The sequence below is a fragment of the Enterobacter sp. WP_7_1 genome, assembly GCF_003688535.1.
GTDB lineage: Bacteria > Pseudomonadota > Gammaproteobacteria > Enterobacterales > Enterobacteriaceae > Enterobacter > Enterobacter asburiae.
Map to the genome: position 1 here is coordinate 343,425 of NZ_REFK01000004.1, position 57,671 is coordinate 401,095.

The window sequence follows — 57,671 nt, forward strand, 5'->3', positions numbered from 1 at the left end:
AGAACCCGGAGAACGGCAAATATCGCCTCGGCATGAAGCTGGTCGAGCGCGGCCATTTTGTCGTGGGCTCTATCGATATTCGCCAGAAGGCAAAAGGTTGGCTGACGGAGCTGTCCCGGCGGACCGGGCAGACCACCCATCTGGGGATCCTGGACGGGCGTGAAGGGGTCTATATCGAGAAGATTGAAGGCAAGCTGGCCGCCATCGCCTATTCGCGCATCGGCCGCCGCCTGCCGGTTCACGCCACCGCCATCGGCAAGGTGCTGATTGCCTGGCTGGGCGAGACCGAGCTGAACACCCTGCTGGAGGGCTATCAGTACACTACCTTTACGCCCGCTACCCTCGACTCTCGCGAAGCCTTAATGAGCGCCCTGACGCAGACCCGCGAGCAGGGCTACGCCCTGGACAGCGAAGAGAACGAGCAGGGCGTGCGCTGCGTGGCGGTGCCGGTGTGGAACCACGAGTCCCGCGTCATCGCCGCACTGAGCCTCTCGACGCTGACCTCCCGCGTGGACGATGCGGAGCTGGCTAATTTCCGCGTGCAGCTTCAGCAGGCCGGGCTCGCGCTCTCGCGCGCGCTGGGCTACCCGGCCTGAGCCGTTAGGCCGGCTCGTAGGTGAAGTAGTCGAAGTCCGCGTGGCAGCCGTCGCCGCTGATGTCCTCGCAGTGCAGCCCCACAAACGCGCCGGTGAAGAAGCCGCGCCCGCCGATGTAGTCGTCCGACAGCTTCCACGCCTCATAGGTGACCGGCACGGCGTGCCACGTCTCGCCGTCGAACGAGTAGCTGTAGCGGTAGACCAGCGTATCCACGTCCACCCGCAGCCAGACGCTCTCCGCATGTTCCGGCACCGGAATGGGCTGCTCGTGCAGCGGCCACGACGGCACGTTGTGGTCGAGCTGGATAACTTTGATGGTTCTGCCCTGCCCCTCCTCGAAGTCCACAAAGCAGTAGCTCCAGTTTTTGCTGTTGTAGTAGCAGGTCAGCCCCGCGCTCTGCTGGAAGTGAACCGGCGAGAACTGCATCCGCGTCTCCGCCCGGAAGGTGAAGTGCTGCCAGCGGCGCGCCACGGTCGACTGGGTAAAGGTCGAGTTGAGCGAGTCGTTGCCGTAGAGCCGTAAATAGCCGGGGCGCGCGGTGAGCGAGCCGAGGGTGTCGTCGAACGGAATGCGCAGGGTCTGCAGCTCCGGGTCAAGCGAACTGGCGTCGAAATCGTCCCGCCAGCTGCTCTGAACGGCAGCGGGCTGCTCGGCCACCTGCGGGCCGTTCACGGTCAGCTGCGCGTGCTTGCCGCCTTCCACGTACGGCCAGCCGTCGCGCCATTCAATGCGGGCGATTCCGGTCTCTCGCCCCAGCGGGCAGTATCCGCGTCCGCCGGAAGCCAGCAGCGGCACGCCGGGCAGGCGCAGCGGGCGGCTGGTGAGGTAGGCCATGTACCATTCACCCGTATGCGTCTGCAGCAGCGAGCCGTGGCCGCTCTTCTGCAGCGGGTTCTCCGGCAGGTGCCAGCTGGTCATCATCGTCACGTCCGGGTGCAGCTCGTACGGCCCGTCGATGTTTTTTGAACGCAGCACCACAACCGCGTGCTCGTAGCTGGTGCCGCCCTCGGCGACCATCAGGTAGTACCATCCCGCGTGGCGATACAGGTGCGCGCCTTCGGTGTAGCAGAGCGGCGTGCCGGTAAACAGCGTTTTGCGCTCGGGCGAGAGGGTGCCGGTTTGCGGGTCAAACTCCTGCATCACGATGGTGTTGTGCGGGTTGCTGTGGTGGCGCGGCCCCCACGGGCGGTAGATATAGTATTTTCGGCCATCGTCGTCGTGGAACAGGGACGGGTCAAACCCGCCGTTGCCCATCGGGATCGGCTCGCTCCACGGCCCCTCGATGGACGGCGTGGTGACGAGGTAGTTGCGGCCGTTTTTCCACGGCGAGTCGACAATCTTCACGTCGGTGTAGAGCAGCCAGAATTTACCGTCGGCATAGCTCAGGCACGGCGCCCAGATGCCGCCGGAGTCCGGGTTGCCCTTCATGTCCAGCATCGACACGCGGTCCAGCGGGGTGCTGACCAGCGACCAGTTTTTCAGGTCGCGGGAGTGGTAGATGCGCACGCCCGGGAACCACTCGAAGGTCGAGGTGGCGATGTAGTAGTCCTCGCCCTGGCGGCACAGGGACGGGTCCGGGTTGAAGCCGGTGAGTATCGGGTTAGTGATTTCCATATTGCCTCCGGTTAATGGGATGCGGCTGTCGCGGCGTCGGGAACGGCCTCGCCCTGCGCCGCGCGGTGTTTGATCAGCTGCTGGCTGATGGCCTCTACGCGGGCATCGGTGAGCTTGTAGAGCGACAGCATGATGAACATGCCCGCGTAGAGCACCACCGGCACCACGCAGAATAGAATTTTGATGGTGGTGAGCACCTCAACCGGCTGCACGCTGCTGCTGGCGGAGTAGTTGACGTACGCCAGGATCCAGCCCACCACCGCCCCGCCAATCGCCAGGCCAATCTTCAGGCTGAACAGGTAGGTGGAGAACACCAGCCCGTCGAGGCGGCGACCGCTGCGGCTCTCCTCGTAATCCACCACGTCAGAGGCCATCAGCCACTGCAGCGGCGTGGTGGTGTTGAAGACGAACAGGAAGAGGATGTTGAGGGCAAAAATCAGCGCGATGTGCTCCGCCGGGGTGACGAAAATCAGCAGGCTGATCAGCGAGTAGGCGACGATGATCCACTTGAAGGCGGTGACGCGGTCGAAGCGGCCCAGCAGGCGGGAGGAGCAGAGCGAGCCAAACATGGTGGCGAGGCTGCCGTAGAGTAAGAACTGGGTCGCCATCTCCGGGTGATCCATCACGTATTTCACGAAGTAGAGCGTCGCTCCGCCGCGCACCACGTTGGAGCAGGTCGCCATCATCTTGAACGCGCACATGATGCGCCACTGGCTGTTGCCCAGCAGCAGCCTGAGATCTTTCGCCACCGACGAGCCCGGCTGCACCTCAAAGGTGTAGCGCTCTTTGGTCGTAAAGAAGCAGACGTAGAGCAGCACCACGCCGCTCAGCCCCAGCACGCACATGGCGCCAAAATAGCCCACCTGCTCGTCCCCTTTGCCGATGATGCTTACCAGCGGCAGCGCGACGCCGCTGATGGCGAGCGAGCCCGCCGCCGCCAGGAAGAAGCGCCAGGACTGCAGGGCGTGACGCTCTTTCGGGTCGGCGGTGATGACGCCCGGCATGGCGCAGTACGGCACGTTAACGAAGGTGTAGACCAGGGTCAGGAGAATGTAGGTCACGCAGGCGTAGATGATCTTGCCCTGCGCGGAGAAGTCCGGCGTGTAGAAGGTCAGCACGCAGACGATGCCGAACGGGATGGCGCCCCACAGCAGGAACGGGCGGAACTGGCCGTGCCGCGTGCGGGTGCGGTCTACCAGCAGCCCCATCAGCGGGTCGGTGACGGCGTCGAGCACGCGGGAGACCAAAAACAGCGTGCCCATTATGCCCGCCGACAGGCCGAAGACGTCGGTGTAGAAATAGGCCAGCAGGAACATCGTGGCCTGCCAGACGAAGCCGCAGGCGGTGTCACCCAGCCCGTAGCCAATTTTGTCTTTCATGGTTAATTGCGTCATCAGAATTACACCCTTATGTAGTGTGCTGAATTACAACATCGTGTTAATGGAGTGTAATGAGCTGTTCAATTAACCAGCAATGGTCATATCTTATTTCCGAATTACGTTATTTTGCTTTTGTGACGCCGACGATATATCTCAACTCATTGTTTATATTGATAAATAACAGAAATGACAAAACCGTCCGCGGAATATTTCCCGCAGACGGTTTTATCTCTTAAAATAATTAAATGCCGAGCGCTTTTTTACCGGCGTTAATTACCTCAATGATTTTATCGGTGTCATAAATACAGCCTTTCCAGGTGCCGCCGCTCACCGACTGCAGCGCCGCCCACAGCCGGGTGTCGTCCGGCAAAAAGTCGTGGGCGTGCAGGTCCGGGTGCGTCTGCCGCCGCGCCAGCTCGCGCGCGCCCTCCTCCGGCGTCAGCGGGTTGTCCGCCGTGCCGATAAAGTTCACGCTGCCTGTTAACGTCAGGCGGTCCACCGCAATCTCGATGATGTCGTTATCGCGCAGCTTGCCAATCGGCCCGCCCGCCAGCGCCTCCGGCGACACGTGGCCGAAGCAGGCGCCCGTCGACACGCCGGAGAAGCGCGCATCGGTGATGAGCGACACCGTCTTGCCCCACGAAATATGCTTCAGCGCGGAGGTGAGCTGATAGGTCTCTTCCATGCCGGTGCCGGACGGCCCGCCGCCGATCACCACCATGATATCGCCCTGCTCAATCTCTTCCCGCTTGATGGCCCCGATCGCCTGCGCTTCCGAAACAAATACCCGCACCCGGCCGGTGTGGCGGTACACGCCATCTTCGTCCACCACCGACGGGTCGATCGCCGTGGCCTTGATCACCGAACCTTCCGGCGCAATGTTGCCCGTCGGGAAGCAGACCGTCGAGGTCAGCCCTTTCGCCTTTGCCTTCTCCGGCGGCAGGATCACGTCATCCGGATCCACGCCGTCCTGCTCGCGCAGGCACTGGCGGAAGCGCGCCCGGCGCTCGGACGCCTGCCACCAGTCGAGGTTCTCGCCCACCGTCTGGCCGGTGACGGTCATGGCGTCCAGGTGCAGCAGGCCGAGATCGCGCAGGTGGAGCATCACCTCCGGCACGCCGCCCGCGAGGAACGCGCGCACGGTCGGATGATAGTCCGGGCCGTTGGGCAGCACGCTCACCAGGCGCGGCACCCTGCGGTTGACGCGCGTCCAGTGCTCAACGTCCGGGATCGTACAGCCCGCCGCGTGGGCGATGGCCGGAATGTGCAGCAGTAAATTGGTGGAGCCGCCGAACGCCGCGTGGATCACCATCGCGTTTTCGATGGCTTTGTCGGTGAGGATATCGCGCGTGGTGATGCCGCGGTTATCCAGCTCGCTCACCGCGCGCGCCGACTGGCGGGCGATCTCCAGCCACACCGCCTGCCCGGACGGTGCCAGTGCGGAGTGCGGCAGCGCCAGGCCCAGCGCCTCCGCGACCACCTGCGAGGTGCCCGCCGTGCCGAGGAACTGACACCCGCCGCCCGGCGTCGCGCAGGCGCGGCAGCCCAGCTCGGCGGCCTCTTGCAGGGAGAGTTCGTGATTGGCGAAGCGCGCGCCGATGGTCTGCACCTTGCCCGCGTCCTCCCCGACGGTCGGCGGCAGCGTCGCCCCGCCCGGCACCAGAATGGTCGGCAGATTGTGCATCGCGGCCAGCGCAATCATGGTGGCGGGCAGCCCTTTATCGCAGGTTGCCACGCCGATCACCGCCCGGCGCGTCGGCAGGGAGCGGATCAGGCGGCGAAACACGATTGCCGCGTCGTTGCGGTATGGAAGGGAATCGAACATGCCGTGCGTGCCCTGCGAGCGCCCGTCGCACGGATCGCTGACGAAGGCCGCAAACGGGATCCCGCCGCTGCGTGTGATCTCTTTCGCCGCCGCCTGCATCTGCATGCCGATCTCCCAGTGCCCGGTGTGGTAGCCCAGCGCGATTGGGCGTCCGTCTCCGGCGCGGATGCCGCCCTGGGTGCCGATGATCAACACCTCTTTGCCGGTCAGCCTGTTGGCGTCCCAGCCCATCCCGGCGTTCTGCGTCATGCCGAACAGGTTGCCGCTGGGGGATTCCATCAGCATCTGCGGGGTCAGCGGCAGCGCGCCCTGCGGCCCCGCCGCGTGGGTGATCACCGCATAAAACGCGTCGTCCTGTGGGGTGAAAATTTTCTCAATGGTCATCGTTATCGTCCGGCTCAGCAGAGCTTGAGCTGTTGCAGCAGGGTTTTCAGCTGCGCCCTGCGCGGCTCGTCCAGCGGCGAGGCGGGCGGCAGCACGTGCGTGGAAATCGGGCGGCCGCAGAGCACAATCGCCTCTTTAATCACGTTCACAAACGGCGTATCCAGCTGATACATCTGCGGAATTTGCAGTAAGGTTTGATGATACTCAGCCGCTTTCGCCACGTCCCCGTCGCGCCAGGCTTTCAGAAGATTCACCGAAACCTGCGGTGCAAAGTTACCGCTCGCCGAGATCGCCCCGTCGCCGCCGAGCAGCAGAGTATTAAAGAGGTGATCGTCGTAGCCGCAGAGCACCGTGAAGCGCGGATGGGCGCCTTTGACGGTATGGATCATGCTGCGCAGGTGGGCGACGGAATCGATGGTGTCTTTGATGCCGATAATATTGCTGCGCGAGTCGGCAAGGGTTTTTATCAGCGCCGGAGTCAGATCCTGCCCGGTCAGCGCCGGGAAGTTATAGAGCATCACCGGCAGCGTGACGCTGTCGGCCACCTGCTCGAAATAGCGGATCAGGTTCGCTTCCGACACTTTCCAGTAGTAGGGGTTAATCACCACGATGCCGTCCGCGCCCGCCTGCTGCGCGTGCTGGCTCAGCTCAATGGTTTCCCGGGCGTTGGTGCCGCCGGTGCCGATCAGGACCGGCACGCGACGATCGACATGATCGATAGCAAAGCGGGCAATGGTTTTACGCTCTTCGGCGCTCAGCTGGGAGAACTCGCCGCCGCTGCCCAGGAAGAACAGGCCGTCAACGCCTGCTTTTATGAGATCGTCGATTAGCGCGGCGGTACCCGGCTTATCGAGCTGGCCGTCGGCGGTAAAAATGGTGGAGACAGGGGGAATGATTCCCGTGAACAACGCGGACTGCGGCATGAGATCTCCTTGCTGAATCATTTTGTTCTACATTATAGAACAGCGTTCATTAATTTAACGATCATACTATGACGCAGAAAAAGCGCAGGTAAATGGGAAGGGAAGAGGGAGTGCGGGAAATTTAAGCTGGATCACATTATGCGTGGGTGCGGTCTGGTGCCCTCACCCCTGCCCTCTCCCACAGGGAGAGGGAGTAAACCCGTTTAGCCGATCAGCATCTTTACCACAACCTTACGCACCTGCGCCGGTGCCCCCACCGCGCACAGCGGCTTATGCACTTCGCCCGGCCAGAACACCACAAAATCCCCTTCGCTCAGCACCACGGTTTTCTCCTGCTCGCCTTCCGGCAGGTACGCGATGTCTTTGTCCGCCAGCCAGTCGGTGTCCGGCGCGCCGTGCGGCAATGTGCTGAAGGTCATCCCTTCCTGTCCTTTCATCACGATCTGGATATCAAGATAGCGCGCATGGTACTCGGCGCGGCGCTCGGCGAACGGCTGGGTCATGTCTTCAGAGACCAGATAAAAGAGGCTGCTGCCGTTGATGTCGTGCTTGCCGAGCGGCGTGGCGTCGGTGACGTGGGCTTTAACGTGCTCAATGGCCTGGCGCAGCGCGTCAGGCAGCCAGGGTTGCAGATGGTGGATGTTGCCGATAATCATGTGAAATCCCTCTATGTAAAACAACGTTTCATTTTTATCTTTTATACGAGAGTTAAGACTGCCATACCAGCCCTTTTTCGAAGAGGTTTGCGCGAGCGCATGTTTATCGGGAAAGGTGTTAACCCACTGTTAATCCTGCCCAGGCATTTATGCAGGGGTTATGCATAACCTCGATCAGCGCTTATCGCACGGCTGTTCTAACCTCTTGATCATGCTCTCTAATTAACAAAACCCGTTGCCGCCTCACACTTTACTGTTTTGATAATTTGCTCTAAAAAACCATAATTATTTATTGATTTTTCTTAAGTCAAAAATAGTTAATTATGTTAATTGCATAGCCATTCTCACCATCAATATTTATCATTTAAAATCAATAATATAACAATACATTTCAAAACATTAAAATCTACAAAATAATAACAACCTCAAATAATGCCAGCGGATCCTGCTTAGCTATTCACCCCTTAATAATATGAAATTAATCATTATCTGATGCGAATCATGCAAATGAAAACAAACCCCTTAATATCCGGTTTCGCGTGAGCAATATCACAATACGGATTATTTAACTGCCTAGTATGAATCACGAAATCAATTGAGCTTAGCCGCCATGCAATTAAAAAAATCACATGGCGCATGCCCTTTTTATTCTGAAAAACAGTTAAAGGAATAATTATGGAAAAGCATTACGTCGGTTCTGAAATTGGTCAATTGCGTAGCGTTATGCTGCACCGCCCAAATTTAAGTCTGAAACGTTTAACGCCGTCGAACTGTCAGGAGCTGCTTTTCGATGACGTGCTCTCGGTTGAGCGGGCGGGTGAGGAGCATGACATCTTCGCCAACACGCTGCGCGAGCAGGGTGTGGAAGTCCTGCTGTTGACCGACCTTTTGACACAAACCCTTGATATTGCAGAAGCGAAAGCCTGGCTGCTGGATACCCAAATCTCCGACTATCGCCTCGGTCCAACCTTTGCCGGCGACGTGCGCGGCTGGCTGGCGGATATGCCGCACCGGGAACTGGCGCGCCGACTGAGCGGCGGATTAACCTACGGCGAAATTCCGGCGGTGATTAAAAATATGGTGGTGGATACCCACACGGCGAATGATTTTATCATGAAGCCGCTGCCTAACCATTTATTTACCCGCGATACCTCATGCTGGATTTATAACGGCGTCTCTATTAACCCAATGGCGAAACCGGCCCGTCAGCGTGAAACTAATAACCTGCGGGCAATATATCGCTGGCACCCGGCGTTTGCCGACGGCGATTTTATTAAATATTTCGGCGACGAGAATATTAATTACGACCACGCCACGTTAGAAGGCGGCGACGTACTGGTGATTGGCCGCGGCGCGGTGCTGATCGGCATGTCCGAGCGCACGACGCCGCAGGGCGTGGAGTTTCTCGCCAACAGCCTGTTCAAACACCGCCAGGCCGAGCGCGTGATCGCCGTTGAGCTGCCAAAACACCGCTCCTGCATGCACCTCGACACCGTGATGACCCACATCGACGTGGACACCTTCTCGGTCTACCCGGAAGTGGTGCGCAAGGACGCTCAGTGCTGGACGCTCACCCCGGACGGACGCGGCGGCCTGCTGCGCACGCAGGAAACCGACCTGCTCCACGCCATCGAGAAAGCGCTCGGCATTAACCAGGTGCGCCTGATCACCACCGGCGGCGACGCCTTTGAAGCCGAACGCGAGCAGTGGAACGACGCCAACAACGTGCTGACCATCCGCCCGGGCGTGGTGATCGGCTACGAGCGCAACGTCTGGACCAACGAGAAGTACGACAAAGCGGGCATCACCGTGCTGCCCATCCCGGGCGACGAACTCGGACGCGGCCGCGGCGGCGCGCGCTGCATGAGCTGCCCGCTGGAACGCGACGGAATTTAAAGGAGCCATCATGGAACGAAAACCCACTCTGGTTGTGGCCCTTGGCGGCAACGCGCTGCTCAAGCGCGGCGAGCCGCTGGAAGCCGAAATCCAGCGCCACAACATCGAGCAGGCCGCCCGCACCATCGCCGGGCTGACGGAACAGTGGCGCGTGGTGCTGGTGCACGGCAACGGGCCGCAGGTCGGGCTGCTAGCGCTGCAGAACAGCGCCTACGACAAAGTCACGCCCTACCCGCTGGACGTTCTCGGCGCCGAAAGCCAGGGAATGATCGGCTACATGCTCCAGCAGGCGCTGAAAAACAATCTGCCGCAGCGCGAGGTGAGCGTCCTGCTCACGCAGGTAGAAGTGGACGCCGCCGACCCGGCCTTCCGCAACCCGACCAAGTACATCGGCCCGGTGTACAGCGAAGCCCAGGCGAAAGCGCTGGCCGCGGAAAAAGGCTGGGTGTTCAGGGCCGACGGGAGCTACGTCCGCCGCGTGGTGCCGTCGCCGCAGCCGAAGCGCATCGTCGAGAGCGACGCCATCACGGCGCTGATCCAGCGCGATCACCTGGTGATCTGCAACGGCGGCGGCGGCGTGCCGGTAGTGGAGAACGCCAACGGCTATCGCGGCATTGAGGCGGTGATCGACAAAGACCTCTCCGCCGCCCTGCTGGCGAGGCAGATCGAGGCCGACGCCCTGCTGATCCTGACCGATGCCGACGCGGTGTACCTCGACTGGGGCAAGCCGACCCAGCGCCCGCTGGCGCAGGTGACGCCGGAGCTGCTCAGAGGCATGCAGTTCGACGCCGGATCGATGGGCCCGAAAGTGGCCGCCTGCCGCGAGTTTGTTGAAGCCTGCAACGGCATGGCCGGGATCGGCGCGCTCGCCGACGGCGCGGAGATCCTGGCGGGCGAGAAAGGCACGTTGATTCGTAACTGAGTCGTTTTCCCCTCACCCTAACCCTCTCCCTAAGGGAGAGGGGACGATTACACCCTCTCCCCATGGGAGAGGGCCGGGGTGAGGGCATCAGACAGCTAAATTTTTAAAAGGATTTCCCACATGACCATCAACCTGAAAAACCGTAACTTCCTGAAACTGCTGGACTACACCCCGGCGGAGATCCAGTACCTGATCGACCTCGCCATCGAGCTGAAGGCCGCCAAAAAAGCCGGACGTGAAAAGCAAACCCTGGTCGGGAAAAACATCGCCCTGATCTTTGAAAAAACCTCCACCCGCACCCGCTGCGCCTTCGAAGTGGGCGCGTTCGACCAGGGCGCGCAGGTGACCTACCTCGGCCCAAGCGGCTCGCAGATCGGCCATAAAGAGTCGATGAAGGACACCGCCCGCGTGCTGGGCCGCATGTATGACGGCATCGAATACCGAGGCTACGGCCAGGCCATCGTCGAAGAGCTGGGCGAATACGCGGGCGTGCCGGTGTGGAACGGCCTGACCGACGAGTTCCACCCCACGCAAATCCTCGCCGACCTGATGACCATGCTGGAGCACGCGCCGGGCAAAACCCTGCCGGAGCTGAGCTTTGCCTACCTGGGCGATGCGCGCAACAACATGGGCAACTCGCTGATGGTCGGCGCGGCCAAGATGGGGATGGATATCCGCCTCGTCGCGCCGAAATCCTTCTGGCCGGAAGCCGGGCTGGTTGAGCAGTGCCGCGCCATAGCCAAAGAGACGGGCGCGCGCATCACCCTCACCGACGACCTGGAAGAAGGCGTGCGGGGGACCGATTTCCTCTACACCGACGTGTGGGTCTCCATGGGCGAGCCGAAGGAAGCCTGGGCCGAGCGCGTCAGCCTGATGAAGCCGTATCAAATCAACGCGAACGTTATGAAAGCCACCGGCAACCCTAACGTCAAGTTCATGCACTGCCTGCCGGCGTTCCACAACGAGCACACCAAAGTGGGCCGCGAGATCGAGATGGCGTACGGCCTGAAGGGGCTGGAGGTGACGGAAGAGGTCTTCGAATCACCGAACTCCATCGTCTTCGACGAAGCAGAGAACCGCATGCACACCATTAAAGCGGTCATGGTGGCGACACTCGGCGACTAATCACCGCCCGGCGCGCCGCGGGGTGCGCCGGGTTTAAGGAGCACATCATGGGCAAGTTTAAGTTTCCTTCCGCTTACACCATTCTCTTTTTCCTGATTGCCGTTGTGGCGGCGCTGAGCTGGGTCGTCCCCGCCGGTCAGTACCAGATGGCGATGAACGAAACCCTCGGTAAAGAAGTCCCGATTGCCGGAACGTACGCGCACGTGGCGGCACATCCGCAGGGGCTGGTTTCCGTCCTGATGGCGCCCATCGCCGGGCTGTACGATCCGGTCTCCGGCCAGGCCGGGGCGATCGACGTCGCGCTGTTTATCCTGATCATCGGCGGTTTTCTCGGGATCGTCACCAAAACCGGGGCGATTGACGCAGGGATCGAGCGCGTCACCACCCGGCTGCGCGGGCGCGAGGAATGGATGATCCCGATCCTGATGGCGCTGTTTGCCGCGGGCGGCACGATTTACGGCATGGCCGAAGAGTCGCTGCCGTTCTACACCCTACTGGTGCCGGTGATGCTGGCCGCCCGGTTCGATCCGGTGGTCGCCGCCTCTACCGTGCTGCTCGGGGCGGGGATTGGCACGCTCGGCTCCACCATTAACCCGTTTGCCACGGTGATCGCCGCCAACGCTGCCGGGATCCCCTTTACTAACGGCATTGCCCTGCGCGTGGCGCTGCTGGTCATCGGCTGGATCATCTGCGTGGCGTGGGTGATGCGTTACGCCCGTAAGGTGCGCCAGGATCCGTCGCTGTCGATCGTGGCGGATAAACAGGAAGAGAACCGCGCCCACTTCCTCGGCGACAAGGGCGAACAGTCGCTGGAATTCACCCCGGTGCGCAAAATCATCCTGGTGATTTTCGCCCTCGCCTTCGCGGTGATGATCTACGGCGTGGCGGTGCTGGGCTGGTGGATGGCGGAGATCTCGGCGGTGTTTCTCGCCAGCGCGATTATCGTCGGCCTGATTGCCCGCATGAGCGAAGAGGAGCTGACGTCGACGTTTATCAACGGCGCGCGAGATTTGCTGGGCGTCGCGCTGATTATCGGCATCGCGCGCGGTATCGTAGTCATCATGGATAAGGGCATGATTACCCACACCATTTTGCACAGCGCGGAAGGGCTGGTCAGCGGGTTGTCCACGGTAGCGTTTATCAACGTGATGTACTGGCTGGAGGTCGTGCTGTCGTTTCTTGTGCCTTCTTCATCCGGCCTGGCCGTTCTGACGATGCCGATCATGGCGCCGCTTGCCGATTTCGCTAACGTCAACCGCGACCTGGTGGTGACGGCTTACCAGTCGGCCTCCGGCATCGTTAACCTCGTCACGCCCACTTCTGCCGTCGTGATGGGCGGGCTGGCTATCGCCCGCGTGCCCTACGTGCGTTATCTGAAATGGGTGGCGCCGCTGCTGGGCATTTTAACGGTGGTGATTATGGTGGCGTTAAGTCTGGGTGCCTTGTTGTGATTTGCCGGATGGCGCTGCGCTTATCCGGCCTACGGATCGGTGCGGTGCCACCGGTTATTTCAGGAACTGATATGGGAACTATGATGGATTACGAAGAGTACTCTCCCAAAGAGCAACTACAGCTGACGGTCTGCCAGCGCCTGATCGCAGAAAAGAGCTATCTCTCTCAGGAGGAGATCCGCCGGGATTTGCAGGAGCGTGGTTTTGAGACCATCAGCCAGTCCACCGTTTCACGTCTGCTTAAATTGCTCGGTGTCATAAAAATTCGAAATGCCAAAGGGCTAAAGATTTATTCGCTGAATCCCCAGCTGCGCCCTGCCCCCGACGCCGCGCGTACCGTGTCCGAAATGGTGGTCAGCGTCGAGCATAATAGCGAGTTTATCCTTGTTCATACCGTCGCCGGATATGGCCGCGCGGTGGCGCGTATTCTGGATTATCACCAGCTACCGGAAATTTTAGGCGTGGTGGCTGGCAGCAGTATCGTCTGGGTCGCGCCCCGGGTCGTGAAGCGCACCGCACTGGTGCATAAGCAAATTAATTATTTACTCAGAACGCATTAATATTCATAAAGAACCGTTTGCATTGAGTAAAGCGTGCATTAAATCGCTTGATCCGAAAAGCGAGCTGCGTATAATGCCCGACAATTTGCCGGGAGGAAGCATGGTCAAGCGTGTACGACATAACGTCTTACCGCGTCTGAAATCAGACGCTGGCCTGCCGTTTTTCTTCCCGTTGCTAAACCTATTCCCAGAGCCCCTCATTTGAGGGGCTTTTTTTTGCCCGGCGTCAGGAGATAAACATGAATCCGCTTTATCAAAAACACATCATTTCCATAAACGACCTCAGCCGCGAAGAGCTGGAACTGGTTCTGGAAACCGCGGCAAAACTGAAGGCCAATCCGCAACCGGAGCTGCTGAAGCACAAGGTGATTGCGAGCTGCTTCTTCGAAGCCTCGACCCGCACCCGCCTCTCCTTTGAAACCTCCATGCACCGCCTGGGCGCGAGCGTGGTGGGCTTCTCGGACAGCAGCAACACGTCGCTGGGTAAAAAAGGCGAGACCCTGGCGGATACTATTTCAGTGATCAGCACCTACGTCGACGCGATTGTGATGCGTCATCCGCAGGAGGGCGCGGCGCGTCTGGCGACCGAGTTTTCCGGCGGCATTCCGGTACTGAACGCCGGTGACGGTGCCAACCAGCACCCGACGCAGACCCTGCTGGATCTGTTCACCATTCAGGAGACGCAGGGCAAGCTCGAGAACCTGAATATTGCCATGGTCGGCGACCTGAAGTACGGCCGCACCGTCCACTCCCTGACCCAGGCGCTGGCGAAATTTAACGGCAACCGCTTCTTCTTCATCGCACCGGACGCGCTGGCGATGCCGCAGTACATTCTCGACATGCTGGATGAGAAAGGCATTCAGTGGAGCCTGCACGCCAGCATCGAAGAGGTGATGAGCCACGTGGATATTCTCTACATGACCCGCGTGCAGAAAGAGCGTCTGGACCCGTCCGAATACGCCAACGTGAAGGCGCAGTTCGTGCTGCGCGCCAGCGACCTCGAGGGCGCGCGCGACAATATGAAGGTGCTGCACCCGCTGCCGCGCATCGATGAGATCACCACAGACGTGGACAAAACGCCGCACGCCTGGTACTTCCAGCAGGCCGGAAACGGCATCTTCGCCCGCCAGGCGTTACTGGCACTGGTTCTGAATCGCGAATTGGCACTGTAAGGGGAAACGACCATGACACACGATAACAAACTCCAGGTTGAAGCCATCAAGCGCGGCACCGTGATTGACCACATCCCTGCGCAGGTGGGCTTTAAGCTGCTGACGCTGTTCAAACTGACCGAAACCGACCAGCGCATCACCATCGGCCTGAACCTGCCGTCCGGCGAGATGGGCCGCAAGGACCTGATCAAAATCGAGAATACCTTCCTGACCGACGAGCAGGTTAACCAGCTGTCGCTGTACGCGCCGGACGCCACCGTCAACCGCATCGACGAGTATGAAGTGGTGGGCAAATCCCGCCCGAGCCTGCCGGATCGCATCGAAAGCGTGCTGGTCTGCCCGAACAGCAACTGCATCAGCCATGCTGAACCGGTTTCCTCCAGCTTTGCAGTGAAAAAACGCGCCGATGACATCGCGCTCAAATGCAAATACTGCGAAAAAGAGTTTTCTCATTATGTGGTGCTGGCCAACTAATTGAGGTTGGTAATGAAATCCCGGCTGTTATAATGGCCGGGAACATTCTTAACGCTGTAATTCTGGAGAAAACATGAGCAAAGTACTCGCGACGGAAAATGCACCAGCGGCTATCGGCCCTTACGTTCAGGGCGTTGATCTGGGTAGCATGATCATCACTTCCGGGCAGATCCCGGTGAACCCACAAACCGGCGCGGTGCCGGAAGACGTCGCGGCACAGGCGCGTCAGTCGCTGGAAAACGTGCAGGCTATCGTTGAATCTGCGGGCCTGAAAGTGGGCGACATCGTCAAAACCACCGTTTTCGTGAAAGATCTGAACGATTTCGCGACCGTTAACGCCACTTACGAAGCGTTCTTCACCGAGCACAACGCAACCTTCCCGGCGCGCTCCTGCGTGGAAGTGGCCCGTCTGCCAAAAGACGTGAAAATTGAAATCGAAGCGATTGCGGTACGTCGCTAATTCGCTTTGGCGATAAAAAAAGGCAGCCCAGGCTGCCTTTTTTGTTGCTTGCTACTGATTCCGCGTCGCCCTGAGCAGCGTCTCCAGCGGATACACCGCCGCAATCACCACCTCGTCCTGGACCTTCGCCGCGCTATCCAGCTCGCCCTGAATCGACGCAATTTCTTTATCATCCAGCGTGCCCTGGCGCGCCACCAGATCCGTCAGCCTCAGGCCAATCGAGGCCAGCTTATCCACCTCCTGGATCACCGGCTTCATCGCCTTCAGCTGATAGCTGTTTTCGCTTAACGCCAGCGCGTCGCTGGTGTTGCTCTGCCAGCGGTTAAAGACGTGGCGCAGCGCGTCGGCGCTTTCCGCGTCTTCCGCATCGCTCACCAGGCGGTCCGCCCATTTTTTCATCTGGCGCACGGTGGCGCTTTCGGCGTTCAGCGCATCGGCGAAGCGGTTGAGCGGTTCGAACTGATGATAATTTCCCGCCTGGAACTTCAGGTGCTGGCGGGTGTAATACTGCGCGGGCTCTACCGCCTGAGCGAGGATCTGCAGCGGCAGCGTGTCGGCATTACCAGCAAGGCGCGTGAACTGCACCTGCTGCTGGGTATGCTGCTGCAGCCCGACCGACACCGTCGACCAGCTGTCCATCGCCTGCAGGCGGGTGTACATGTTATCGACGTCGTTGACGTCCTGCGCGGACCAAAGCCGCTCCGCCACCGCGAAGGTGCGCGGCCACAGGCGGATATCCAGAACCGGCGCCACCACGTTTTCCGCCCACAGCGCGGCTTCCCCGCCGAGCAGGTTGGCCTGATTCGCCACGTCCGGCACGACGGGCTGAATGCCTTTCGGCACCGCGTCCAGACGCGTGCCGCTGATTGGGTAACGCGTATTCCCCACCAGGAAATAGCCGGTGAGCTTGTCGTTATCAACGGAGACCACCGGGCGCGTTTCTCCCATCCAGGTGTCGACGCTAAACGTGACCTGATTGTCGTCACGCCATTCAATATCCTGCACCGCGCGGCGGGATTTCCCTGCAAAATCAATAAACCCGCGCCAGCCTGCGTCCCCTTTCACCAGCGTGAAGCTCCCCTCCACCGGCTTGCCCTTCAGGCGCGGCATGGAAAAGGCCCAGCTCTGGACGCTGTCCGTGTCTGCAATCACATCCACGCCGTTCAGCCCCTGCGGGACAATTTCGTTGCGGTAGTGATAGGCGGTGGACTGGGGCTGGTCGAGATAGAAACCGGTGGAGAGAATGCCCTTGTAGCCGTTCTGCGCCACCTGCCCCAGCGCGTCCTGGCCCTGCCAGGACTGGATCAGAATGCTTTTCGGCAGGTCGGGATGATAGATCTCGTCCCAGCCGACCATCTGCCGGTGGTGTTTCTCGAGGATCGTTTCCAGCTTGCGGTTGAAATACGCCTGCAGCGCGTGGCTGTCCGCCAGCCTGTTGTCGCGCATGAAATTCTGGATTGCGGCGTTCGCTTTCCACTGGCTGTCGTCGACCTCATCACCGCCGATATGCAGATACGGATCGGGGAATATCGCCGCCAGTTCGCTGACCATCGCGTCAGCAAAGGCGTAGGTTGCCTCTTTTGTGGGATCTAATACCGGCTTCAGCACGCCCCAGTGGCGCTCCATGGCGTACGGCCCCGGGGCGCTCATCAGCTCCGGATAGGCCACGGCAATCGCCGAGGCGTGGCCCGGCATGTCGATTTCCGGCACCACGCGGATACCGCGCTCGGCGGCGTAACGCACCACTTCGCGCATCTGTTCAGGCGTGTAGAACAGCCCGTCGCTGGCAAGCTGCGTCAGCTTAGGGTAGCGCTTCGAGCTGAAGCGCCAGCCCTGATCGTCGGTTAAGTGCCAGTGCAGGACGTTGAGCTTCGCCGCGGCCATGCCGTCGATCTGGCGCTTGATATCCGGCAGCGGAATAAAGTGACGAGCCGAGTCGAGCAGCAGCCCGCGCCACGAGAAGCGCGGCGAATCTTCAATGGTGACCCACGGCAGCGAGGTGTTTTCCGCCCCGTTCTGCATCAGCTGGAGCAGGGTTTCCATGGCGCGCAGCGCGCCGAAGCGGGTGTTGGCGGAGATATCGACGCCGTTGGCGTCCACCGTGAGCTTATAGCTTTCATCGCTGTCCGGCAGCGGCTGCGGTTTTACCTTTTTGGCAACCGCGATGCGGATGGTCGGTTTGTCTGGCTTTTCAGCCTGCGGCTGCAGCGTCCAGCCGGTTTGCAGGGCCATGCGCTGGCGCAGGCGGTTGACGGCGTCGCCCAGATCGTCGCCGCTGACGCTGACTGAGATTTTATCATTAAGCACCAGCGCACCCTGTGTCGTCGGGCGTTCAACCTTGGCAGGCCAGGGCATTAAGGGGAGATCGCCTGCCGGGGCGGCAAAGGCTGAGGCGCCGAGCATCAGCCCGGCGGTTAAGAGACTGTACCGTAACATGAATGTTCCTTATCTGACGGGCCAAATAAAGGCAAAACATTCTGTTAACATGCGCTCAATTTGTCGTCAAGCGAATGCGCCGACGGAGATCACAGGTTGTTGAATTTGGGAGGAAAGCCAGTCCCCTCTCCCCAAAGGGGCGAGGGTGAAAGGCGGCACCGAGCGGTCCCCTCTCCCTTCCAGGGAGAGGGTTAGGGTGAGGGTAAAAAATTACTGCCATCCATACCGACGCGCATAGAATCCTTTCACCATCTGCGTCAGCACCATATAGCCCGCGAGGATCGCCACCAGCCACGGGAAGTAGCTCAGCGGCAGCGCCTGCAGCTGCAGGTAGCTCGCCAGCGGGGAGAACGGCAGCGCGATACCGAGCGCCATCACAATCCCCGTCATCACAATCAGCGGCCACGCGGCGCGGCTCTGGATGAACGGAATGCGGCGGGTGCGGATCATATGCACAATCAGCGTCTGCGACAGCAGACCCACCACGAACCAGCCGGACTGGAACAGAGTCTGGTGTTCCGGGGTGTTGGCGTGGAACACAAACCACATCAGGCAGAAGGTCAGGATATCGAAGATGGAGCTGATCGGCCCAAAGAACAGCATAAAGCGCCCGAGATCCGCCGGGTTCCAGTGCTGCGGCTTCTGGATCTGCTCGTCGTCCACGTTATCAAACGGGATCGCCACCTGAGACACGTCGTACATCAGGTTCTGGATCAGCAGGTGCAGCGGCAGCATCGGCAGGAACGGCAGAAACGCGCTCGCCACCAGCACGCTGAAGACGTTACCGAAGTTGGAGCTGGCGGTCATTTTGATGTACTTGAGCATGTTGGCAAAGGTGCGGCGTCCTTCGATCACGCCCTCCTCCAGCACCATCAGACTCTTTTCCAGCAGAATGATATCCGCCGCTTCGCGGGCAATATCCACCGCGCCATCGACGGATATACCGATGTCCGCCGCACGCAGCGCGGGCGCGTCGTTGATGCCGTCGCCCATAAAGCCTACCACGTGCCCTTCGCGCTTGAGCAGGGTGACGATGCGCTCTTTGTGCATCGGCGTCAGGCGGGCAAACAGCGTGGTACGCTGGGCAAGCTTCGCCAGCTCGTCATCGGACAGGTGCTCAATATCGCTCCCCACCACCACGTCGCCCGCGTCCAGCCCCACTTCATGGCATACTTTGGCCGCCACCAGCTCGCTGTCGCCGGTGAGAATTTTGACGGTAATACCGCTCGCCTTCAGCGCCTTCAGCGCCGGCGCGGTGGTCTCTTTCGGCGGATCGAGGAAGGCGATGTAGCCCTCGAGGATCAGATCGGATTCGTCGATACGCTGATAGTCACCCTCGCGCGCGGGCAGGAACTTGCTCGCGACCGCCACCACGCGCAGCCCCTGACGGTTCAGGTTATCGGTGACGCGCCTGATGCGGCGCAGCATGGTGTCGTCCAGCGGCACAATGTCGCCGTTATAGCGAACCTGCTTCGACACGTTGAGGATCTCCTGCAGCGCCCCTTTGCAGATCAGCTGGTGCACGTCCGTCTGCTCGCTCACCACCACCGACATGCGGCGGCGCTCGAAGTCGAACGGGATCTCATCCACCTTCTGCCAGCGGCCGGAGAGCGTGCGGGCGGACTCCTCGTCCACCCCTTCCAGCACCGCGACGTCGAGCAGGTTTTTCAGCCCGGTCTGGTAATGGCTGTTCAGCCACGCGCTGTGCAGGACGCGCTCGCTGGTTTTGCCGGAGATATCGGTGTGGTTCTCCAGCACGATTTTGTCCTGCGTCAGGGTGCCGGTTTTATCGGTGCAGAGGATGTCCATCGCGCCAAAGTTTTGAATGGCGTCGAGGTGTTTGACGATCACTTTCTGTTTAGAGAGCTTCACCGCCCCGCGCGCCAGCGTGGAGGTGACAATCATCGGCAGCATTTCAGGTGTTAAGCCAACGGCCACGGAGAGCGCAAACAGGGCCGCCTCCCACCAGTCGCCTTTGGTGTAGCCGTTGATCAGCAGCACGATTGGCGTCATCACCATCATAAAGCGGATCAGCAGCATACTGACGCGGCCAATCCCTTTCTGGAAGGCGTTTGGCTCGCTCTCCTGCTCGCTGACGCGCCCGGCAAGCTGTCCAAACCAGGTGTTGCCCCCGGTGGCGGTGACAATCGCCTGCGCCGTACCGCTGACCACCGTGGTGCCCATAAAGCACAGGGTGTCGCATTCAAGAGGATTCATCTGCTGCGGGTCGCGGCTGCGCGCCACCTTTTCAACGGGCAGGGATTCCCCGGTCAGGGAGGCCTGCGCCACGAACAGATCGCGCGCCTGGATGATGCGTAAATCCGCCGGGATCATGTCCCCCGCGGCCAGCTTCACCAGATCGCCCGGCACCAGTTGGTCGATCGGCAGCTCCACCCAGGCATTTTCGCCGAGATCGTTAATCACGCGCGAGACGGTCGCGGTGTTGCTGACCATCGCCTTCAGGGCATCCGCCGCTTTGGTGGAGCGGGCCTCCTGAATAAAGTTCAGCAGCGTGGAGATACCCACCATCAGAGCGATCACGCCTGCGGCAAACAGATCTTCCGTCGCGTAAGAGATAAGGCCGAGCACGGTCAGCAGCAGGTTGAACGGGTTGCGGTAGCAGAGCCACAGGTGCACCCACCACGGAGACGGCTTCTGCGCCGGGATCTGGTTATCGCCGTGCACGGCGCGGATTTTTTCCACTTCGGCCGCGTTTAGCCCTTCCGGGTGTCCGCCGAACGCGCGCCAGACTTCGTTTTCATCCATCGCCGCCACGTTCAGGCAGCGTTCGGTCAGGGACGCGGGTATCGCGGTGCCCGCCATGTTTTTGGCGTTTGGCAGCGGGTCGCGCTGAACAAGACGGTGTGGCAGGTGGCGGCTCAGCAGGGCCTGCAGCTGCCGGGTGATATTTTTAAACATAGTCATTCCTCCGCATCCGCGAATGCGGACGCAGCAATTCCTTCAGGCGTGGCAAGGCCGTACCTGAGAGGCACTCAATTTTTCAAGCAGGAACGTTTATGACGTTGCTGCCTCACATCACCGGTGAGTCAGCAACAGGCTGGCTTACCGGAAAGAACGCATTCTCCCGTTCAGGAGAGGTGTGGGATCGGGATCCATGAAGCCTCCGGTAAGTAAAAAACAGGGTGTCGCCGCGCAGTCCAGGATTTAGACATACCCTTTATGACGATTCGGGCGGTATTATACTCCCCTGCAAATAAACCGAACGTAAACCAGACTTTGCCCATAGCGAAATCGCGCTATAGCATTAGGCTCAATTCACTACATCGTCGTTGTTACAGGGAATACAGCATGCAGAACCGCCTAACGATTAAAGACATCGCACGTTTAAGCGGCGTGGGGAAATCGACCGTCTCACGCGTGCTGAACAACGAAAGCGGCGTCAGCGAACGCACCCGCGAGCGCGTTGAGGCGGTCATGAATCAGCACGGTTTTTCCCCCTCCCGCTCCGCGCGCGCCATGCGCGGGCAGAGTGACAAAGTCGTCGCCATCATTGTCTCGCGCCTGGACTCTCTGTCTGAAAACCTCGCCGTGCAGACCATGCTGCCCGCCTTTTATGAGCAGGGGTATGATCCGATCATGATGGAGAGCCAGTTCTCTGTGCAGCTGGTCGAAGAGCATCTGGGTATGCTCCAGCGGCGCAACATTGATGGCGTGGTGCTGTTCGGTTTTACCGGCATTAAAGACGAGATGCTGAAACCCTGGCAGCCGTCGCTGGTGCTGCTGGCGCGCGATGCCAGCGGGTTTGCGTCCGTCTGCTACGACGATGAAGGCGCGATTATCACCCTGATGCAGCGCCTGTTTGACGAAGGCCATCGCCACATCAGCTTCCTCGGGGTACCGCATGCGGACGTCACCACCGGCAAGCGCCGGCATGAGGCCTACCTGGCCTTTTGCAAAAAACACAATCTCTCCGCCGTGGCCTCCCTGCCGGGGCTGGGCATGAAGCAGGGCTACGAGCAGGTCGCCAGCGTCCTGACGCCGCAGACCACCGCGCTGGTGTGCGCCACGGATACCCTTGCGCTGGGTGCCAGCAAATATCTGCAGGAGCAGCGCATCGATAACCTGCAGGTGGCGAGCGTCGGCAGCACGCCGCTGATGAAGTTCCTGCACCCGGAGATCATCACCGTCGATCCGGGCTACGCCGAGTCCGGCAGACAGGCCGCCGCGCAGCTGATCGAGCAGATCAACGGGCGCGCTGACCCACGTCAGATCGTCATTCCCGCCCACCTTTCGTAACCCCCCTAAAACAGATTATTGTGATCTTCGCCCGATTTCGGGAACGTTCCCATTTTCGCCGTCACGCTGAAGGAGTAGGCTTGCGCTCAGGTCATTACACCCCCCTCACCATCTGTCATGAGGTTTCATGATGAGTAAAGTCAAACAAGCAGATATCGATCGGCTGATCGTCCTGGTCGGCGGACGCGAAAACATCGCTACCGTCAGCCATTGCATTACCCGCCTGCGCTTCGTGCTGAACGATCCGGCCAAAGCCAATCCAAAGGCCATTGAAGAACTTTCCATGGTCAAAGGCTGCTTCACCAACGCCGGGCAGTTCCAGGTCGTTATTGGTACCGAAGTGGGCGATTACTATCAGGCTCTGCTGGCGACAACCGGGCACTCTTCTGCCGATAAAGAGCAGGCGAAGAAGGCCGCGCGCCAGAATATGAAGTGGCACGAGCAGCTGATTTCCCACTTCGCGGAAATTTTCTTCCCGCTGCTGCCCGCGCTGATCAGCGGGGGCTTAATCTTAGGCTTCCGTAACGTCATCGGCGATGTGCCGATGAGCGACGGTAAAACCCTGGCGCAGATGTATCCGGCGCTGAAAACCGTTTACGATTTTCTGTGGCTGATTGGCGAGGCCATCTTCTTCTATCTGCCGGTCGGGATTTGCTGGTCCGCGGTGCGCAAAATGGGCGGCACGCCGATTCTCGGAATCGTGCTGGGCGTCACGCTGGTCTCTCCACAGTTAATGAACGCTTACTTACTTGGGCAACAGGTGCCGGAAGTGTGGAACTTCGGCCTGTTTACCATCGCCAAAGTGGGCTATCAGGCGCAGGTTATCCCTGCACTTCTGGCCGGTCTGGCACTCGGCTTTATTGAAACGCGCCTGAAGCGCATCGTTCCGGATTACCTCTATCTGGTGGTGGTGCCGGTCTGCTCGCTGATCCTGGCGGTGTTCCTGGCGCACGCCTTTATCGGTCCGTTTGGCCGCATGATTGGCGACGGCGTAGCCTTCGCGGTGCGTCACCTGATGACCGGCAGCTTCGCGCCAGTCGGTGCCGCGCTGTTTGGCTTCCTGTACGCCCCGCTGGTGATCACCGGCGTGCACCAGACCACGCTGGCTATCGACATGCAGATGATCCAGAGCCTCGGCGGCACGCCGGTCTGGCCGATTATCGCCCTGTCTAACATTGCGCAGGCGTCGGCAGTTACCGGCATCATCATCGTCAGCCGCAAGCACAACGAGCGTGAGATCTCCGTTCCGGCGGCCATCTCCGCCTACCTCGGCGTCACCGAACCGGCGATGTACGGTATCAACCTGAAATACCGCTTCCCGATGCTCTGCGCGATGATCGGTTCCGGTCTGGCGGGCCTGGTGTGCGGTCTGAACGGCGTGATGGCGAACGGGATTGGCGTCGGCGGCCTGCCGGGCATCCTCTCCATCCAGCCCGCTTACTGGCAGGTGTTTGCCCTGGCGATGGCCATCGCGATCATCGTCCCAATGGCGCTCACCACCGTGGTTTACCAGCGTAAGTTCCGTCAGGGCTCGCTGCAGATTGTTTAACTTCTTCTTTCGGGGCGCAGTTGCGCCCCTTCGCATTTGCAGGAACGCACTATGAATACCCTTCCTCACTGGTGGCAGAACGGCGTCATCTATCAGATTTACCCAAAGAGCTTCCAGGACACCACCGGCAGCGGCACCGGCGATCTGCGCGGCGTGACGCAGCGTCTGGACTACCTGAAAACCCTCGGCATCGACGCCATCTGGCTGACGCCATTTTATATCTCCCCGCAGGTGGATAACGGCTACGACGTGGCGAATTACACCGCCATCGATCCGGCCTACGGTACGCTGGATGATTTCGACGAGCTGGTTGCCCGGGCGCACGAGCGCGGCATTCGCATCGTGCTGGATATGGTGTTTAACCACACCTCCACGCAGCACGCCTGGTTCCGCGAATCGCTGAACAAAGCGAGCCCGTACCGCCAGTTCTACATCTGGCGCGACGGCACGCCGGAGCAGCTTCCCAACAACTGGCGCTCCAAGTTTGGCGGCAACGCCTGGCGCTGGCACGCCGAGAGCGAGCAGTATTACCTGCACCTGTTCGCTCCGGAGCAGGCGGATCTCAACTGGGAAAACCCTGAAGTGCGCGCCGAGCTGAAAAAGGTATGCGAGTTCTGGGCCGATCGCGGCGTGGACGGCCTGCGTCTCGACGTGATTAACCTGATTTCAAAAGACCAGGATTTCCCGGACGACAACATCGGAGACGGTCGCCGCTTCTACACCGACGGGCCGCGCGTTCACGAATATCTGCAGGAGATGAGCCGCGACGTCTTCACCCCACGCAACCTGATGACGGTGGGCGAGATGTCCTCGACCTCGCTGGAGAACTGCCAGCAGTACGCCTCGCTCGACGGACGCGAGCTGTCGATGACCTTTAACTTCCACCACCTGAAGGTGGACTACCCCGGCGGCGAAAAATGGACGAAGGCGAAGCCGGACTTCGTGGCGCTGAAAACCCTCTTCCGCCACTGGCAGCAGGGGATGCACAACAGGGCCTGGAACGCGCTGTTCTGGTGTAACCACGATCAGCCGCGCATCGTGTCGCGCTTTGGTGACGAAGGAGAATACCGCGTTCAGGCCGCGAAGATGCTCGGCATGGTGCTGCACGGCATGCAGGGCACGCCGTATATCTACCAGGGCGAAGAGCTGGGGATGACCAACCCGCACTTCAGCCGCATTACCGACTATCGCGACGTGGAGAGCCTGAACATGTTTGCGGAACTGCGGGCCAGCGGCCGCGAGCCGGATGAACTGCTGGCGATTCTGGCGAGTAAGTCTCGTGATAACGGTCGAACCCCAATGCAGTGGGACGCCTCGCACAATGCGGGCTTTACCGAGGGCGAGCCGTGGATTGGCGTCTGCGATAACTACGAAACCGTGAACGCCCGTGCGGCGCTGGACGACCCGGATTCGGTGTTCTACACCTACCGGTCGCTGATTAGCCTGCGCAAAACCCTGCCGGTGCTGACGTGGGGAGATTATGAAGATCTCCTGCCGGAACATCCTTCTCTTTGGTGCTACCGTCGTCAGTGGCAGGGGCAGACGCTGATAGTGGCGGCAAACCTGAGTCCTACGCCTCAGGAATGGCAGACAGACGCTCTCAGCGATAAGTCGCAGATGCTGATGAGTAACTACCCGGCACCGCAAACGACGTCGCTGCGTCCGTTTGAAGCCGTCTGGTGGCTGCAGGAGTAACTTTCCCTGCCGGGTGCGGCTCAGCACCCGGCTTATTTTACTGTTTTTGTTGAATAATTAATCAGATTTTTCTCGCTCGCCTTTACAATCGCTGAAGCGCCCGCCGTTTGTACTCTCGTCTTTTTACTTTGTTCTGCATCAAATAAATCGCAAACATGTTTGATGCAAATCACTATATGTAGCACTTAAAATGCACGCCGACCCAACATCTTGTATTTATCGTCTACTATTCCAACAACAAGACGGCGCTTACGCTGGCCGGAATTGTGGATAACACGAGCTGGGAACGCGGGAAGTCTTTGGCCCGGCGGGGAATACGCCCGGTGAATACTTCTCCACCTCTGTGGATAACCTGTTTTCAAAAAATGGAGTGATCATGACACCGCATGTGATGAAACGTGATGGCTGTAAAGTGCCGTTTAAATCAGAGCGCATCCAGGAAGCCATTCTGCGTGCAGCTAAAGCAGCGGGAGTCGATGACGCAGATTACTGCGCCACCGTCGCAGAAGTCGTTAGCAGCCAGATGAACGAACGCAGCCAGGTTGATATCAACGAGATCCAGACCGCGGTTGAGAACCAGCTGATGGCGGGGCCTTACAAGCAGCTGGCGCGCGCCTACATTGAGTACCGTCACGATCGTGACGTGCAGCGTGAGAAGCGCGGTCGTCTGAACCAGGAGATCCGTGGCCTGGTGGAGCAGACCAACTCCGCCCTGCTCAATGAAAACGCCAATAAAGACAGCAAAGTGATCCCGACCCAGCGCGACCTGCTGGCCGGTATCGTCGCCAAACACTATGCCCGTCAGCATCTGCTGCCGCGCGACGTGGTGTCGGCGCACGAGCGCGGCGAGATCCACTACCACGATCTCGACTATTCGCCGTTCTTCCCGATGTTCAACTGCATGCTGATCGACCTGAAAGGCATGCTGACCCACGGTTTTAAAATGGGTAACGCAGAGATTGAACCGCCTAAGTCGATCTCCACGGCCACCGCCGTCACCGCGCAGATTATCGCTCAGGTCGCCAGCCATATTTATGGCGGCACCACGATTAACCGCATTGATGAAGTGCTGGCCCCGTTCGTGACGGCAAGCTTCAACAAGCATCGTAAAACGGCCGAAGAGTGGCAGATCCCGGACGCTGACGGCTACGCGCACTCCCGCACCGAGAAAGAGTGCTACGACGCCTTCCAGTCGCTGGAATATGAGGTAAACACGCTGCACACCGCCAACGGCCAGACGCCGTTTGTGACCTTCGGTTTTGGTCTGGGCACCAGCTGGGAATCGCGCCTGATCCAGCAGTCCATCCTGCGCAACCGCATTTCCGGCCTCGGCAAGAACCGCAAAACGGCGGTGTTCCCGAAACTGGTATTCGCTATCCGCGACGGCCTGAACCACAAGTTTGGCGATCCGAACTACGACATCAAACAGCTGGCGCTGGAGTGCGCGAGCAAGCGCATGTACCCGGACATCCTGAACTACGATCAGGTCGTCAAAGTGACCGGTTCATTTAAAACGCCAATGGGCTGCCGCAGCTTCCTCGGCGTGTACGAAGATGAAAACGGCGAGCAGATCCACGACGGGCGCAACAACCTGGGCGTTATCAGCCTGAACCTGCCGCGCATCGCGCTGGAGGCGAAAGGTAACGAAGATGAATTCTGGACGCTGCTGGACGAGCGTCTGCAGCTGGCGCGTAAGGCGCTGATGACCCGCATTGCGCGCCTTGAAGGGGTCAAAGCCCGCGTCGCGCCGATCCTTTATATGGAAGGGGCCTGCGGCGTGCGCCTGAAAGCGGACGATGACGTGTCGGAGATCTTCAAAAACGGTCGCGCGTCCATTTCGCTGGGCTATATCGGCATTCACGAGACCATCAACGCCCTGGCGGGCGATACGCATATGTACGACAGCGAGGCCCTGCGTGAGAAAGGCATCGCGATTGTTCAGCGCCTGCGCGACGCGGTAGACCAGTGGAAAGAGGAAACCGGCTACGGGTTTAGCCTCTACAGCACGCCGAGCGAGAACCTGTGCGACCGCTTCTGCCGTCTGGACACCGCCGAGTTCGGGATTGTGGAAGGCGTGACCGACAAAGGGTATTACACCAACAGCTTCCACCTCGACGTGGAGAAAAAGGTGAACCCGTACGACAAGATCGACTTCGAAGCGGCGTATCCGCCGATCGCCAGCGGCGGGTTCATCTGCTACGGCGAGTATCCGAACATTCAGCACAACCTGAAGGCGCTGGAAGACGTGTGGGATTACAGCTATCAGCACGTGCCGTATTACGGAACCAACACGCCAATCGACGAGTGCTACGAGTGCGGCTTTACCGGCGAGTTCGAGTGTACGAGCAAAGGCTTCACCTGCCCGAAATGCGGCAACCACGATGCGGCCCGCGTCTCCGTGACCCGTCGCGTGTGCGGCTATCTCGGCAGCCCGGACGCGCGTCCGTTTAACGCCGGCAAGCAAGAAGAGGTGAAGCGTCGCGTGAAGCATTTGGGGAATGGGCAGATCGGGTAAGTTCTGCGCAGGGTTCTCCCCCTCACCCTACCCCTCTCCCTGTGGGAGAGGGTCGGGGTGAGGGCATCAGCGCGCACACATTCTCTGGACATTTTCTATGCGATACCATCAATACTACCCCGTCGACATCGTCAACGGCCCCGGCACCCGCTGCACCCTGTTCGTTTCAGGCTGCGTCCACGAATGCCCCGGCTGCTATAACAAAAGCACCTGGCGCTTAAATTCCGGCATGCCGTTCACCGCCGAAATGGAAGACCGGATCGTCAACGACCTGAACGATACGCGCATCAAACGCCAGGGGATTTCGCTCTCCGGCGGCGACCCCCTGCACCCGCAAAACGTGCCGGATATCCTGAAGCTGGTGAAGCGCATTCGCCGCGAATGTGCAGGCAAAGATATTTGGGTCTGGACGGGATATAAACTGGACGAACTCAATGCGCAGCAAAGAGAAGTAGTGGATCTGATTAACGTCCTGGTCGACGGCAAGTTCGTGCAGGATTTAAAAGACCCGGCTCTAATCTGGCGCGGCAGCAGTAACCAGGTAGTGCATCATTTGCGTTGAACAAAGGCGGATGTTATCCGTCCGCCCTTATCTCAAAACCGGCTCAAACTCTCCATCGCCACCGCCTTAAACCCGGCAAAATCTCCGCAGCTACAGAGCCGAGACATCGCCCGTTCACGCAGGAAGGTGACGAAGATATCGTAAATCGCCATCGCCTCTTCGTATTCGCTTTTGCTGATGGCGAGCAGGAAGATGACGTGCGCGGTTTCGTCGCCCCACTGGACGCCGTGCGGGGCTAGCACGGTATAGACTACCGTTTTCTGCGCCAGCAGGCCGAGGGAGTGCGGCAGCGCAATACCGTCGCCGAGCATGGTGCTGACGATGGCTTCACGCTCGACGACCGAATCCAGAAACTCCGCGCCAACGAAACCTTCGCCTTCAAGCTGCGCGCACAGCTCGCGGAACAGCGTTTGCTGGTCAACGGGCTTGTCGAGAATGCGGAAATGGGCCGCGTCGAAGTATTTATCCAGCATCCACGGGCGGGTGCGGTCCACCAGCACCAGCTTGCCGATCTGCTCTAACTGGTAATCGGTCGGGAACGGGGCGATCGTCACCACCGGCTTAGACTTTTCGCTCACGCGGGCTGTGGCGATCACGAAGTCTTCGCCGATAGAGTCGGCCAATTCGTACTCGCGCAGGGTGAGCGTGCGCGTGACTTCAATTTGCGGATATTTGCGCTGCAGCACCGCTTCGATCATGCGGACCATGGCATTCCCGGCGTCGCACACCAGCAGCACCCGCGGCTGGCGCTGGTAGCCGATGTTGTAATGCCGCTCCAGCCCGACGCCGATGTGCAGCACCAGGAAGCCAATCTCGTTTTCGCTGATTACGTACGGCGTGTATTTTCCCCAGCTCGACACCGCCGCGAGGGTCATATCCCACGCCATCGGGTAGTGCTGCTTGATGTTATCCAGCAGCGGGTTGGGGATCATGATTTGATACCGCACGCGGGTGATCATGGTTTTGATATGCGTGAGCAGGTCCGCGTGCAGCTGCTCGTCGCTGAGCAGATTGTAGTTATAGTGGGTGTTGATATAGCGCAGGATGTAGTTGACCAGCGCTTCGTCGTCATCCGCGTTAATTGCGCTCGGGGCAATCTCCTGGATCTGCCGCGCCGCAATGTGCACGCACAGCCAGCTCTCCTCCGAAGGTGAAAGCGCTTTGCCCGCCAGCTGCTGGATAGTGACGGCGATATCCTTCGCCGCCTCGCGCACGTTCTCTTCCACGTCTTCGGCGTGGAATTCCGGCAGCGGATAGCCCTCGCTGATGCGCCGCACCGACACTGCGCAGTACAGGCGCAGGAACAGTTCGCCTTCATCGGTCAGACGGATGTGATGACGCGTCAGCGCCTCGTGCAGCACGGGCACCATCTGCTCCGCCACGCCTGCATTCAGCGCCACGTCGGTCACCAGCGGGTTCAGACTGTCCTGCTGCGCCAGCTCCCAGAGCAGATCGGTCAGGCAGGCGCGGGTCGACATCTCGCTGCCAAACAGCTTCATGCCGTGGCGCGGACGCGTTTCCAGCGTCAGGTTATAGCGGTGAAACCACTCGCGCACTTCGGCCATGTCGCTTTGCAGCGTGGCGCGGCTGACGAACCACTCGTCCGCCAGATCCTCGAGCTTAAGAGAAAATGCCGAGGTCAGAAAACGCACCACCAGATAGTGCACGCGCTCCGGCCCGGTCCGGGGAATACGCAGCGCGCGCGGGTGGGATGCCTGCAGCTGCTGGTAGCGCTGGGCATCATCAATTTTGAGCTGGTAGCCGTTGCCCCGGCTCAATATAAACTGCGCGCCGTGGCCTGCCAGCAGCGCGTTCAGGGCGGTGATATCGGCACGGACGGTTCGCGTGGAGACCGACAGCCGCTGCGCCAGCTCGTCCTGCGGCAGCGTCTCGTTTTGCAACAGATCGAACAGTTGCGCTAAACGTTGGTTCGGAAATCGCACGGGTTTGTCCTCTTACAGCTTAAGGTGAAATGACCATCTGGGATGGGCTGCCGACCGGGATGTAGTCCGGCTCGAAGCTCAATTTGCCGTCCTGCGCCACGCGGAAACGGGTAATGTTGTCGCTGCGCTGGTTCATGACGTACAGCCAGCGCCCCTGCTTATCGAGCGTCAGGGTGCGCGGGTAGTCGCCGCGCGTCCAGACGTCGTCCTGATGCGTCAGCGTGCCCTCCGCTGTTACGGTAAAGTGCCCGATGCTGTTATGCAAACGGTTAGCCACATACAGCTGTTTACCGTCGGCGCTTAATGCGAGCCCGGCAGCAAAGCTGGTGCCTTTGTAACCTTCCGGCAGGGCTGAAAGCGTTTTGCCCTCTTTTAAGGTGCCGTTGGCGCTCACGGTATAATGGGTGAGCGTAGACGCCTCTTCGTTAATCAGCCACAGGGCATCGCCTTTTGGCGTAAAGACAAAGTGGCGCGGCCCGGCGCCTTTTGAGGAGGCGCTGATAAACGGCGGATCGTTCGGCGTCAGCTTCCCTGTTCGATCGTCAAAACGGTACTGGTAGAGGCGATCCAGCCCAAGATCGGTGGAAAAGACGTATTTCCCGCTCGGATCGGCGGCGATCATGTGCGCGTGGGGGCCGTTATGATCGCTGATGGCAAAGCTGCCCTCCGCTGCCGCTTCCGGCTTCGCCGCGCCCGGTTCGCCCCGATCCTGATGTGTGTCCGTGGCCTCACCCAGGCTGCCGTCTGCTTTAACGGGCAGCACTGCGATAGATCCGCTGACGTAGTTCGCCACCAGCAGATGGCGACCGTTCGGCGTCAGGGAAAGATACACCGGCCCCGCACCGCCGGAGGCCACCTGATTCAGCTCGCTCAGCGCGCCGTTATCCCCCACCCGCAGCGCCTGCACCACGCCCTGCTCCACCTCGCTTGCCAGATAGAGCGTTTTGCCGTCGTGCGAGACGGCCAGCTGCGCGGCGTTCGGCAGCTTGCTCACCAGCGTTTTATTCGCCAGCGCGCCGCTTTGCGGGTCAACGGTAAAGCGGTACAGCCCTTCGCCGTTGGGGTTGTAGGTGCCCACCCAGGCGTACTGCGTCTGGGCGATGGCGGCGGTGGCGAACATTGAGAGTGAAGCAACAAGCAGGGTACGGGTGTGCATGGTGGCTCCTTTGGGTGTGTGCGGTAAGGTTTTGTTCTACTGCACCAGCTTCTTCGTCATCGCAAGCAGCGTACGCACGTCTTCCGGGCGCGTATCGCCGCTGGCTTTGTCGATAATCGAGCTGTAGATATGCGGGATGATTTTGCTCACGCCCGCGTCGAGAGCGATCTGCAGGATCTCCTCATAGTTTTCCAGATCGATACCTCCGGTCGGCTCGAGCCAGAAGTCGTGACGGGCGCAGGCTTCCGCCACCGCTTTGTACTCGTCACGGCACTTCAGGCCACCCATCGGGAAGTATTTGATGGAGCTGCCGCCGAAATCTTTCAGCAGGGCAATCGCGGTTTCAACCGGTACGATGCCGTCAGGCGCGTTGCTGCTCAGCGGTCCGGTGGAGATTTTGACCATCCCGACAGTGCCGGTCGGCGAGACCAGACCGTTGACCACGGAGTCGTTCTGCCCCAGCAGCGCGCGGCTGGTGGCCACGCCGGTGAACACCTGGTTGACGTGCTGCGGCTGCACCTGACGGGAGATTTCGCTCACCATTGCCGACTGGTTCGGATCGCCCGCGCCCAACCCAACGGAAAGCGCGTTATCAATCAGCGCGGCATATTCACGCATATCGGCAACGGCGCTCGCCACGTCCGGGTAATTTTTGGAGAGCACGCCCACCAGCACGTGACCTTCCGCCGCCTCGTAAATGGCGCTGGCGTTGGCTTTCGATCCTGCCAGCACGTTCAGGCAGACGCGGTCACGGTAAAAGTTGGGGGTCAGTTTCATGCTTTTTTCTCCTGTCCTAATACTTCACTAATGCGGCGGTACACGATGTTCAGCTGGTCAGCATTCACGCTGCGCACGTCCGCCTCGATAATCCCTTCGTTGGCCTTGTAGCCACGGAAGTAAATGGCGTATTCGCCCTGTTTCAGCTTCGCCACCAGATCGCCCGTGCCGACGCCCGTAGCGGCTTCGTCGAACTTAATCTCGGTGCGCGCGATATCGCGACCGGCGCTGTCCCAGACCACGCGCGCGGTGACGCCGTTCAGGGTGTTCAGCGCCTCGATAAACGGCGTCATCTTCGCCACCATCTCGGCCCCGCTCTCTTTGATCGCCGTCAGGTAGTGTTCGATGGCGCAGGTCAGACCAAGAATGCCCTCCTTGCCCACTTTCATGGCGCGACCAATGCCCGCCGTCTGACGCTTCACCCATTCAACGTACTGGGTTTTGCCGATCACCAGCCCGCTGGTTGGCCCTTCAATCGCCTTCGCGCCGCTGTAGATCACCAGATCGGCACCGGATCGGTAGTAGGCGTGCAGATCTTCTTCCGCCGCCGCATCGACGATCAGCGGGAGATCGTGCTTGCGCGCCACCACCGCCGCCTGCTCGACGCTGAGCATGCTTTTCTGCACGCAGTGGTGCGATTTGATGTAGAGGATCGCCGCCGTGCGCGGGGTGATCGCCGCCGCCAGCTGATCGGCAGAGCATTCGTTGGCATAGCCCGCCTCCACCAGCTTGCCACCGCCCAGCGCCACCATGGTGCCCACCGGCGCGCCAAAGTTCACGTTGTGGCCTTTCGGCAGGACGATTTCGTTGTTCTCAATCGGAGTCACGTGCAGGTTTTCCAGCAGCCAGTCGCTGTCTTTCACCAGCACCGCCGCCACCGACTGAGCAATGCCCGCCGACGCGCAGGAGACCACCGTCGCGCCTTCCACATCCAGCAGCTTCGCGATGTATTCCCCGGTTTTGTTGATCAGATCCTTCATCTCGAAATAGTGATTCATGCCGTCCATCGCCGCCTGCACCACTTCCGGGCGCGGCGTGGAGACGCCCAGCGCCGTCATGCGGCCAGAGGTGTTGATAACCTGCTTTAAGTTGTACTTCTCATAAATCGAAGGCATGTTCCGTGCTCCCTTGTTCGGTCATGTAGCCCTTGCCCGCGCGGATCGCGGCAAGCGGCACCAGAATGTGTTCAGCCTGCAGGCTGTCGTTTTCAGCATCCGTCAGCACCGTCGGCTGGCGCTTAAGCGTAAACAGCGTCAGGTCGGCGTCGAGGCCCGGCTGAATGCGGCCTTTATGCGACAGGCGCAGGCCGTCGGCAGCGTTCGCAGTCACGCAGTCAATCACCTGCGGCAGCGACATGCCGATGGCGAGGAATTTAGACATTACGCTTGCCAGCGAGCCCACCGGGCCGTTGATGCGGTTGCGGCAGTAGATATCCGAGCTGATGGTGTGCGGCAGAATGCCCATCGCGATGGCGCGTTTCGCCACTTCGAAGCTGAAGCTCGCCGTACCGTGGCCGACGTCCAGACGCACGCCGCGCTTCAGCGCAGACGTAATGGAGGCGCGCAGCTCGCCGGAGGGCGTCAGAATGCGGTTGGGTTTGCCGTTGTAGCAGTGGGTGATGATGTCGCCGGAGCTCAGCAGCTCGGCAATTTCGTCGAGGTTCGGCGGGTTGTTGCCGATATGCACCATCAGCGGCAGGTCGCCGTTCTCTTTCTGAATGGCTTTCGCCCGCTCCAGCGGCGTAATGCCGTTTTCACCGACCACGCTGCTGCTCATGCGCGCCTTCAGGCCGACGATAAAATCAGGGTGGCGCTTCACCGCCTGCGTCACCGCGTCGGCGTCAATATTCGCCATGTTGGCCAGTTCGTTCTGGGCAATCAGCCCCACGCGGGAGATGTTCAGCAGGGCAAACACCTCGGTAGAGGCCCTGCGGGTGATGTCGTAGAAATCGTCCACGTCGTCGGCACCGGTACTGCCCGCGTCCACCACGGAGGTGACGCCGGTGGCAATGCCCACGCTGTCCGGCTCGTCGTGGTAAATCGGGGAGTTCGGGTAGCAGTGAACGTGGGAGTCAATCCAGCCTGCGCTGACGAACACGTCGCCGTTCAGCTCAACCGTTTTATGCGCGGGGGCGTCAATGTCGCCCAGCGCCGCGATCTTCCCGTCCTGAATGGCGATATCGGTCAGGGTATCGTCGGCAAGGCGCGCACGGCGCAGGAGTAAATCAAACATGAGGATCTCCTGATAAGGCGGGCGCCTGAGCGCCCGCGGGTATTAAAGGGCGACCGGGAACAGCCAGCCCAACAGCATTGCGCCGAGAATGGCGCCACCGGTGATCGGCTTCTGCCAGATGTAGAACACCAGCGCACCCAGCAGGGAACCGACGCCGATAGGAATGGAGGCGGTCATGGCGCTGAGGATAATCAACGGCCCGAGGAAGCGGCCGGAGGCGTTACCCGCGCCCATCATCACGTCTGCACCGTAGGTGGAGTTGCTCTGGTTGATGGTGAACTTACGCGCCAGGATGATGACGTAGCCAATCGCCAGACCAATCACCAGGCCGGTAATCAGCGCGGCAATGAAGTTGGTCACCGGGAACATGATGCCCGCGCCCAGCAGCAGCGCCGGAACGCCAAGACCGACGCCGGTCTGGATCGCACCGCCGATGTCGAGAATCCCCACCAGCGAGCCTTCGATAATACGGGCGAACAGGAAGCTCGCGCCAAACGCCGCCACCGCGCCGTAGACGCCGGTATCTATCCCCGCTTTCAGCATCGCCACGAAGGCCACTTCGTTAAACGCGCCGATGCCGTAGAGGTAGTACATGTGCGTCCCGGCGAAGACGCCGGAGGAGAGCAGGCCAACGAAGATCGGGAACGACCAGTCGGCATACCAAAAACCTTTATTCTGTTCCATGTAGAGGCTCCTGTTATTTACCGCTGAGCGAGTTGTGGATCATGTCGAGCCAGTTCGGCACGGTCAGATGGAAGGATTCGATCATCTTCATGTCGAAGCCGCGGAAGAAGCCGCTCAGCACGAAGAGCAGGACGATCGCCGCCATCATCACTTTGGTGACGTGGTTCCAGCCGCTCTCTTCCACGCCTTTACCGATCAGGATCCCCAGCACCAGGCCCGGTACGGCGTTGCCCATGATCAGCTGCGCCGCGCCGCCAAAGATGGTGGCCCAGAAGCCCGATTTTTTACCCGCGTCGATGGCCGCCAGCCAGAAGATCACCGGCATGACGGTGTTCACCAGCAGGTTTGCCGCAGGCACCAGCACTTTGACGGCGGTGACCTGAAGCGCTGCCGGAACGGAGGAGGCGGTCAGGTTCAGGAAGGTGACGACGAGCATGCCGATCACGCCGCAGGCAATCGCCATTTTGCGCGGGTCGTGCAGCGTTTCGCCGACGTTACGGTTTTTGATCATCAGTGCAGCAGCACCCCAGTTCGGGATGATGCGGTGGTCAACGTCCTGTGTGAAGGCACCTGCGGCCACGGAAGAGGCCCAGGCGTTAAAGAAGAAGCCTAACCCAAAGGAGAAGTGGGACGCCGGATCCCCTTCACAGGAGTTCAGTTCCCCCAACGTACGAAACGCGCCCATACCCTGAGTGGTAGGCGCATGAAACATGCGTGCAGCCCCGGCTCCGACACCGACGCCAACCAGGCCGCCAATGATGAGCGATTTTATTAATATAATTAAGAACATCAGTCTGCCCTTTTATGAATAATCAGCGTTGCGTGACGAAATCCACCTGGTCAAGATTGATAGCGGTCACGTTGACGGTCACATCCAGCTCCACGCTGTAGGTGCGTCTTTCCCGGCGCAGAAAGAAGAACAGAAACGCTTCTTTACGCACCGCTTCTTGCGCCTGAACGACCTGCACATCCTGTGGCTCAATACGCAGTAAGATATGCGGTGAGGCTTTCATCACCGCGGCCTGAACGTGGTTGAGCGCGTCAGCAAAGGCGCGCGCTTTAGCGTCGCCTTTGCCCTTCACTCTCACCGTGGTTGTGAACTGTTCTTTCATGCTTATGCGCCGTATTTCTTCTGCCACGCCTGTACCAGACGCTCGCCCAGCTCTTCTTTATCCATAAAGCCAAAGCCCAGCACGTTGCAGCCTTCGTTGATGGCGGTCACGCCTTCTTCCACCGAACGCATGCCGTATTTGGCCTTGTAGCCATATTTGGTTTGGGCAGTGATGGCACCCGCGCCGCCGCTGCCGCAGAAGGAGATGCCGAAGGTGGCGTTTTCCGCCTTCATCATGTCGCCGAGCTTCATGTCCGCCGCCATGCCCGGCACAACCACCGCGCGTCCACCTGCTTTTTCCACACCGGCAGCCACTTTCTGACCTTTACCCAGGCGATCGCCAATCACGACTGTAATCTGTTCCATGTGTTGCTCCTTAAAGGTTGTCTTTCGCGACTTCAAAGTGAACGGAGAGCAGCCAGGCTTCTTCATCAGGAAGATTGCCAAACTGCGCGACCACTTCACGGGCGAGCCGCATTGAATCCGGTGAAATTTCGTCAAACAGCTCTGCTTCAACCTCCGGCAGCGGCTCGCCGGTCACGGACCGGTGCGCCATTGCGCGCACGTGTGAGGTGAGCATCTGCTCCTGTACCGCATTGGGGATGATGTTGTTTCGGGCCAGCAGGGCATAAACCTGCTGCAGCATGGTGTTCGCGAGCTGTTCTGTTTGCTCTGCCTGTTCCCCAACGTCGTTCATTACCGCTCCGTTAATCACTGGTCTTACCCCGTTAATGGCTCTGGAATAAAACTAACGTTGGGGGGGAATTGTTTGTAGCGAGTTGTTTTCCACTTCGAAGTGGAAAGGCGAGCCGCAGCAGTGATCTGTGCCACATAAATGCGGTGAATCTGAATTAATCCCGGTATTTGCGTGATGAATATCACGTATTCCAGCGGCAAAACGCGCGCCGGGGAAACGAAACGTTCAGGCGTGGTGACGCAAAAATGTGATGGCGATAGGGTTTACTTATTACCGCGTAAAAAAACGGGAGCCACTGGCCCCCGCTGGTTGTTTGTCAGATGCGCGATCGGTTAACGGTATTTCTTGTGATACGTGTTACGGGTCGTCACAAACTGCTCGGCCGCCGCCTGGGCTTCCTTCACTTTGCCTTCGTTAGCCAGCTTCAGCGCGCCGTCGATCTGGCCGACCAGCACGTCAAAGCCGTGGCGGTAGTCTTTCATCTCTGCGCTGTCTGCCGCTTTGCTTTCCAGCTTCGGAGGCGTCGCTTTTTGTGCGTCCAGCGCCGCTTCACGCATTTTGGTCAGCGCGTCTTTCATTTCAGCCGCATTGTCCGTTTTCTGCACCACCTTCAGGTTTTGACCGAGGATGCCCATGTCGTCTTCAAGATCGGCAGCAAACGCAGAAGAGCCAAGAACCAGCGTTGAAGCCGCGACGATCGCTAACAGATGTTTACGCATTGCTCACTTCCTTTTTTATTATTAAAACGCCTTTACGGGTATTACTGACCGGCGATTTTCATTTCCGGCAGAAGTACAGAACCACACTGTATATTGCTACGTGTTTCAATATCGTTACCGACCGTAACGATATTGCGCCACATGTCCTTCAGGTTGCCGGCAATCGTAATCTCGCTTACCGGATACTGGATTTCGCCGTTTTCCACCCAGAAGCCCGCCGCGCCGCGCGAGTAGTCTCCTGTGATGCCGCTTACGCCCTGGCCCATCAGCTCGGTGACCACCAGACCGGTGCCCATCTCTTTCAGCATCTGTTCAAAGTTCAGGCCCTGTCCGGCAATGCGCCAGTTGTGAATGCCGCCAGCGTGTCCGGTGCTTTTCAGACCCAGCTTGCGCGCGGAGTAGTTGGTCAGCAGCCACTGCGTCAGAATACCGTCTTTGATGATATCGCGACGTTCGGTGCGCACGCCTTCGCTGTCGAACGGCGTGGAGGCCAGCCCTTTCAGCAGGTGCGGATGTTCTTCAATGGTGAGCCATTCCGGCAGGATCTGCTTGCCCAGCGAGTCGAGCAGGAAGGTCGATTTACGGTAAACCGAGCCGCCCGCGATAGCGCCCACAAGATGGCCAAACAGACCGGTTGCCACTTCGTTGGCAAAAATGACCGGGGCCTTCATGGTGGAGAGTTTACGCGGCGACAGGCGTGACAGCGTGCGTTCGGCACACTCTTTACCCACCCACTCAGGAGACTGCAAATCCCCCAGCGCGCGGCCAATGGTGTAGGCGTAGTCACGCTCCATGTCTCCGTTCTCTTCGGCGATCACGCAGCTGGAGAGCGAATGACGGGTAGAGCAGTAGCCCTGCAGCATGCCGTGGCTGTTGCCGAAGACTTTGATGCCGTAGTGGCTGTTGAAGCTGCCGCCTTCGGTATTGGTGATGCGCTTATCAGCCTGCAGGGAAGCCTGCTCGGCGCGTGCGGCCAACTCGATCGCTTCGTCCGGGGTCACCTCCGCCGGGTGGAAAAGATCGAGATCCGGCGCGTCAAATGCCAGCAGATCTTTATCCGCCACGCCTGCGTAAGGATCCGGAGAGGTATAACGGGCGATATCCAGCGCAGCCTGCACCGTGCGGGCAATGGCATCCGGGCTGAGATCGGTGGATGACGCGCTGCCTTTGCGATTCTGGTGATACACCGTGATCCCAAGCGCGCCATCGCTGTTGAATTCTACGTTCTCCACTTCACCATAGCGGGTACTCACGCTGATGCCGGTGGTTTTGCTGACCGCCACTTCGGCGCCATCTGATTTTTCTGAAGCAAGCATCAGCGCGGTGGAGACGGCTTCTTCAAGAATCTTACGCTGCGCTTCAACTTGTGAGGTTACTTTCATCGCAAATGCCATACTGTAAGAGAGAGTTATCTGAAGTCTAACAGAGAACCGTTTTTCAGTGCGCGTCTTAACTGGTAACATTAGCCTCTTTTTTTAAGGAGCCTGACATGACTAAGCAGCCCGAAGACTGGCTCGACGACGTTCCCGGTGATGACATCGAAGACGAAGATGATGAGATCATCTGGGTCAGTAAAAGTGAAATTAAACGTGACGCCGAAGAGTTAAAACAGCTTGGCGCAGAAATGGTAGAACTGGGTAAAAACGCGCTGGACAAGATCCCGCTCGACCAGGATCTGCGTGATGCCATTGAACTGGCACAGAAAATCAAGAAAGAAGGCCGTCGTCGCCAGCTTCAGCTTATCGGGAAAATGCTGCGTCAGCGCGACGTCGATCCGATCCGCCAGGCGCTGGACAAGCTGAAAAACCGCCACAACCAGCAGGTTGCGTTTTTCCATAAGCTTGAGCAGATCCGCGATCGCCTGATTGAACAGGGTGATGATGCCGTACCGGAAGTGCTGAACCTGTGGCCGGATGCCGACCGCCAGCAGCTGCGTTCCTTGATCCGCAACGCGCAGAAAGAGAAAGAAGGGAATAAGCCGCCGAAGTCTGCGCGCCTGATTTTCCAGTATCTGCGCGAGCTGTCTGAGAACGAAGAGTAATCTCTTCCCCTCATCCCAGCCCTCTCTCCAGAGGGGCGAGGGAGAAAACACGGGAAAGTAGGCCCGGTAAGCGCAAGCGCCACCGGGCTTTTTTTTACTCTGCGGCGGCCGCTTCCGCTTTCTTCGCCAGACCGTCCAGCAGCTTCTGATGGATCCCACCAAAACCGCCGTTGCTCATCACCAGAATGTGGTCGCCAGGCTGTGCGGCTTTCACCACCATATCCGCAAGCGTATCCACATCCGCGCTCCAGTGCGCAGGCTGAATGCAGGCGTCGGCCACTTCGGCCACCTGCCACGGAATATGCTGCGGCTGCAGCAGGAAGACTTCATCGGCGCGTCCTAACGACGGCGCGAGGTCATCTTTGCAGATGCCCATCTTCATGGTGTTCGAGCGCGGTTCCAGCACCGCCAGGATGCGGGCTGTCCCGCCAACCTTGCCACGCAGGGCGGCAAGCGTGGCCAGAATGGCGGTTGGGTGGTGCGCGAAATCGTCATACACGGTAACGCCGTGGGCTTCACCGCGCAGTTCCAGACGGCGACGGGCATTGATAAACGAGCCCAGCGCATTGGCCGCATCCGCAGGCAGAACGCCCACGTGACGCGCCGCAGCAATGGCCATCAGGCCGTTGTGCATGTTGTGCTCGCCCACCAGGCCCCACTTCACCTCACCCACTTTCTCACCGTCGAGCAGCACTTCCCACTCGGAGGCATCGGCGTTGAGCTTTTTCGCCTGCCAGTGGCCCTGCTCGCCCACCAGCTCCTGCTCGCTCCAGCAGCCCATCGCCATCGTCTGCTTCAGGTTGATGTCGTTCTCCGGCAGGATGATGCGCCCCTGGCCCGGAACAATGCGCACCAGGTGGTGGAACTGTTTCTGGATCGCTTTCAGGTCGTCAAAAATATCCGCGTGGTCGAACTCAAGGTTGTTGAGGATCAGCGTGCGCGGGCAGTAATGCACGAACTTGGAACGCTTGTCGAAGAACGCGCAGTCGTATTCGTCGGCTTCGATCACGAAGAACGGGCTGTCGCCCAGACGCGCAGAAACGTCGAAATTACCCGGTACGCCGCCAATCACGAAGCCAGGCTTGTAGCCGCAGGCTTCGAGGATCCAGGTCGCCATGCCCGCGGTGGTGGTTTTGCCATGCGTACCGGCAACGGCAACCACCCAGCGGTCGCGCAGGACGAAGTCATGCAGCCACTGCGGGCCGGACATGAACGGAATATTGCGTTCCAGAACCGCCTCGACGCACGGATTGCCGCGGGTCATGGCGTTGCCGATGATCACCAGGTCCGGCTCGGGATCAAGCTGGCTGGCATCGTAGCCCTGAATTAACGAGATGCCCTGTTTCTCCAGAAGTGTGCTCATTGGCGGATACACATTGGCGTCCGAACCTGTCACTTCATGGCCCAGCGAGCGCGCCAGCATTGCCAGTCCGCCCATGAAAGTGCCACAAATCCCCAATATATGAATGCGCATACGTCACTATCCTTCTTCAATGTGGCGCACATTTTACTCACATGTTAGCGGCTGTGAAACGCATTTCAGGTAAATCCGTATGTTGCTGGCGCGATTCACCTCTGCGCTAATATTTGAATGTTTGTTAAGATTGTTGGGCTTTAGTCGTTTTAGTGAACATACAATCGCTCTACTCACAAAGATGCAGGGAAAGTGTTATGAAAACGTTAGGTGAATTTATTGTCGAAAAGCAGCACGAGTTCTCTCATGCTACCGGTGAACTCACTGCTTTGCTGTCGGCAATAAAGCTGGGCGCTAAGATCATCCACCGTGATATCAACAAGGCCGGTCTGGTCGATATCCTGGGTGCCAGCGGTGCCGAGAACGTTCAGGGCGAGGTTCAACAGAAGCTCGATCTGTTCGCAAATGAAAAATTGAAAGCTGCACTGCGCGCGCGCGACATCGTTGCGGGTATCGCCTCTGAAGAAGAAGATGAAATTGTTGTTTTCGAAGGGTGTGAACACGCTAAATACGTTGTTCTGATGGATCCGCTCGACGGCTCCTCAAACATCGACGTTAACGTTTCTGTCGGTACCATTTTCTCCATCTACCGCCGCGTCACGCCTGTTGGCACGCCGGTGACCGAAGAAGATTTCCTGCAGCCGGGCATTAATCAGGTTGCTGCCGGTTACGTTGTTTATGGCTCCTCCACCATGCTGGTGTATACCACCGGGTGCGGGGTTCACGCCTTTACGTACGATCCGTCACTGGGCGTTTTCTGTCTGAGCCAGGAACGCATGCGCTTCCCGGAGAAAGGCAACACCTACTCCATCAACGAAGGCAACTACATCCGATTCCCGAACGGCGTGAAGAAGTACATTAAATTCTGCCAGGAAGAAGATAAAGCGACACAGCGCCCGTACACATCCCGCTATATTGGCTCTCTGGTCGCGGATTTCCACCGTAACCTGCTGAAAGGCGGTATCTACCTCTACCCAAGCACCGCCAGCCACCCGGACGGGAAGCTGCGCCTGCTGTACGAGTGCAACCCGATGGCGTTCCTCGCCGAACAGGCGGGCGGCAAGGCGAGCGACGGTAAAGAGCGTATTCTGGATATCGTGCCGGAAAGCCTTCACCAGCGCCGTTCATTCTTCGTCGGCAACAACCACATGGTTGAAGACGTTGAGCGTTTTATCCGTGAGTACCCGGACGCGTAATGCCTCTCTACAGGGGAGCCGTTCTGGCTCCCCTGGTCATTTATATATTTTACCGTATAAGTGTTTATAAAAAACATGCTTTAATATTCACCACTGCTCCTGCATTATTTCCATAACAGTTTGACAGATATTTCGTGGAGCAGAATCGCAATGAAAAATTATTCCCGTGCTAATACCGGCATTGATTTAAATCTTATCCCTGTATTTATTGAGATCGTCCGCTGCGGCAGCATGGCAAAAGCCTCTTTGCGTCTGGAGATGTCACGTCCGGCGGTGAGTCTGGCCTTAAAGCGTTTTAATCAACTCTTTGATGAACCGTTATTTTTCCGCAAAGGTTTATATCTTGAACCGACGGAAAAGGCGTTAGCCTTAACCAGCTCGCTGGAAATATTAATGGGTGATATTCACGATAATATTGCGGCAGTTAATTCCGGGAAAAATAAAACCCCGGCACAGAACGTACCGGGGCTGGGTAATATTATGCAGCGGTCTGAGTCGCCACTTTGAATGATGACATGGCTTCCATCAGCTGACGCGACTGCTCCTCAAGGGAGCGGGTCGCGGCGGAGGATTGCTGCACCAGCGCCGCATTCTGCTGCGCGGTTTCGTCCATCTGATTTACCGCAATATTCACCTGCTCAATACCGCGGCTCTGCTCCTGAGACGCGGTCGCAATCTCACGCATCAGTTTGGTCATGCGCAGCACTTCTGTTGCGATCTCGTCCATCGTCTCGCCAGCCTGCTGGGCCAGCTCGCTGCCCTCGTTAACGTGGGTCTGCGAATCACTGATAAGCGTTCGGATCTCTTTCGCGGCGTCGGCGCTGCGGCTGGCGAGGTTTCGCACTTCGCCCGCGACGACGGCAAACCCGCGCCCCTGCTCGCCCGCTCGCGCCGCTTCCACGGAGGCGTTAAGCGCCAGGATATTGGTCTGGAAGGCAATACCGTCGATCACGCTCAGGATGTCGGCGATGCGCGCCGAGCTGCCGGAGATATCGCGCATTTTTTCAATGACGTAGCAGACCATTTCGCTGCCGTGATCGGCCGTGTCGGACACCGACTTCGCCAGCTGGTGCGCCTGCTCGGCGTTATCGGCGTTGAGCTTCACCGTCGCGGTGATCTGTTCCATGCTGGCCGCAGTCTGCTCAAGCGACGTGGCGGTGGATTCCGTACGCTCGGCAAGATCGCGGTTTCCCAGCGTCAGCTCACGGCTGCCGGTGTCAATTTGCGAGCTGGCATCGCGTACCCGCATAACCGAGTTCATCAGCGACTTTCGCATCTCCTCTATCACCGCGTTGAGGCGGTTAAACTCCTGGCTCGCGGGGGCATTCAGCGTATGGGTTAAATCCCCCGCCGCCACGTTCTCCAGCTGAGCGATCGATGCAGAGAGCGGCTTGAGCAGCATATGGCGCAGCACCAGCCAGGCGAGCACGATAATGCCCGCCGTCAGCAGCGCGGCGACGATAATCAGGATCAGTACGTGGGTTTTACTCGCCTGCACGGCACTCACTTCCGCCTGACCACGCGCTTCGCTCCATTTCTGAAACGCCTGCATATCGTTATCAAACTGCTTCGCCACCGGAATCAGCGTCTTCTCCAGCAGATCGTAATACCCGTCCGCGCTCTGGTCATTCAGGGTTTTCAGCATCGGGTTGATCCCCTGCTGGCTATACGTCGCCAGGCTGGCCGCCACTTTATCGAGCAGCTGTTGCCCCTGCTCGTCAGCCACGCCGCCGTCGATTACGCCTTTCAGCGTTTTTTGGGCCAGGGCAACTTCCTGATTGATGTTTTTTACCGCTTTGGCCGCATCGTCCAGCATGCCGATTTCCATCATGCGGACGGCCTGGCCCGCCTCATTGCGCGCGCGCAGGATCAGCGTATAGCCTGAATTAAGCTGCACCATCTGCTCACCCTGAAGGTGATTAATACGCTGCAGTGAAGAAGAACTCTGTGTGAGGGCATAAATGCCAATGCCGCTGACAATCAGCAGCAGAAGGGTCATAACGGCCAGTAAAGAGAGCAAGCCGGTACGAATCGATAGCGTTTTAAGCATGATATTATTTCCGGTAGCGAGATATTTCTGGGCATAAAAAAAGAGTATCGGCCGCTACCGGAAAATGTTTAGACTTTAAGCAAATTCAGCGTGTTATCGCTCTGTTACCGATGTGTTTACGCGGGTAACAGGCGAGCTTTGACGGTTCTCCCAGAGCACCGTCAGGCCACGCTGCAGGGCAATAAAAATAAACAGCAGAATGCCGATGGCGATCTTCGTCCACCAGGAGCTGAGCGTGCCGTCAAAGTTGATATAGGTTTGTATCAGCCCCTGGATGGCCACGCCGAACAGCGTTCCCAGCACCGTGCCCACCCCGCCGCTGAGCAGCGTGCCGCCGATAACCACAGAAGCAATCGCATCCAGCTCTACGCCCACGCCTGCAAGGGCATAGCCCGCCTGGGTATACACCGAGAAGACGATACCCGCCAGCGTCGCCAGGCCGGTCGAGAGCATATAGATGCGGATGGTGGTGCTGCGGGTTGAGATCCCCATCAGGTTTGCCGACGTAGCGCTACCGCCGATGGCGTACACCTGATTGCCAAACCGGGTACGATGGGCGAGGAAGATGCCAATCACCACCACGCCCAGCATCAGCAGCCCCATCGCGCTCAGGCGGCCGCCGCCGGGAATTTTCCACGCCAGGCTGGAGAGCGTGTCGTACACCGGATGGTTAATCGGAATCGACTCTTCCGACACCAGGTAGCTCACCCCGCGCAGGAAGAACATTCCCGCGAGGGTAATGATAAACGCCGGGATTTTTAACGCGTCGATCAGCAGCCCCATAAAGGCGCCAAACGCGCAGCCCATCGCCAGCACCAGCGGAAACGCCACCAGCGGAGAGATCCCCCAGAAGCCGATCGCCTTCGCGAGGAACACGCCCGTAAACGCGATCACTGACCCGACGGAGAGATCGATTCCGCCAGAGAGGATCACAAATGTCATCCCGACGGCGATGATGCCTAAAAAGGCGTTATCGGTCAGGATATTGCAGATCACACGCGTGGAGGCAAAACCGGGGAATTGGGTGAGGCAGTAGAGGTACCCCAGCACAAACACGCCCAGCGTGATCATCAACGGTAAATTACGTTTTATCATGGCCACGGATCCCCTTAATGATGCTGACAAAGCGCGGCGACTGGACGATCAGCACGCAGAGCACGACCACCGCCTTCACCACCTGGTTGAGTTCCGGCTGAAACCCCGAAAGCAGGATCCCGGTGTTCATTCCCTGAATGATCAGCGCGCCTATCACCGAGAGCAGCAGGTTAAAGCGCCCGCCCATCAGCGACCCGCCGCCGATCACCACCGCGAGGATCGCGTCCAGCTCCAGCCAGAGCCCCGCGTTGTTGGCATCGGCCCCGCGAATATCCGCCGCGACGATGACCCCGGCGATGGCGGCGCAGACGCCGCTCAGCACGTAGGTCAGCATCACCATCAGGCGGGTGTTGACCCCGGCGTTGCGCGCGGCGCGGATGTTGATCCCGACGGCCTCAATGAACATGCCCAGCGCCGTTTTGCGGGTGAAAAGCCAGAAGACAACGAGCGTGGCCAGGGCAACGATCACCGGCGTCGGGAAGAACAGCAGGTTGCCGCTCCCGATCCACGCCAGGCTCGGCGAGTTAAAGGTGACAATCTGTCCGGAGGTGATCAGCTGCGCCACGCCGCGCCCGGCCACCATTAAGATAAGGGTGGCGACAAAGGGCTGAATTTTCAGCACCGCCACCAGAATGCCGTTCCATAATCCGGCCAGCACGCCGGTGCCTAAGGCCGCCAGCAGTACCACCGGCAGGCTGTGTCCGGACACGGTCATGGAGGCTGCCGTGGCCCCGGCGATAGCCATCACCGCGCCGACGGAGAGGTCAATCCCGCCGGTGGCGATGACCAGCGTCATCCCGATGGCCAGCAGCGCCACCGGCGCGGCACGGTTTAGAATGTCTATCGGGCTGCCAAACAGGCGACCATCCTGCATGATAATCTGGAAGAAATGCGGCGCGACCAGGCTATCAACCAGCAGAACAACCAGCAGCGCTGCGATTTGCGGCGTGCCGGTTGGCCAGCTGAATCGGCGCTTTGACTCACCGGTTTGCGAAAGCGAACGGGGCATCACGATTTACTCCTTATGCCGCGATGGCATTCATGATCGCCGGAACGGACAGCTTATCCAGCGGGATCTCTGCCACCTGTTTGCGATCGCGCATGATGATGACGCGATCGGCATAGCCCACCAGCTCCTCCAGCTCGGACGAAATAACCAGCAGCGCCAGACCGTCCGCGCACAGCGTTTCGATAAGCCGGATAATTTCAGCGTGCGCGCCCACGTCAATGCCGCGGGTTGGTTCGTCGAGGATCAGGAACTGGGGTTTGGTCAGCAGCCAGCGAGACAGCAGCACCTTCTGCTGGTTGCCGCCGGAGAGGAACTCAATAGGCTGTTCCGCGCTCGGCGTGCGGATGCCGAGCTGGCGGATAAAGCGCTCGGCGATGGCGTTTTGCTCTTTACGGGGGATCGGACGCAGCCAGCCGCGCTGGGCCTGCAGCGCCAGGATGATATTTTCCCTCACCGAGGCCGCGGCAATAATACCGTCCGTTTTCCGATCTTCCGGGCAGAAGCCGACGCCCAGGCAGGAGGCCTGATGCGGCGATCGTAAGGTTTGCGGTTTGCCCTTGATCAGCGCCGTGCCGCTGTCGGCAGGTTTGATCCCGAAGATCACCTCGGCGGTTTCGGTCCGGCCGGAGCCCAGAAGGCCCGCCAGCCCGACAATTTCGCCCGGGCGGACTTCCAGATTAAACGGCGATATCACGCCTTTCTTGCCGTAATCGCTGAACGCGGCGACCGGTTTCTCGCTCAGCAGCGTGCGCCCTGCGCGCTGAAGGGCGTTAGTTTCCAGCTCGCGACCCAGCATCATTTTCACCAGTTCGATCTGCGGCAGCTCACGGGTTTCGCGGCAGCCGACAAAGCTGCCGTTGCGCAGCACCGTGATACGATCGCTTACCTCATATACCTGATCGAGGAAGTGGGTAACGAAGATCAGGCTGACGCCCTGATCGCGCAGCTGGCGCATCAGGGTAAAGAGCATCTCCACTTCCTGGGTATCGAGGCTGGCGGTGGGTTCGTCGAGGATCAGCACTTTTGCAGAGAGATCGATCGCGCGACAGATGGCGACGATCTGCTGCATCGCCACGGAAAAGCGGTTCAGCGGCTCGCGGACGTCGAGGGAGAAGCCGTACGATTCCATCAGCTTTGTCGCCCGCGCCTCCATCTCTTTGCGGCGCAGCAGGCCAAAACGGCGCGGCTCACGGCCAATAAACAGATTATCCGCCACCGACATATTCGGCAGCAGGTTCACTTCCTGGTACACCGTCCCGATCCCCAGCTGCTGGGCATGGGCGGTATTTTTCGGCGAAATGGCGTTGCCTTCCAGCCAGATGGTGCCGCGATCGGCATGATAAACGCCGGTCAGGGATTTAATCAGCGTCGATTTTCCAGCGCCGTTCTCGCCCAGCAGCGCCATGATCTCTCCGCGCCGCAGGCTGAAATCAACGTTATCCAGCGCCTTTACGCCGGGGAAGAATTTGCTTAAGCCCTCTGTGCGGAGGATTTCCTGGTGTTGTTCAGTGGTCATGGTTTTCCCCCTCACCCTGACCCTCTCCCCGGAGGGGAGAGGGGATTGATCGTGCCAATTGTTAATATCCAGCTCCGCCCTGCCTTTCTCCCTCTCCCCTCCGGGGAGAGGGCTGGGGTGAGGGGCGCGGGTCTTAGTAGCCCATATTTTTCTTCTTCTCTAACTCTTCTTTCGCCGTGTCAGGCAGGTAGAGCGTGGACTTGGTGACCGTCACCTTCTCAGGCATCGTGCCGTCTTTCTTGAATTTCTCCAGCGCGTCGAATGCCGGGCCCGCCATGTTTGGCGTCAGCTCCACGCTGGCGTTGGCTTCGCCGTCAATCATCGCTTTGTAGATGTCCGGCACACCGTCGATAGAGCCGGTGAGGATATCTTTGCCCGGCTTCAGGCCCGCTTCTTTAATTGCCTGAATCGCACCGATCACCATGTCATCGTTGTGGGCGTAAACCATGCAGATGTTCTTGCCGTTGTTTTCAGCCTTAATAAAGCTCTCCATGACCTCTTTACCTTTACTGCGCGTAAAGTCGCCGGACTGAGAGCGGATAATCTTGATGTTTGGCGCTTTAGCGATGGCCTCAGCAAAGCCTTTTTTACGGTCGATGGCCACGCTCGCGCCGACGGTGCCCTGCAGCTCAACGACGTTACACGGCTTGCCGTCAACCTGCTTCACCAGCCAGTCGCCAATCAATTGCCCTTCCAGCACGTTGTTGGCGGTCACAGTGGTCATATAGAGGGATTTGTCTTTAACGTCGATGGAACGGTCGAGCAGGAAGACCGGGATCTCAGCGTCTTTCGCTTCCTTCAGGACGGGTTCCCAGCCGGTCGCCACGACGGGTGCAATAAAGATGGCATCCACGCCCTGGGCGATAAAGGAGCGCACGGCTTTGATCTGATTCTCTTGTTTTTGCTGACCATCGGCGATTTTCAGGGTAATGCCGCGTTTCTGAGCCTCGCTTTTCGCAACGTTGGTTTCTGCCGCTCGCCAGCCAGATTCAGAGCCGACCTGCGAAAAACCTACGGTTAAGGGAGCGGCCATCGCCATAGACGACATGGCTGCCGAAACTGCTGTGACAAGAAGTAAGCGCTTCCACATATGAGCGTCCTCGTAGGGGTGTTTATTGTTGGTTAAAAGATGTTCTGCGAAATGACTATAGCCCATGAAATATGTAACGAATTGCGTTACATCACACTTCAGAAAAGTGAATAAAACGTTAATCACAAGTTTGTAATCGCTTTCATTTCACCATGAAAAATGCGGCTGAGTTTATGGATTTTTCTGTCATGGAAAGGGTCTGAAAAGTGGGGAAAGCGGGGAGAGAAAGCGAAAACAGGCGGAGACATTCAGCGCGAGTTGGCTATAATACCTGCCACTTGTTTACCATCCATTTTAAAGGACACCGACATGAGCTTACTCAACGTCCCAGCGGGTAAAGAACTGCCAGAAGACATCTACGTAGTTATCGAAATCCCGGCTAACGCAGATCCGATCAAATACGAAGTGGACAAAGAGAGCGGCGCCCTGTTCGTAGACCGTTTCATGTCTACCGCGATGTTCTATCCGTGCAACTACGGTTACATCAACCACACCCTGTCTCTGGACGGTGACCCGGTTGACGTGCTGGTCCCAACGCCATACCCACTGGAGCCAGGCTCCGTCATTCGCTGCCGTCCAGTTGGCGTGCTGAAAATGACCGACGAATCCGGTGAAGATGCGAAGCTGGTTGCGGTACCGCACACCAAGCTGAGCAAAGAATACGATCACATCAAAGATGTGAACGACCTGCCAGAGCTGCTGAAAGCGCAGATCACTCACTTCTTCGAGCACTACAAAGACCTCGAAAAAGGCAAGTGGGTTAAAGTTGACGGCTGGGACAACGCAGAAGCGGCGAAAGCAGAAATCATCGCCTCTTTCGAACGCGCTGCTAAGAAGTAATTCTTACTGCCGATCGATGAAAGCCCCGCTGGTCGGGGCTTTTTTATTTCGTTGGTTAAAAGCAGTACAAACGGATTATTTAAGAAAAATCCCATTCCTTTTGATTTGGGTATTAAAAAAAAGAAAAGACGCCCTATCATTTATGGTGGGAGTGGTTGAATAGCCAGGCTGTTCGCAACATACTGTCATGATGAACATTAATCCCCCTTCCTTACAGGATTCATATGTCATCCATTAACATTGACGTTGCCCGCCCAACTGGGATTTATTTTATCATTGAACGGCTTTATTCTCGCGATGGTCTTATGCCTTCTATTGGGGAAATCAGCCCCTCTTTAACACAGGTGCACCGTACTGTCATTCAGCTAAAGCGCAAGCAAGATATGTTTATGGATGGCGTTAAGGTTTCCCCTAAAGATATTACTCTTTGGCAACAGATAAAATATATTACGGGTTCAAAAGTAACGACCAAAGATACAGATGCGTTAGTGTATACGACCGATTTTATTGGCTCTCTTGTCGCCACAACGCCTTTAGGTAATATTGAGCATGAAAATATTCCTCGGTTCCTCACGACAGAGTCTATCCACTCCCTGCCACAGGCGGTGAGCTATGGGCGGGATCCCATCCCACAAGTTCTTCTTTATGGTCGTAAGGATATTGTCTTCTTTATGGACAATGGTGGTAAAGGTACGCCAACCGCTATTGCAAAATATAACCACAATACTCGTGACCTTGCCATAATCAAAGATCAGCTAGAAGCCAGTAAAACGATGAAGGAACTGCTATCTAAGGGAGCAAAATTATGAGTAAGAAAAGCCATATTGTGAGCCTATTTATCCTTATTGTTGCCTCCTTTATCTTTGGCAGAAGTACGTATGTTGAATATCTGTCATGGTACTATGGAAGCGATAATTTAATATTCAGCGAAATAAATAGTTCTTTACTATCCAGTTTATTTAACGGGCTTTACTTCGCGCTATCAGCAAGTATTATTTATGCGTCACTTACTCTATTAAAAAAAATCCCAGGAAATATTGTCACTTCTTGTCTGCTTCAGTTCTGTATTAACATCGGGCTATATACGCTTTTTGTTGCAGTAGATAGAGGATATAGTAAATTACATACTTTAGGCTCGGGTGCTACTGATATTACCCACAGCTATTTTTTAGGGGCGTTGCTGACGAGCACACTCCTGACCGTCGCGATCGTGAGCGTTATACATGCTAAGTTTCTTTCTTCAAAGCATAAAGATGGGCTACATAAAGGCGTTTGACTGTTACGGCAAAGACAGCAAATGGCAGTATCTCTGCATCATGACATTCCAGCTTGCCTGGTTTTTGTTTTACTTATGGATCCCTTATCGAAGCGATTATGCGATTCTGCTGTTTTTACTGTTTTTCCTGCCCGTCATTTCAAGCAATACGCGGTGCATAAACTATTATGGCCGTTCACGCGCCCTGTGTTTGTTATGGCTTATTGCCCCCTATATCATGCTGTTCGTTCCTCTGTTTTTAACCCGGCGCCGGGATACAGAAGAGAGTTGAAGGAGCAAAAAAACAACGCCACCTCATGGTGGCGTTGTTTTTTTTCAGTACTGGTCTCTGTCTAACCAGTTACCGCTTACAATCCGCGTTAACCCTTCGACCGGACGCTGGTAGACGTACATCCACGCACTTCCGTACGGCGTCTGGATCAACTGGCGTGCGTATTCACCGCCCCTGGTGCGCAAGGCATCAAGTTCGGCAAGCGTCGCGTTATCAATACGATAGACTTCACCCTGTACTGTTCCTTCGCCCGGAACCGCGCCTGGATAGTGGCCCAGGCTGTACAACTGGTAGTTCTCGATATTGTAATTCCCCAGCAGCAGGGCATTGGTCATCCAGTGACTGTTGCCTTGCTTGGTTCGTAAACTGCCGTAGACAAATATTCGCATTGCTAAAACTCAAACTGATAGAGCAGATCAAGTGCCTGGTCTACGCCGGACACTGCTTCCAGATATAGCTTGGGCATCAGGCGATAGCGTAACGTGAGAGTTGCCAGTGAGTCAAAGATCCCCACACCATATTTTACCTGCAGACCCGGCAGTACATAGCCGCTGACCACCACCTGCGAGGAGTCACCCACGCCCTGGGTGTCCAGCGCCAGATTGCTTACGCCGAACGTCTCGCCGATTTTACCCACAACCTGCCCACTTTGTGCAACCCCCAGACCCACTAACATCGAGGTCATCGCCGCACTGTCGCTTTGTCCGCTGTTCAGACCTTGTCCACGCAGCAGATAAGAGAGAGCTTCCTGCTGCGACATCGCCGGGTCAGAGAAGATCTCCGCCTTCGGTTCGTCGGCGGAACCGGTGACGCGAACGCCAGCAATGACGTCGTCTTCCGTCGCTTCCGGGTTACGAATCGCTTCGATGTTCAACAGGGGCTGATCCGGTGGACCGGAGAACAGCAGCTCGCCTTTGCGCACAATCAGATCCTGACCATAGGCGTGGAAACGCCCTTCAGGAATAGTGATCTGCCCGTTCAGGCCAAGCCCTTGTTTATCCTGCGCCACTTTCAGATCGCCCGTAAGCCTCGCCTTCAGCCCAAACGCATTCAACCGCACGTTATTCCCCACGTGCACGATAAGGTTACTATTAATCGGTATGCCAGCGCTCTTCTGTTCGATAGGTTTCAGATTTTCATTGAGCATAACTTCATCACTTGAGACGCCGACCGCGCTTTCCGGCACGTCGTGAACCACGATGCGCGCCCACGGCACGTCGACGCGCCCGTCAAGCGTAAAGAGGCTTGGCGTGGCTTCAAAGACCACATCAGGCGAAACGTCCAGGCGCACCATTGGCGGTACGGTGATGCGTACCCGGCTCCCCTTCGCCGCGATGCGGGCGCGCCAGTTATCGATCTGGCTCCAGTCCGCGTCGCCGCTCAGGTTGATTTGCCCTTGCTGCGTCAATACCGAGCCGCTCAGCGTCGAACTCATGCCGTTGAAGTTCATCGCAATCTGGCTGGGCTGCATGTCAAACGGCATGAAGTTACCGTCGATATCCACGCCGCTGAGGCGCAGCTGGCCGAACAGCTGCGGGCTTTGCACGTTACCGGCCAGGCGCAGGTTAGCGTTCACCATCCCCTCCGCTTTTTCCCCGCGCGCGAAAATCGGGTTCACCATCGCCAGGTTGAAGTTACGGACGTTGACGTTGCCGCCCAGATTACGCCGTCCCTGCGGATCGGTAATCTGGACCTCCCCGTCCAGCTGACCGTTGTTGGTCAGGCGGATCGTCCACCCCAGCTGTGCGCGATTGTTATGCAGATCGGCACTCAGGTTCAGGGTGTCGAACGCCACCGGCAGCGGCGCGTCGTTGACCTCCTGCGTCACCTTCACGTTACGCCCGGACAGCGTGACGCTGCCCTGCGGCAGCCCCTCTTTGGTGGTGTCCCAGGCCACATCGGCCTTCCCGCTGAAGACGCCGCTGGCCTGGGTTGTGTCCGGCATAAACGGCTTCAGCATCGCCAGATCGAAGCGATTGAGGTTGATCTGCGCGCGCCCTTCCGCACCCGCATCGATGGTCTGCGGCACGCACAGCTTCGCATTCGGGTTGATCCAGCAGTGTGGCCCGATGCTGATCTTCTGCTCGGCGTTGCGGTAGTCGAGGGCAATGGATCGCGAGAGCGCCAGCGGCCCGACCGGTGTAGTGAAACGCGTGTTATCCAGCGTCCCTTTCCAGCGTTCTTCCTTGCGGTCGAAGCTGCCGGTCAGGTGCAGCTGGCCGGAGATCGGCTCGCCCTGCACGCGCAGCTGGAGGTCGTGCTGCTTCTCGTTTCCTTTGGCGTCCAGGGTGACCAGGTTAATGTTCACGTCCGGCTGAGAAATGCGCTCCACGCGCAGGTTCAGGCTACCGCCGATCTGATCGGTGGATTTCACATCCCCTTCCACGCGGACGCGGGCAACGCTCAGCTCCTGCCAGCGCAGGTTATTGGCGGTAATGTCCGCCAGCAGCTGCGGCGCCTCCACCGTACCGCGCACTTTCACGAGACCTTTCGCCGTGCCGCCCAGACCCGGCAGGGCGTTGTCGAGATTCGGCGCGTCGATGGTGGCGTCCAGATTGAGATCCTTCACCCCCAGCTCGCCTTTGATATCCGCCGTGTTGCGGCCCAGCGCCACGTGCAGCCCCGGGATAACCCACTGCAGATAGCTGTTGCCTTTCACCGAGCCTTCAACGTTAACCTTGTTCTGCTTCACGTTCCCGGTGAGCTTAATTTCAGGCACGTCCATCTGCCACGTACCGCCGTACAGGCTGCCGCGGGTTTTAATCAGGCCATCCAGTTTCGACGGCCAGTCCGGCACCTCTTTGGCGGTGTTAATGCCCGTCAGCTTCAGCTCGCCGCGCCAGCTGATCGCCTGCTGCCAGTCGAGCAGCGCGGTCAGCTCGGTTTTGCCTTCCAGCGCCGCGATGGTCAGCTTGTCGAGGTTGACCTGCTGTTCGTTGCCCTTCGCATCCAGCGTGATGTTCGCGGGCGGCACGCCCTGCCCCTTCACCGCGGTGCGGAACGAGAGCATGTAGTCGGTCATCTTGCCGCTCAGCTTCAGCTTCAGGTCATCGGCCTGGAACTGTTTTTCGCCGGTGAACGGCCAGGAAAGCTGCTTGCTGACAACCTCAAGATTGAGCGGCAGCCCGGCTTCCGCCAGCTGCGTTTGCGCGCGCAGGACCATGTCCACCGGGCCGGAGAGATTCACCCCGACGTCCAGCTTGTCGCGCAGCGCACCGCCCACTTTGACCTTCACCTTTTCGCCTTTCAGCGGATCGATGTTGAGGGCACTGTTAAGCGTAATGTCCACCGGCCAGTTGTCGCGCAGCAGGGCATTCCCTGACGCATTCACCGAGCCCTGGTTGGTGTCGATATCCAGCGCGTCGAGCTTCATGTTGCCGTCAATGCTGCTGACCTTCAGCAGCATAGTGTAGACCGTCAGATCGGTATCGCCGGTCAGGCGCAGCTGCTCGCCTTTGAACTCCTCGATGTTGAGATTCAGCGGCAGGTGAACGTCGGTCATTTCCGGCAGGACAGGCTTCGAGAAGAGATCTTTCAGCGTTTCGCCCAGCGGCTTCTCTTCCGGCTGCGGGTTCTGGATCTTCGGCTCGACGATCTCCTCCTGCGCCACGTCTGCCACTTTCGGCAGCGCGATCAGCAAGCCCTGCAGGGACGTCGGCGTCAGGGTGAGGTTTTTCTCCTGCCAGCGCAGGCCGGAGGAGAAATCCATCACGGACACTGTGGTGTCATCGATTTTGATATTGACGTTATCGAGCGCCACCCGATAGAGCGCGATCGGGTACGGCGTGGAGAGATTCAGCGGGCCGCTGTCCTCTTCCTCGACCGGCGCTGACTTCGGCATTTTTTTCGAATCTATCGCCACGTTGACGTCTTTTAGCGACAGATCGTTGACGCAGAGCTTACTGTCGCGCAGGCAGCCCAGCTTCACCGCGAGATGAAACTCCCCGGCGTTCACCGCCACGCCCGGCTGCTCATAGCGGATGTTCTTCAGACGCAGATCGCGCCAGCCGCCCGTTACCTGGCCAATCTCCAGCCCCGGCACCCAGCGGTTCGCAGCGTTAAACAGCAGATGCAGCCCGGTCGTCGTCCCCACCAGAAACGCCACCGTACCGAGCAGCAGCACGATAAAAATCAGCACCCCGAGGCTTATTTTCTTCCATAAACTCATAATTCAGGCCCCAGACCGATGTAAAACTGTAATCCGTGCTCTTCTTTGTCGCCGACAGGCACGGCGAAGTCGAGCTTGATCGGCCCGACGGGTGACTGCCAGCGTACGCCCACGCCCGCGCCGGTTTTAAAGTCGCTGCGGCGGATATCGTTCACCGCTTCACCGCCGTCAACAAACATGGCGCCCCACCACTTTCCGCTGACGTTGTACTGATACTCCAGCGATCCCGTCGCCAGTTTTGACGCACCGGTCAGCTGGCCCTTTTCGTTCTCAGGTGAGATCGATTTGTACTTATACCCACGAATGCTGCGGTCGCCCCCGGCGAAGAAGCGCAGATCCGGCGGAACGCGCTCGAAGTCTCCCGTTTCAATCCAGCCGAGATTGCCGCGCATCACAAAGCGGTGTTTGTCGTACAGCGTGCGGATCCAGACGTTTTGCGCCTGCAGGACGGAGAAGTCCACGTCGGAGCCCCAGGCGGAGTTGGAATAATCGATGGAGTAGCGCTGTGAGTCGCCCCAGGTCGGCATCAGGCCCCCGCGCGAGCGGGTACGGCTGATCATCACGCCCGGATAAAGCAGCATGGTGGTGTTGGTGACGTTGGCCTGGGTAAAGTGGTCCAGGCTCCAGCGCAGGTTGATGGCGCGCTGCCAGCCGCTGGAGAGATCCCAGAAGCGGGAGACCGCAAGCGTCGTAGAATCCTGCTTGGTGTCGTTCAAATCGGTGCGCTTAAAACCGCCCTGCACAAGGTAATATTGCTCAAGCGGATTTTTCAGCAGCGGCATTTTGTAGCTGAAATCCAGCTGCTGCTCGGGCGCAGAGAGGCTCAGGCTGGTGGTCAGGCTGTGACCGTACGAGTTCATCCACGGTTTTTTCCACGAGGTTCTCACGCGTGGTCCAACATCCGTCGAGTAGCCAACACCGGTCTCAATGGTGTTCTCGGTGCGCGGCGAGACAACGCCATGCAGCGGCAACACCTTCGTTTTGCGAGACTTCTCAAATTCCGGCGCGACAACCACAGAGTTAAACCAGCCGGTAGCGGAAAGACGACGGTTCAGTTCCGCCAGGTCCCTCGACTGGTAGTAATCCCCTTTTTTGAACGGCACGAGGTTTTGCAGGTACTCTTCACGAATTTGCGAACCTTCAAACGTCACATCGCCAAAGCGGTAGCGTTCTCCGCTGTCGTAGTCGATATCCCAGAAGGCCTGACGCCGATCCAGCGCAATCCCCAGCTGGCTTTTATTGAACTGGCTGTCAAAGTAACCCTTACGCAGGGAAACGTTCGTCAGCTCTTTTTTGAAATGGTCGTAGTCGCCGTGGTTAAGCACGGTACCGATTTTCGGCCGCGTGCTGAGCAGGTCCAGGTAATCCCGGTCGGTACGCGCCCCGCCGCGCAGGATGACGTTCGTACCGCCAATCAGTACCGGCTCACCCGGCGAAACGCGGGCAATAAGGACCTGGCGCCCCTTCTTTGGCGGCGGGCGGAGATCGAAATCAATGGTGGGTTCATAATACCCCAGCGCTTTCAGCCCTTCACGGATGGCGTCATCCACGCGCGCGCGAAAACGCCGGTCCGGCGTCACCTCATCACTCTGGATGGTCGACAACTGCGCACGCACGTTTTTTTGTAGCGCCCCGGATAACCCCTCAACCTGCAAACGGACATTCGCCGCGCTGGCAATCCCGCTTGTCAGCAACACACTGACTAAACATAACTGGCGGATTTTTGTCACGTTTTCTCCTGAATATCCCTGTTTCCACCCTGGAAGCAAATGAAGTGCCGCTCCGCGGCAAAATACGGCCTGTTAGCCAAAAACCCAAATCACGGGTTGAAAACGGGTGTAACACCCAAATATTTCTTATGATTAAATCTAGAC

The 57,671-nt window shown here is 58.6% G+C and carries 49 protein-coding genes and 1 pseudogene (1 of these 50 only partly in view); 21 read left to right on the forward strand and 29 right to left on the reverse strand.

Annotation, left to right across the window (positions count from 1 at the left end):
* Positions 1-596, forward strand: the 3' portion of a protein-coding gene (gene xynR / locus BJ885_RS17950) for a DNA-binding transcriptional repressor XynR (protein WP_121932384.1). The gene continues 163 nt to the left of window position 1, outside the view; only the last 596 of its 759 coding nucleotides appear in the window; its start codon lies beyond the left edge, outside the window; its stop codon occupies positions 594-596.
* Between the two features lie 4 nt (positions 597-600).
* On the opposite strand, the gene BJ885_RS17955 is transcribed toward xynR, so the two are convergent.
* The 5 genes from BJ885_RS17955 to BJ885_RS17975 form a co-directional block, all read right to left on the reverse strand.
* On the reverse strand, positions 601-2,211 hold the full coding sequence (locus tag BJ885_RS17955; protein ID WP_121932383.1) for a glycoside hydrolase family 43 protein: 1,611 nt from the start codon (positions 2,209-2,211) through the stop codon (positions 601-603).
* Positions 2,212-2,222: 11 nt separating this feature from the next.
* On the reverse strand, positions 2,223-3,605 hold the full coding sequence (locus tag BJ885_RS17960) for an MFS transporter (RefSeq protein WP_121932382.1): 1,383 nt from the start codon (positions 3,603-3,605) through the stop codon (positions 2,223-2,225).
* 226 nt (positions 3,606-3,831) lie between these two features.
* Positions 3,832-5,799: a xylonate dehydratase YagF gene (gene yagF, locus BJ885_RS17965; protein ID WP_121932381.1), complete on the reverse strand. Its 1,968-nt coding sequence runs from the start codon at positions 5,797-5,799 to the stop codon at positions 3,832-3,834.
* A gap of 14 nt (positions 5,800-5,813) precedes the next feature.
* Positions 5,814-6,722 (reverse strand): 2-keto-3-deoxygluconate aldolase, encoded by a 909-nt coding sequence (gene yagE / locus BJ885_RS17970; RefSeq protein ID WP_121932380.1) that lies wholly within the window; start codon positions 6,720-6,722, stop codon positions 5,814-5,816.
* A 203-nt stretch (positions 6,723-6,925) separates the two neighbouring features.
* Positions 6,926-7,378, reverse strand: a complete 453-nt coding sequence (locus tag BJ885_RS17975) for a YhcH/YjgK/YiaL family protein (protein ID WP_121932379.1) — start codon at positions 7,376-7,378, stop codon at positions 6,926-6,928.
* A 675-nt stretch (positions 7,379-8,053) separates the two neighbouring features.
* Between BJ885_RS17975 and arcA the strand changes: the two genes are divergently transcribed.
* From arcA to BJ885_RS18000, 5 genes are all read left to right on the forward strand, one after another.
* The gene (gene arcA, locus BJ885_RS17980) at positions 8,054-9,274 is read left to right on the forward strand and encodes an arginine deiminase (RefSeq protein ID WP_121932378.1); all 1,221 of its coding nucleotides are present in this window, start codon (positions 8,054-8,056) and stop codon (positions 9,272-9,274) included.
* Between the two features lie 10 nt (positions 9,275-9,284).
* Positions 9,285-10,196 (forward strand): carbamate kinase, encoded by a 912-nt coding sequence (arcC, locus tag BJ885_RS17985; protein WP_121932377.1) that lies wholly within the window; start codon positions 9,285-9,287, stop codon positions 10,194-10,196.
* A 120-nt stretch (positions 10,197-10,316) separates the two neighbouring features.
* On the forward strand, positions 10,317-11,321 hold the full coding sequence (gene argF, locus BJ885_RS17990) for an ornithine carbamoyltransferase (RefSeq protein ID WP_121932376.1): 1,005 nt from the start codon (positions 10,317-10,319) through the stop codon (positions 11,319-11,321).
* A 47-nt stretch (positions 11,322-11,368) separates the two neighbouring features.
* Positions 11,369-12,772, forward strand: coding sequence for a YfcC family protein (locus BJ885_RS17995; RefSeq protein WP_029739273.1), 1,404 nt, complete (start codon positions 11,369-11,371; stop codon positions 12,770-12,772).
* An 80-nt stretch (positions 12,773-12,852) separates the two neighbouring features.
* Positions 12,853-13,332 (forward strand): arginine repressor, encoded by a 480-nt coding sequence (locus BJ885_RS18000; protein ID WP_029739272.1) that lies wholly within the window; start codon positions 12,853-12,855, stop codon positions 13,330-13,332.
* A 3-nt stretch (positions 13,333-13,335) separates the two neighbouring features.
* Here BJ885_RS18000 and BJ885_RS18005 read toward each other — a convergent pair.
* Positions 13,336-13,453, reverse strand: a pseudogene (locus tag BJ885_RS18005) (hypothetical protein).
* Here BJ885_RS18005 and BJ885_RS18010 point away from each other — a divergent pair.
* The 4 genes from BJ885_RS18010 (at position 13,433) to ridA (ending at position 15,438) form a co-directional block, all read left to right on the forward strand.
* A complete protein-coding gene (locus BJ885_RS18010; RefSeq protein ID WP_022646880.1) occupies positions 13,433-13,537 on the forward strand; it encodes a pyrBI operon leader peptide in 105 nt (34 codons plus the stop codon). The pseudogene BJ885_RS18005 and the gene BJ885_RS18010 overlap by 21 nt on opposite strands.
* Before the next feature lie 34 nt (positions 13,538-13,571).
* The gene (pyrB, locus tag BJ885_RS18015) at positions 13,572-14,504 is read left to right on the forward strand and encodes an aspartate carbamoyltransferase (protein WP_023310198.1); all 933 of its coding nucleotides are present in this window, start codon (positions 13,572-13,574) and stop codon (positions 14,502-14,504) included.
* Between the two features lie 12 nt (positions 14,505-14,516).
* Positions 14,517-14,978, forward strand: a complete 462-nt coding sequence (gene pyrI / locus BJ885_RS18020; RefSeq protein ID WP_023310197.1) for an aspartate carbamoyltransferase regulatory subunit — start codon at positions 14,517-14,519, stop codon at positions 14,976-14,978.
* 73 nt (positions 14,979-15,051) lie between these two features.
* A complete protein-coding gene (gene ridA, locus BJ885_RS18025) occupies positions 15,052-15,438 on the forward strand; it encodes a 2-iminobutanoate/2-iminopropanoate deaminase (RefSeq protein WP_121932375.1) in 387 nt (128 codons plus the stop codon).
* Positions 15,439-15,489: 51 nt separating this feature from the next.
* On the opposite strand, the gene BJ885_RS18030 is transcribed toward ridA, so the two are convergent.
* Entirely contained in the window at positions 15,490-17,874 is a 2,385-nt protein-coding gene (locus BJ885_RS18030; protein WP_121932374.1) for a beta-N-acetylhexosaminidase, read from the reverse strand.
* A 210-nt stretch (positions 17,875-18,084) separates the two neighbouring features.
* Complete coding sequence (gene mgtA / locus BJ885_RS18035) at positions 18,085-20,793, reverse strand: magnesium-translocating P-type ATPase (protein WP_121932373.1); 2,709 nt, start codon at positions 20,791-20,793, stop codon at positions 18,085-18,087.
* A gap of 390 nt (positions 20,794-21,183) precedes the next feature.
* Here mgtA and treR point away from each other — a divergent pair, with 390 nt between their 5' ends.
* The 5 genes from treR to nrdG all read left to right on the forward strand — a co-directional run bounded on the left by treR (position 21,184) and on the right by nrdG (position 28,452).
* Positions 21,184-22,131, forward strand: coding sequence for a trehalose operon repressor TreR (treR, locus tag BJ885_RS18040; RefSeq protein ID WP_121932372.1), 948 nt, complete (start codon positions 21,184-21,186; stop codon positions 22,129-22,131).
* Between the two features lie 130 nt (positions 22,132-22,261).
* Positions 22,262-23,680, forward strand: coding sequence for a PTS trehalose transporter subunit IIBC (treB, locus tag BJ885_RS18045; RefSeq protein ID WP_121932530.1), 1,419 nt, complete (start codon positions 22,262-22,264; stop codon positions 23,678-23,680).
* A gap of 51 nt (positions 23,681-23,731) precedes the next feature.
* Positions 23,732-25,375, forward strand: coding sequence for an alpha,alpha-phosphotrehalase (treC, locus tag BJ885_RS18050; protein WP_121932371.1), 1,644 nt, complete (start codon positions 23,732-23,734; stop codon positions 25,373-25,375).
* Between the two features lie 376 nt (positions 25,376-25,751).
* Positions 25,752-27,890: an anaerobic ribonucleoside-triphosphate reductase gene (gene nrdD, locus BJ885_RS18055; protein ID WP_121932370.1), complete on the forward strand. Its 2,139-nt coding sequence runs from the start codon at positions 25,752-25,754 to the stop codon at positions 27,888-27,890.
* A gap of 97 nt (positions 27,891-27,987) precedes the next feature.
* A complete protein-coding gene (nrdG, locus tag BJ885_RS18060; RefSeq protein ID WP_048977027.1) occupies positions 27,988-28,452 on the forward strand; it encodes an anaerobic ribonucleoside-triphosphate reductase-activating protein in 465 nt (154 codons plus the stop codon).
* A 32-nt stretch (positions 28,453-28,484) separates the two neighbouring features.
* On the opposite strand, the gene BJ885_RS18065 is transcribed toward nrdG, so the two are convergent.
* From BJ885_RS18065 to pmbA, 12 genes are all read right to left on the reverse strand, one after another.
* On the reverse strand, positions 28,485-30,395 hold the full coding sequence (locus BJ885_RS18065; protein ID WP_121932369.1) for a transcription antiterminator: 1,911 nt from the start codon (positions 30,393-30,395) through the stop codon (positions 28,485-28,487).
* 19 nt (positions 30,396-30,414) lie between these two features.
* A complete protein-coding gene (locus tag BJ885_RS18070; protein ID WP_121932368.1) occupies positions 30,415-31,551 on the reverse strand; it encodes a lactonase family protein in 1,137 nt (378 codons plus the stop codon).
* A 36-nt stretch (positions 31,552-31,587) separates the two neighbouring features.
* The gene (locus tag BJ885_RS18075; RefSeq protein WP_121932367.1) at positions 31,588-32,328 is read right to left on the reverse strand and encodes a 2-dehydro-3-deoxy-phosphogluconate aldolase; all 741 of its coding nucleotides are present in this window, start codon (positions 32,326-32,328) and stop codon (positions 31,588-31,590) included.
* Positions 32,325-33,443 (reverse strand): DgaE family pyridoxal phosphate-dependent ammonia lyase, encoded by a 1,119-nt coding sequence (locus BJ885_RS18080; protein WP_121932366.1) that lies wholly within the window; start codon positions 33,441-33,443, stop codon positions 32,325-32,327. The genes BJ885_RS18075 and BJ885_RS18080 overlap by 4 nt, the downstream gene beginning before the upstream one ends.
* Positions 33,427-34,560, reverse strand: a complete 1,134-nt coding sequence (locus tag BJ885_RS18085; RefSeq protein WP_047646500.1) for an amidohydrolase/deacetylase family metallohydrolase — start codon at positions 34,558-34,560, stop codon at positions 33,427-33,429. Before BJ885_RS18085 ends, BJ885_RS18080 begins: the two co-directional genes overlap by 17 nt.
* 42 nt (positions 34,561-34,602) lie before the next feature.
* On the reverse strand, positions 34,603-35,244 hold the full coding sequence (locus BJ885_RS18090) for a DUF4310 family protein (protein ID WP_023310183.1): 642 nt from the start codon (positions 35,242-35,244) through the stop codon (positions 34,603-34,605).
* A gap of 13 nt (positions 35,245-35,257) precedes the next feature.
* The gene (locus BJ885_RS18095; RefSeq protein ID WP_023310182.1) at positions 35,258-36,034 is read right to left on the reverse strand and encodes a DUF4311 domain-containing protein; all 777 of its coding nucleotides are present in this window, start codon (positions 36,032-36,034) and stop codon (positions 35,258-35,260) included.
* Between the two features lie 22 nt (positions 36,035-36,056).
* Positions 36,057-36,356: a DUF4312 family protein gene (locus tag BJ885_RS18100; protein ID WP_006810338.1), complete on the reverse strand. Its 300-nt coding sequence runs from the start codon at positions 36,354-36,356 to the stop codon at positions 36,057-36,059.
* A 2-nt stretch (positions 36,357-36,358) separates the two neighbouring features.
* Positions 36,359-36,721 (reverse strand): SFCGS family glycine-rich protein, encoded by a 363-nt coding sequence (locus BJ885_RS18105; protein WP_010427372.1) that lies wholly within the window; start codon positions 36,719-36,721, stop codon positions 36,359-36,361.
* Positions 36,722-36,731: 10 nt separating this feature from the next.
* Positions 36,732-37,070, reverse strand: a complete 339-nt coding sequence (locus tag BJ885_RS18110; protein ID WP_025911967.1) for a glycine dehydrogenase — start codon at positions 37,068-37,070, stop codon at positions 36,732-36,734.
* 314 nt (positions 37,071-37,384) lie between these two features.
* The gene (gene cybC / locus BJ885_RS18115) at positions 37,385-37,771 is read right to left on the reverse strand and encodes a cytochrome b562 (RefSeq protein WP_008501412.1); all 387 of its coding nucleotides are present in this window, start codon (positions 37,769-37,771) and stop codon (positions 37,385-37,387) included.
* 41 nt (positions 37,772-37,812) lie between these two features.
* Positions 37,813-39,165 carry a metalloprotease PmbA gene (gene pmbA, locus BJ885_RS18120; protein ID WP_023310180.1) on the reverse strand — a complete coding sequence of 451 codons (1,353 nt, stop codon included), beginning with the start codon at positions 39,163-39,165 and terminating at the stop codon, positions 37,813-37,815.
* Between the two features lie 95 nt (positions 39,166-39,260).
* Between pmbA and yjgA the strand changes: the two genes are divergently transcribed.
* Positions 39,261-39,812: a ribosome biogenesis factor YjgA gene (gene yjgA / locus BJ885_RS18125; protein WP_029739257.1), complete on the forward strand. Its 552-nt coding sequence runs from the start codon at positions 39,261-39,263 to the stop codon at positions 39,810-39,812.
* Positions 39,813-39,906: 94 nt separating this feature from the next.
* Here yjgA and mpl read toward each other — a convergent pair whose 3' ends face one another.
* Entirely contained in the window at positions 39,907-41,286 is a 1,380-nt protein-coding gene (gene mpl / locus BJ885_RS18130) for a UDP-N-acetylmuramate:L-alanyl-gamma-D-glutamyl-meso-diaminopimelate ligase (RefSeq protein WP_032662469.1), read from the reverse strand.
* Positions 41,287-41,483: 197 nt separating this feature from the next.
* On the opposite strand from mpl, the gene fbp reads away from it, so the two are divergent.
* Positions 41,484-42,482: a class 1 fructose-bisphosphatase gene (gene fbp / locus BJ885_RS18135; RefSeq protein WP_023310178.1), complete on the forward strand. Its 999-nt coding sequence runs from the start codon at positions 41,484-41,486 to the stop codon at positions 42,480-42,482.
* Positions 42,483-42,632: 150 nt separating this feature from the next.
* Positions 42,633-42,989, forward strand: coding sequence for a LysR family transcriptional regulator (locus tag BJ885_RS18140; RefSeq protein ID WP_029739255.1), 357 nt, complete (start codon positions 42,633-42,635; stop codon positions 42,987-42,989).
* Here BJ885_RS18140 and BJ885_RS18145 read toward each other — a convergent pair.
* The 5 genes from BJ885_RS18145 to ytfQ all read right to left on the reverse strand — a co-directional run bounded on the left by BJ885_RS18145 (position 42,961) and on the right by ytfQ (position 49,242).
* On the reverse strand, positions 42,961-44,532 hold the full coding sequence (locus BJ885_RS18145) for a methyl-accepting chemotaxis protein (protein WP_121932365.1): 1,572 nt from the start codon (positions 44,530-44,532) through the stop codon (positions 42,961-42,963). The genes BJ885_RS18140 and BJ885_RS18145 overlap by 29 nt on opposite strands.
* A 93-nt stretch (positions 44,533-44,625) precedes the next feature.
* Positions 44,626-45,627, reverse strand: coding sequence for a galactofuranose ABC transporter, permease protein YjfF (gene yjfF, locus BJ885_RS18150; RefSeq protein WP_023310175.1), 1,002 nt, complete (start codon positions 45,625-45,627; stop codon positions 44,626-44,628).
* Positions 45,614-46,639, reverse strand: coding sequence for a galactofuranose ABC transporter, ATP-binding protein YtfT (gene ytfT, locus BJ885_RS18155; RefSeq protein WP_183128639.1), 1,026 nt, complete (start codon positions 46,637-46,639; stop codon positions 45,614-45,616). The genes yjfF and ytfT overlap by 14 nt, the downstream gene beginning before the upstream one ends.
* A gap of 10 nt (positions 46,640-46,649) precedes the next feature.
* Complete coding sequence (gene ytfR / locus BJ885_RS18160; RefSeq protein ID WP_029741733.1) at positions 46,650-48,152, reverse strand: galactofuranose ABC transporter, ATP-binding protein YtfR; 1,503 nt, start codon at positions 48,150-48,152, stop codon at positions 46,650-46,652.
* 133 nt (positions 48,153-48,285) lie between these two features.
* A complete protein-coding gene (ytfQ, locus tag BJ885_RS18165; RefSeq protein WP_014882271.1) occupies positions 48,286-49,242 on the reverse strand; it encodes a galactofuranose ABC transporter substrate-binding protein YtfQ in 957 nt (318 codons plus the stop codon).
* 309 nt (positions 49,243-49,551) lie between these two features.
* Between ytfQ and ppa the strand changes: the two genes are divergently transcribed.
* The 3 genes from ppa (at position 49,552) to BJ885_RS18185 (ending at position 51,358) form a co-directional block, all read left to right on the forward strand.
* Positions 49,552-50,082, forward strand: coding sequence for an inorganic diphosphatase (gene ppa, locus BJ885_RS18175; RefSeq protein WP_010427397.1), 531 nt, complete (start codon positions 49,552-49,554; stop codon positions 50,080-50,082).
* 224 nt (positions 50,083-50,306) lie between these two features.
* Complete coding sequence (locus tag BJ885_RS18180) at positions 50,307-50,891, forward strand: hypothetical protein (protein WP_023334293.1); 585 nt, start codon at positions 50,307-50,309, stop codon at positions 50,889-50,891.
* Positions 50,888-51,358, forward strand: a complete 471-nt coding sequence (locus BJ885_RS18185) for a hypothetical protein (RefSeq protein ID WP_029741957.1) — start codon at positions 50,888-50,890, stop codon at positions 51,356-51,358. The genes BJ885_RS18180 and BJ885_RS18185 overlap by 4 nt, the downstream gene beginning before the upstream one ends.
* A 315-nt stretch (positions 51,359-51,673) precedes the next feature.
* On the opposite strand, the gene BJ885_RS18195 is transcribed toward BJ885_RS18185, so the two are convergent.
* From BJ885_RS18195 to tamA, 3 genes are read right to left on the reverse strand one after another with little or no spacing between them, the layout of a single operon-like run.
* Positions 51,674-52,018 (reverse strand): gamma-glutamylcyclotransferase, encoded by a 345-nt coding sequence (locus BJ885_RS18195; RefSeq protein WP_014830431.1) that lies wholly within the window; start codon positions 52,016-52,018, stop codon positions 51,674-51,676.
* Positions 52,019-52,020: 2 nt separating this feature from the next.
* Positions 52,021-55,797, reverse strand: a complete 3,777-nt coding sequence (gene tamB / locus BJ885_RS18200; RefSeq protein ID WP_121932363.1) for an autotransporter assembly complex protein TamB — start codon at positions 55,795-55,797, stop codon at positions 52,021-52,023.
* Positions 55,794-57,527, reverse strand: a complete 1,734-nt coding sequence (tamA, locus tag BJ885_RS18205; RefSeq protein ID WP_121932362.1) for an autotransporter assembly complex protein TamA — start codon at positions 57,525-57,527, stop codon at positions 55,794-55,796. The genes tamB and tamA overlap by 4 nt, the downstream gene beginning before the upstream one ends.
* Positions 57,528-57,671 lie beyond the last annotated feature (144 nt).

What these genes read in the sequence shown, in the direction of transcription:
- BJ885_RS17955 (WP_121932383.1), bottom strand. Translation starts at nt 2,211, where the DNA reads ATGGAAATCACTAACCCGATACTCACCGGCTTCAACCCGGACCCGTCC.
- BJ885_RS17960 (WP_121932382.1), bottom strand. Translation starts at nt 3,605, where the DNA reads ATGACGCAATTAACCATGAAAGACAAAATTGGCTACGGGCTGGGTGAC.
- yagF (WP_121932381.1), bottom strand. Translation starts at nt 5,799, where the DNA reads ATGACCATTGAGAAAATTTTCACCCCACAGGACGACGCGTTTTATGCG.
- yagE (WP_121932380.1), bottom strand. Translation starts at nt 6,722, where the DNA reads ATGCCGCAGTCCGCGTTGTTCACGGGAATCATTCCCCCTGTCTCCACC.
- BJ885_RS17975 (WP_121932379.1), bottom strand. Translation starts at nt 7,378, where the DNA reads ATGATTATCGGCAACATCCACCATCTGCAACCCTGGCTGCCTGACGCG.
- arcA (WP_121932378.1), top strand. Translation starts at nt 8,054, where the DNA reads ATGGAAAAGCATTACGTCGGTTCTGAAATTGGTCAATTGCGTAGCGTT.
- arcC (WP_121932377.1), top strand. Translation starts at nt 9,285, where the DNA reads ATGGAACGAAAACCCACTCTGGTTGTGGCCCTTGGCGGCAACGCGCTG.
- argF (WP_121932376.1), top strand. Translation starts at nt 10,317, where the DNA reads ATGACCATCAACCTGAAAAACCGTAACTTCCTGAAACTGCTGGACTAC.
- BJ885_RS17995 (WP_029739273.1), top strand. Translation starts at nt 11,369, where the DNA reads ATGGGCAAGTTTAAGTTTCCTTCCGCTTACACCATTCTCTTTTTCCTG.
- BJ885_RS18000 (WP_029739272.1), top strand. Translation starts at nt 12,853, where the DNA reads ATGATGGATTACGAAGAGTACTCTCCCAAAGAGCAACTACAGCTGACG.
- BJ885_RS18010 (WP_022646880.1), top strand. Translation starts at nt 13,433, where the DNA reads ATGGTCAAGCGTGTACGACATAACGTCTTACCGCGTCTGAAATCAGAC.
- pyrB (WP_023310198.1), top strand. Translation starts at nt 13,572, where the DNA reads ATGAATCCGCTTTATCAAAAACACATCATTTCCATAAACGACCTCAGC.
- pyrI (WP_023310197.1), top strand. Translation starts at nt 14,517, where the DNA reads ATGACACACGATAACAAACTCCAGGTTGAAGCCATCAAGCGCGGCACC.
- ridA (WP_121932375.1), top strand. Translation starts at nt 15,052, where the DNA reads ATGAGCAAAGTACTCGCGACGGAAAATGCACCAGCGGCTATCGGCCCT.
- BJ885_RS18030 (WP_121932374.1), bottom strand. Translation starts at nt 17,874, where the DNA reads ATGTTACGGTACAGTCTCTTAACCGCCGGGCTGATGCTCGGCGCCTCA.
- mgtA (WP_121932373.1), bottom strand. Translation starts at nt 20,793, where the DNA reads ATGTTTAAAAATATCACCCGGCAGCTGCAGGCCCTGCTGAGCCGCCAC.
- treR (WP_121932372.1), top strand. Translation starts at nt 21,184, where the DNA reads ATGCAGAACCGCCTAACGATTAAAGACATCGCACGTTTAAGCGGCGTG.
- treB (WP_121932530.1), top strand. Translation starts at nt 22,262, where the DNA reads ATGAGTAAAGTCAAACAAGCAGATATCGATCGGCTGATCGTCCTGGTC.
- treC (WP_121932371.1), top strand. Translation starts at nt 23,732, where the DNA reads ATGAATACCCTTCCTCACTGGTGGCAGAACGGCGTCATCTATCAGATT.
- nrdD (WP_121932370.1), top strand. Translation starts at nt 25,752, where the DNA reads ATGACACCGCATGTGATGAAACGTGATGGCTGTAAAGTGCCGTTTAAA.
- nrdG (WP_048977027.1), top strand. Translation starts at nt 27,988, where the DNA reads ATGCGATACCATCAATACTACCCCGTCGACATCGTCAACGGCCCCGGC.
- BJ885_RS18070 (WP_121932368.1), bottom strand. Translation starts at nt 31,551, where the DNA reads ATGCACACCCGTACCCTGCTTGTTGCTTCACTCTCAATGTTCGCCACC.
- BJ885_RS18075 (WP_121932367.1), bottom strand. Translation starts at nt 32,328, where the DNA reads ATGAAACTGACCCCCAACTTTTACCGTGACCGCGTCTGCCTGAACGTG.
- BJ885_RS18080 (WP_121932366.1), bottom strand. Translation starts at nt 33,443, where the DNA reads ATGCCTTCGATTTATGAGAAGTACAACTTAAAGCAGGTTATCAACACC.
- BJ885_RS18085 (WP_047646500.1), bottom strand. Translation starts at nt 34,560, where the DNA reads ATGTTTGATTTACTCCTGCGCCGTGCGCGCCTTGCCGACGATACCCTG.
- BJ885_RS18090 (WP_023310183.1), bottom strand. Translation starts at nt 35,244, where the DNA reads ATGGAACAGAATAAAGGTTTTTGGTATGCCGACTGGTCGTTCCCGATC.
- BJ885_RS18095 (WP_023310182.1), bottom strand. Translation starts at nt 36,034, where the DNA reads ATGTTCTTAATTATATTAATAAAATCGCTCATCATTGGCGGCCTGGTT.
- BJ885_RS18100 (WP_006810338.1), bottom strand. Translation starts at nt 36,356, where the DNA reads ATGAAAGAACAGTTCACAACCACGGTGAGAGTGAAGGGCAAAGGCGAC.
- BJ885_RS18105 (WP_010427372.1), bottom strand. Translation starts at nt 36,721, where the DNA reads ATGGAACAGATTACAGTCGTGATTGGCGATCGCCTGGGTAAAGGTCAG.
- cybC (WP_008501412.1), bottom strand. Translation starts at nt 37,771, where the DNA reads ATGCGTAAACATCTGTTAGCGATCGTCGCGGCTTCAACGCTGGTTCTT.
- pmbA (WP_023310180.1), bottom strand. Translation starts at nt 39,165, where the DNA reads ATGGCATTTGCGATGAAAGTAACCTCACAAGTTGAAGCGCAGCGTAAG.
- yjgA (WP_029739257.1), top strand. Translation starts at nt 39,261, where the DNA reads ATGACTAAGCAGCCCGAAGACTGGCTCGACGACGTTCCCGGTGATGAC.
- mpl (WP_032662469.1), bottom strand. Translation starts at nt 41,286, where the DNA reads ATGCGCATTCATATATTGGGGATTTGTGGCACTTTCATGGGCGGACTG.
- fbp (WP_023310178.1), top strand. Translation starts at nt 41,484, where the DNA reads ATGAAAACGTTAGGTGAATTTATTGTCGAAAAGCAGCACGAGTTCTCT.
- BJ885_RS18140 (WP_029739255.1), top strand. Translation starts at nt 42,633, where the DNA reads ATGAAAAATTATTCCCGTGCTAATACCGGCATTGATTTAAATCTTATC.
- BJ885_RS18145 (WP_121932365.1), bottom strand. Translation starts at nt 44,532, where the DNA reads ATGCTTAAAACGCTATCGATTCGTACCGGCTTGCTCTCTTTACTGGCC.
- yjfF (WP_023310175.1), bottom strand. Translation starts at nt 45,627, where the DNA reads ATGATAAAACGTAATTTACCGTTGATGATCACGCTGGGCGTGTTTGTG.
- ytfR (WP_029741733.1), bottom strand. Translation starts at nt 48,152, where the DNA reads ATGACCACTGAACAACACCAGGAAATCCTCCGCACAGAGGGCTTAAGC.
- ytfQ (WP_014882271.1), bottom strand. Translation starts at nt 49,242, where the DNA reads ATGTGGAAGCGCTTACTTCTTGTCACAGCAGTTTCGGCAGCCATGTCG.
- ppa (WP_010427397.1), top strand. Translation starts at nt 49,552, where the DNA reads ATGAGCTTACTCAACGTCCCAGCGGGTAAAGAACTGCCAGAAGACATC.
- BJ885_RS18180 (WP_023334293.1), top strand. Translation starts at nt 50,307, where the DNA reads ATGTCATCCATTAACATTGACGTTGCCCGCCCAACTGGGATTTATTTT.
- BJ885_RS18185 (WP_029741957.1), top strand. Translation starts at nt 50,888, where the DNA reads ATGAGTAAGAAAAGCCATATTGTGAGCCTATTTATCCTTATTGTTGCC.
- BJ885_RS18195 (WP_014830431.1), bottom strand. Translation starts at nt 52,018, where the DNA reads ATGCGAATATTTGTCTACGGCAGTTTACGAACCAAGCAAGGCAACAGT.
- tamB (WP_121932363.1), bottom strand. Translation starts at nt 55,797, where the DNA reads ATGAGTTTATGGAAGAAAATAAGCCTCGGGGTGCTGATTTTTATCGTG.